Origin of the sequence: Planococcus shenhongbingii, assembly GCF_030413635.1 — a bacterium.
In the GTDB taxonomy this organism is placed as follows: Bacteria; Bacillota; Bacilli; order Bacillales_A; family Planococcaceae; genus Planococcus; species Planococcus shenhongbingii.
The window spans coordinates 173015-229879 of sequence record NZ_CP129235.1 but is presented as its reverse complement, the minus strand read 5'-3'; the positions used below and the strand labels follow the sequence as shown (position 1 = coordinate 229879).

Here is a 56865-nt window from a genome sequence, read left to right as displayed (position 1 = left end):
TGCTTTCTCTCCCTTCTATCAGCGGAATTGTTAAAACAATCCCTTCCCCTAGTATAGGTTTAGTATAGTGTACATTAAATCCAACAGACCTACTTAATTTCCATTTAATAAAAGTTCAAAAGTCGTATGTAACTTTTTTATGGAATAAAATTCTACTCTATTAGCAAAAAATATGAGAAAATATGCTTAGATCCTGCAAGGAAAAAGGGTTCAAGCCCCATTAAAGCGAATAAAATAACCATGACAATGTTTCGAGGGGGAAATAACTTTGTTCATCCAACAGCCTTTTGATGAATTTCTAGAAATCAAGTATGAACGGATAGCCGAAAATAGCGTTAAAGTGACCTTACCCATTAAGCCGTTATTCGTTAATAGTGTAGGGGTGATTCATGGCGGCATTATTTCCACATTGGCAGATATAGCACTTTGCAATACGGTAGCCCCTGATGAAAACGGCAAGCAAAAAGTGGTGACGGTCGAATTGAATGTCACTTTTTTAAAAGGAGCCAAATCTGAGTTTTTAACGGCCCGGGCTTTTGCCGTAAAAGAAGGGCGCAATCTGACGCATGCTGATTGCATTATTCACGACGATGAAGATCAAGTAATCGCTAAAGCAAGAGCCATTCTCTTCAGCCGCTAAGTAAAGCCAAAAGAAAAAGGACCTATTAATGGTCCCTCTCTTGTGGCTTCTTCTATCTTAATTGCAATTATTATTGTTTAATATGGGCATCCGGCGCTTTATCTGCAATAAGATTTAAAACAATGCCATGTTCCAGATAGGCCTTTAATCCGCATAACACAATCGTAAATCCTCCCATAGAGTCGATGGCTTGTCCAACTATATCATCTCCATCACCTTTAAAGCCCGAGTTCGTAATCTCTACGATAGTTTCCTGGGCTGTACGTGGAGTAAACGTCCAGTGCACAGTAGAATAGCCGTAAGGTTCTTCCCATTCTATCAGGATGCTTTTGTTTTCCTCTATTTGTTTCACATAGACATTGGCAGAAGCACCATACATCTCCCATTCCCATCTGATGTGCTTGCCGAACTCCAACTTCCCGCTGCTTTTAGTAAACCAGAATTTCGTCGTAATTTCAGGGTCGACAAATGCCGCAAATACTTCTTCAACAGGCCTTCTAATGTTCATTTCCGTCTTAACAACCGGTTCTTGGTTTAAGCTAACCATCTTCATTTCCCCTTTCACTTGCGGACTAAATGCATTTGCGTAAACTGTCCTGATTGCTGAGCGCTTTTTAATGTAAATTCTGTCTCAAAATCAAGTTCTTGAAAAAGCGGAATGCCTTGGCCGATCATTGTAGGAGCAATGGAAATCAGAAATTCATCAATCAGTTTTTCCTTCAAAAAACTATGGAGAAGATTTCCTCCTCCGACCACCCAGATATCTTTGCCTGGCAGGCTCTTTTCTCTTTCTACAAAGGTTCTGATATCTTCATTGGTAAAAATTACATGTCCTTCCTGGCCACTTTTCGAGTTTGAAAATACATAACATTTTTTATCTGGATATGGAACTTTTCCTTTTTCCATTTCCAATATCCAATCATATGTGCGGCGTCCCATGACAACCGTATCAATTGTCTCCATGAATTCCGCATAACCGGCATCTCCTTCCATTTCCACTTTGAAGAGCCAATCCAGCGAGTCATCTTTTGTAGCGATATATCCGTCTAAACTGATAGCTATATAACACGTGACTTTCCGTTCCTGAACCATTGTATCCCTCCTCTTTTTTGGCATCGAAAGCTTTTTCATTTATTTTTGCTTAAAGATCAGCGGGGTGGAAGAACCCCCACTGATTGCAGTTTCTCTTTATCCCGCTTTAACGGGCAGTAAGATCCCCGCTGATTGCAGTTTCTCTTTATTTTCCCCGCTTTTTCGCTCTGTTAATCATTTCGACAACCACTTACTTTTATCCAGAATGAGACGCGGTCAGAATTTTTTGTTAAAGTGAAGGAAAGTCGAAGAATGGGAGGCGTTTACATGCAAAAAATCGTTATTGTCTCTGATACCCATATCCCGGCCCGCGCCAAAAAGATTCCCCAGCGTTTGGCAGATGAATGCCAAACTGCAGATTTCATCATCCATGCTGGAGACTGGCAGACGTTGGATGTCTACCACGAATTGGCCGCTTACACGGAAACAGACGGAGTCACAGGCAATGTGGACCCATGGGAAATAGCAGACCGGTTTGGCAAAAGAAAAATTTTTACTTTCGGAGATGTGAAAGTCGGAGTCATCCATGGGGACGGTATTCAGAAAACGACCGAACAGCGCGCTTTTGAAGCTTTCTCAGACGAACAAGTTGATATCATCGTTTTTGGACATTCCCATATTCCGTTGATGCGTGAAGTAGATGGCATTACATTGTTTAATCCAGGTTCTCCCACTGACAAGCGTATGCAGCCGCAATACTCATTCGGCTTGCTCGAAATTGATGAGACCTGGGAGCTCAAACATGTCTTTTTTGATAAAGAAGAATAAAAAATGAGCCGGTTTTCTCATCGGCTCGTTTTTTTATCGCATTCTTTTATCAACACAAATCCAAGTTGCTTCAATGCCATTTCAAGATTTGCTTCAATCATAATACCTTTTAAAGCTGTGGCAAAATGCGGCACTTTTAAAGCCATGAAAGGTTGGATGCCGGTAACCACCGGTGTTACGCCAATAATTTTTAAAATATTGACCAGCTTCAGCAAATACTCTCCAACGACAGCGTTGATTTGGGAAACACCGGAAACATCAACGATTAAATAATCCAGTGCATTTTCCCCACATTTTTGTAAAACATGATCGATGATCGTTTGGGCACGCTCTGCTGTCACTTCTCCAATAACCGGCAAAATAGCGACTCCTTGAGTAACTGGAACCAATGGGGATGAAAGGGATTGAATTTGTTCGTTCGCTTTTGCAAGTTCCAAAACATATGTCAGCAAAGACGACATGGTGGCAAATGCTTGTTCATGCTCTTCCGTAAACTCAAAAGGCACTTGGTCAAGACCGCAAATGGTGCCGTAGACTTCGCCGCTTTCATACAAAATCGGTATGCCGATAAATGACCTACTTCCGAAACGGGATGCAATCTCTAATTTATTGGCACGTACGTTGCTGGAAATATCTTTGATAACCAAGGGCTCTTTTCCAAAACCAATGCTTAAATTGCAAAAAGTTTGTTCCAGAGGAGATAAGCTGCCTTGTACGACCAGTTCATCACCTGCATTCAAAGCCTTAATAATTTCATTGGTCTGTCCATCATTTTTCGCAATAAATAAGGTATTGATTTCTAGCTGTTGACTGAGCAATTTTAAAATTTGCTCCGCCGCATCATCAAAACTTTTAAAGCTGCCTGCTTTTTTAGTTTCCGCAAAAGCCATTCCCCAACCTCCCGTTGTCGTTTTTTCTCTTTAATCCGTTATCCATATTCTTTCTTTAACATACTATTTGTGATGCAGCTTTGCAAATCTATCAACAGCAAAAGCCGGCCCTCGATAAGGACCAGCATTCATTCAATTTAACGGGCGGGATGAGTCATAGAGAACGCCTCCTGCTTTCATTCTTTTCCTATATTATACATTTATTTTTTTAATCTATTGTTTTAATTATGTAACAAATATATCGTGAATCAGAAAGAAGGGTTCAGGAATTTTAAGAACCGGGTATAGCTTAACATACCCTTGTAAGGAGATGATTCAATGGCTGCGTTGGAGAAACGCCTGGAAATTGATTTGTTGCAGCAGACAGATACAATGATTTACTTTAAATGGTCCAGTACAGGAGATACTTGTGTAGTAAAAAGAGATGCAGATGCCATCTATACTGGCATAGAAAACAGCTTTAAAGATGAAAACCTGCAAAGTGGTGAGCTGTATACCTATACAGTCGAGCGCCTTGACGAAGAAGGAGAAGTAAAAGAACGGATCAAAATGCAAACCAGCACAGAAGACCATACGGAAGACAGCATCAATTATCTTCAGCAAATTGCCTTTACGACAATTGTTTCGGATTCAAAAATCATTTTGGCATGGGGAGCCATCGATGGTATTGATGAGTATGAAATTTACCGGGACGGCGAATTTTTGGACACGATCAAAAAAACGCAGTTTACTGATCGTGGTGTAGAAATGGACCGGGAATATTCATATTGGATTCGGGCAAAGCGTCCGCTGGAAAAGTCTGAAACGGGTTTCAGTGAAGAGAAGTCGGTAGCTGCCCATCTTTTTGGTTTTTTTAATATTAAGTCTTCGCAAGAAGCAGCTTCCATGGAAGAATTCTGGATCACTAAAAAGATTGCCCCTCTGGAGCGATTGCTAGCTGATTCTCCACAAGTTAACGTATCGGAGTTTAATAGAGTCTGGGATTTCCGCTATACCACTTTCCTGTCTGATAAATTTCTAGCCAACCCGAACCTGTTGTCGCTCAACCGCTATTTTGCTGGAGATAACCGAACGTTCACTCCTGATTCCTCTCATTACCGTACGCAAGTAAATTTTTCACTGCAACTCGGAAAAGAGGATTCTGCCTTAGAACTTCAAAAGGACGTGGGCATGAGCGTTGCCTACGATTGGCGGAAAAAATTCCGGAAAGCAGATGTGGCTTCTTCTGAAGGCATTCAGCTGGAAAAAGTGAAAGAAGACGAACGAAACGTTAAGGTTATCCTGAAACATAGTGTCGGCAATCCCTTAACAACTTCCCCCAATATTGACTATGATGTATCTGCAACATTTTATCGGGATGGCCACTACGATATCGTAGGGCTGCATGACCAAGCACCCAATCATGAAGTTTACTTGAAAAACGATAAAATGAATGAATGGCTTCAAATTCACGAAGCGGAAAGCAAAGGATTAGCGTGGATGTCCCGTTCGATTGCGAGCCAATACTGGCGGATTTCCAATTTTGAATAGGAAAAGCGAAAGCGGCCGTTTAGCTCCGACAAGCGCTGGAAGAATTTCCGACGAGGGGTGAGGCTCTGCAACTGGACAATGAACAGCGGAAGCAACACAACGCACAAAAAGCTCTGATACGCCTAGGCGCATCAGAGCTTTTACTGTTTATCAAGAAATCTTTTTCGGATATGCGGAGGCGGCAGCATACAGCTATTGAGTTTCCCGAATACCTTGTAGCGGTTTTTAGCGACCACATCATAAGCGCCATCGCGCAATGGACGAGGAAATGATTTTAGATAAAACGCCATTTTCCATAACCCGGTCAAGTGGCGGGAAATCATCAATGCCCCTTCGGATTTAACATAGGCTTTGCCGTCTTGTATCAATACCAGGCTGTCTACGTCCTCCGGCACTTGATGCTTTCGTCTAAGCTCCCGTCCAATATCGCTTTGCAGCGAAGCAAATTGATAATATCCTGCAGGATCATGGTTTATGATGAACTGGACACTGCTATCACAGAAATTACAATCGCCATCAAATAATACAACCGCATGTTCCATCTGAATCCTCCTTTACTTTAAAAAGTACTAGTTATTCCATATCCTCTTTTTCTTCAGCATAAACACTTTCATTCTGAAAGCGTTCCTTGATGAAAAAACAGCTTCCAGCCACTTCCCCGATTTTTCCAAATGGAACTGCGAAGAGATACTTTTCCGCTTGTGTGATTTTGGAGGCGGTACGTTGTTAGTACAGCTTCTGGTCCCAGAATATGCAAGGCAAATTCTGAAATCTCCATCCGGTCCGGGGTTAACGGATGATTTGTGTCATAATCCCTCCGCCTCCAGACTTTCCCTGAACTCCCAAACTCAAAAAATTCCTCATCGAGCACTTCTCCAAGTTTTTGTTTTGAAACCCGGACATCCGGTTGAAGGTGGCTGCATTCCAATTTAAAGATTTCCTTCTCTAATCCCTCCAATACCTTCGCTCCCTATCTGTCATTTCTTTTACTGCAGGCATCTGACAATCCAAGGTCAATCGTATTTTAGCCAAAGAAAACCCCATGCTTGGAAAAGCATAGGGTTGAGGATCAACCTTTTTCTTCGTAGAAATCTTCCATATCTTCATCTTTGCCAGGCTGGTCCTGTGGACTGTCCGAAGAACCAAAATCTTCGACTTCCTGAAATGAATCCGCATCATCCCGAAGCCTGCTGTCTTCTTTTTCCACTGGCTGGCTCGTGGATCCTCTTAACACATCTTCCTCGGGAGGACGTGACGTCATATCAGTATCTTGCTGAGCATGATCAACACAAGTTAAAGCAGTCGGCAATACTTCTAAACGCTCGTACGGGATTTCTTTGCCGCACACTGTGCATTTGCCGTAAGTCCCGTTCTCAATTGCCTCAAGAGCAGCATTTGTATCATCCAATTCGTTTTCTTTAAATTGGTTTAACGCGAGACCGCGTTCCTGATCAAATAAGTCCGTTGCATTATCGGCTGGGTGATTATCATAATTAGACAGTTCGGTTGTATCAAACTCTTCCGTATGCTCCATCCGTCCTTCAAGAGAATTCTTTTGTTTAATCAATTGGTCTTTCAATTGCTTCAATTGTTCCTCAGTCATCCGGGTTCCTCCTTAAAAACTTGCTTGTTCTGTATATTTCCTTTTTCAGAGAAATCAAACCTGATGAAATGCAGCGCCCTTGTATCGCATCAATAATCGTCAAAACGATCAAGCAAGTTGAGCAAATAATCCTCTAATCGATGCTTCATCAATTCGTCTGTTAAACCGGGCATCCCAAAAAGGGTGATATGTAAAAGACGTAAAGGTAAATAGCTGCAGCTGCCGAGGCGTCATAAGCGATATAAAAAGCTGCTTACCGTGCTTATGCCCTTCATCATCCATCGTCTGTTTGGCTTTTTCTCCAACCATGCAAATCGTTGTCTGGCCAAGCAATCGCGTTTGGAAAATGTCCGACTTCAGTTCTATCGCACGATTCCGGATGAATCGATAACTTTCCGTCATTAATGCTAATGTATTGTCCATACCTTTATCACGAGAAATTGATTTTTTCTTTCAGGAGTAACAATGCCTCCTTTGATTGCGGCACTTTTTTGGAAAAAGAAGAGAATTGACAGTGAACGGAAAGTCTTTTACTATAAGTGAGGTTAGTAAAAAATAAATAACCCGGTGACGGGAGAGGTTCATAGCATTATACCCTCTATAAAAAACTATGGATTGACGAAATTCAGCCGAATCCACATGCGATTTGGCTTTTTCTTTTCCTGTTTTTTATACGTCCTCTCTTAAGCCGTATACTTGAAGGAGGCCTTTACCTATGGCAGGAAGAAACGAAGACACATTAGACCATTTGTCGCTGCTCGGCAATCAAAATACGAAGTATAACTTTGAATATGACCCGGACATTTTAGAAGCAATCGATAATTTGCATACACGCGATTATTTTGTAAAATTCAATTGTCCGGAATTTACTTCACTTTGCCCACAGACCGGACAGCCTGATTTCGCGACGATTTATCTCAGCTTTATCCCGGACAAAAAATTGGTGGAAAGCAAATCTCTGAAATTGTATTTATTCAGTTTCCGCAACCACGGCGATTTCCATGAAGACGTCGTCAACATCATCATGAACGATTTAATCAAATTGCTTGAACCCCGTTATATCGAAGTATGGGGCAAATTCACACCGCGCGGCGGCTTGTCGATCGACCCTTACACAAACTATGGAAAACCCGGCACAAAATATGAAGAAATGGCTTCGTACCGCATGATGAACCATGACATGAATCCGGAAACCATTACCAACCGCTAATCGTAAAGCATACCCTTAGCAACATTTGTTGGAATAGAAATAAAAAACTGTAGATAAACTCATTTTACTGAGTCTATCTACAGTTTTTTGATGTGGAGAAAAATATTCTCCGTAAAAGTTCAATTGCTTAATAAAATTTCATTTAAACAACTTTAATTGTTCCGCTTGTGCTGATGATTTCATCGCATTGGCCGTTCTCGACAGAACCAGATCTGCTGCAATCGGCAAATGATCCGATACAGCGGTTTCAATTACGGTTGCCTTTGCAGGCTCCAGATTTTGATCCGTAAAAATATAATCAATCCGTGTCACCGGCTTTAACTTCACTCCATCTGCCTCATGTGTATAAGGAGCCGGGTACGTATAAGAGTTGTCTTTATCCATTTTCAAGAAAACATCATCGTAATGGTTTTCCAATCTTTTGATTTGCAGGTGATCCGGTGCCGCATTAAAATCTCCTGTAATGATTTTTGGAAAACGGCTTTTTTCTGTAATCTCCAAAATTTCATCAATGCTTACTTTGAGTTCTTCTTCTTTCAACGATAAATGTGTGTTAAAGAAGCTAAGATATGTCCCTTTTACTTCGAGAACAACTTCCAGCATTCCCCGCTGTTCACTGTTGGCAATCGGAGAGACCACTTTCGTCAGGAGGTGATTTTCAACATACTTGATCGGATGCTTGCTTAAAACCGCGTTGCCGTACTGGCGCCTGGGCCTTTCAGGTTCATTTGGCTCTAAATCTAAGTTGGCTCCGAAAGCGCCGTACATGCCAAGGCGGCTGCTGAGCCAGTCTACTTGATCGATAAATTCACTGCGTTCAGTAAAATGCCGATCGAGTTCCTGCAATCCGACAATTTCTGCTTCTGATTGCTCAATGACACTTGCTGTCTTTTCCAAATCGACGACATTATTCATACCTAATCCGTGGGCAATGTTGAACGACATCACTTTTATGGGCACGGTGGGGGGGAGTTTTTCTCTCTCCATAAAAAACATCTCCTTTTAAGATGAAACGAGTCCTTGGCAAGGGTTATTGGATGCATTGATTGTAGCAAAATAATACAAAAAATGCTGTTATTTATGTGCTCATTTCAAATAAAAATTTAAGCTATTCAAAAGCTGAAGATATCAGGTAACTTTTTTTAATAGAAAATCGGAAACGCACTTAAACTTTCTGAAGGACTGTTTGTGCTGCTTCTTGTGCATGAGTTTTTGCTGTAGAAACAATGAAGTCAGCAACAATTGGCAAATGGTCTGATGTATCGGTTTCCATTACTGCTACCTGCACCGGATCCAGTTCAGGGTCTGCAAAGACATAATCGATGCGTGTAACCGGTTTGAAGTTTTCACCTGTTTCCGCGTTTCGGTAAGGAGAAGGATACGTATAAGCGTCTCCTCTTTTCATTTTTAAAAAGGTGTCCGCAAAATGCCTATTCAGCCTTCTGATTTGCCCGTCATTAGGAGGAGCATTAAAGTCACCCATCACAATACGGGGAAAATGACGTTTTTCAGTGATGCCAATCAATTCGCCAATGCTGACTTTCAATTCTTCCTCTTTTAAAGAAAGATGCGTGTTGTAAACTGTGATTAAATTTCCTTTAACTTCTATCACTGCTTCCAAAACACCACGCTGTTCATTCTTTCCGAAATCTGTCAGCACTCGGGTCAATTGATGATTTTCCGCATACTTAATCGGGTATTTACTTAAAATCGCGTTGCCGTATTGGCGTCTCGGCTCACCCGCAGCAATCGGCTCAAAATCTAGATTTGCTCCAAATGCCACTTGCATCCCCAGCCGTTCACTTAACCACCGTGCCTGGTCAACAAAAGCACTGCGGGAAGAAAAATAGCAGTCGACTTCCTGCAATGCAATAATATTGGCGCAAGAGTCCTCAATAATACCAGCCGTTTTCTCCAAATCCACTATTCCATTCATTCCCAAACCATGAGCGATGTTAAATGACATGACTTTGACAGAAACAACTGGTTCTTTTCCTTTTTCAAGCATGCAACCCTCTCCTTTTTGAATGAAGCAATTTACCGTTCACTTATCTTTGTCACTTTGATTATAGCAAAGCAAACAGCAAAATTTTATTGTTAATATGTAAATTTCTGTTAAGTGTTTGTAAAGGGATTGAAATGCCGTTAATAAAATTTTTTACATTAAAAGGCGGGTTCAGCCAAATGGCTGGACCCGCCTATCATAGAACCGCTTATAAATTGGCTCCAGTATAAATTAAAATTGCATCCCGCAAGAATTCAGTGGCGTTCGGATGCACTTTGTTGTAATAAGCGGCAAAGCGCTCATCGTCTACGTACATTCTGGCAAGTCCCGCATGTGCTTCTTTGCTGTACGACGGCCATGTGAAGGTCAGCCACTGCTTGTGCAAGTCTGCTGTTTTTTGGGCAATTTCACTTGCTGGGTCTCCGGTTTTGCAAGCTTCGGCAAGTGCCTCCATCAGCTCTTTTTCCAAACGCATGAATTCTTCGTATTGTGATTCGCTCATATTCAGCATTTTGGAATTGGAACGGTCGACTACATCATCACCGTATTTCGCACGGACTTCTTCACCGTATTGCTTTTCATTGTCGTCAACTAATTTCTGCTTAAAACCTTGGAACTTTTCCTTGTCAGCCATGTGGCTCTTCCCTTCTGCTGCGGAAATGGTTTTTTCCACATTATTGATCAGGAGGTCCAGTTGTCGGCGTTTTTGCAGGAGCTGCTGCCAGTGTTTTCTCAAAGCCGCCGGTCCGTCAAATGCCGGGTCGTTGACAATTTTTTTGATGCTTTCCAAATCGAGTCCGAGTTCCCGGTAAAAGAGGATTTGCTGCAGCTTATCCACTTCGTTCCGGCCATAAATACGGTAACCTGCAGAATTTTTTCTCGCCGGCTTCAGTATTCCTATTTCATCGTAATATCGCAATGTTCTCGTACTGACTCCTGCTAAACTCCCCAGTTTTTGAACAGTGTATTCCATACGCCCACCTCCTGATACCTCCACTCTATACCTTGACGCAGCGTCAAGGTCAAGCTGAAAGTTCAAGTTAATTGCTGCTCCGCAAATTCGCTGTAAAGTTCGTGGGAATGGCTTAATTCAAGGTGTGTTCCTATACCGGTAACTTGGCCTTTTTCAATAAAGACAATTTTATCAGCATCGACAATCGTCGATAACCGATGCGCAATGACCAGCGTAGTGCGTCCCTCCATTAAGCGGCTTAAAGCCTGCTGGACAATTCCTTCTGACTGGCTGTCGAGGCTCGCTGTTGCTTCATCCATCATGAGAATTTTCGGATTGCGGAGAAACGCCCGGGCAATGGCAATACGCTGCCTTTGGCCACCGGATAATTTCACGCCGCGTTCCCCAACTTCTGTGTCTAGCCCTTCTGGAAAGCCCTGAATAAATTCTTCAGCATAAGCCATACGGGCGACATGCCACAATTCCTCATCCGAGATACGGTCTGCATCCGGCAAGCCGTAAGTTAAGTTCGCACGGATTGTACCACCCATCATGGCACTTTCCTGGGACACATAGCCGATTTGGTTTCGCCAGGAAGTCATTGACAACTCGTTGATTGGAATGCCGCCAATTGTAATGATTCCTGCAACCGGTTCATAAAATCGCTCAATCAAGCCAAACACGGTTGTTTTCCCACCACCGCTCGGCCCCGCAAAAGCAATCATTTCACCTGGCTGTGCTTCGAAAGAAATTCCACGAAGAACCGGATTTCCTTTTTCATAAGCAAAATCCACGCTTTCAACACGTAAAGGTTTATTGGCGATATCGATTTCCATACCTTCCTGGCCTTCTTCAAGCGGCAGCTCCAATATCTCGATGATTCGTTCGGTTGCACCTTTTGCTTTTTGGAGTTCAGTAAAAAACAACGCAAACGTAGTCATCGGCATGATGATTTGAAATAGGTATAAAAGGAATGCTACCAGAGAACCCGTCGACATTGTCCCTTCTGCTACACGAATGCCGCCGTATCCAATAATCATGACAATGACCGCCATTACGACTGTATACATTAATGGGGCAATCAATGCATAGATTTTCGCTTCCTTCAAACCGATTTTAAACAGCTTTTGAATACCGCCCAAGCCTCGGTCTTCTTCTATCGCTTCGGCGGTTGAAGACTTCATTAAGCGGATTTCGCTTAATGTTTGCTGGACATGCCCAGTAAACACTGCTGTCTCATCTTGTAAATTACGCGAAACCTTCGCCATTCGGCGCCCTAGCGGAATCATGATCGCAATAGTGACAGGCACAGATAAAAGCATGATCACTGTCATTTTCCAATCCATCACCAATAAGATAATGACAGCTCCGATAATGGAAATGATGCCGGTGATAAACTGTGGAAAATGATCTGTGATCAAGTTGCGGACAATTCCCGTGTCATTGACGACCCGGCTGACCGTTTCCCCACTCGTTTGCTGGTCGAAATATGGGACACGCAGGCGGATTAAATGAATCCACATCCGGTCCCTCAGCCCGGCTACTATTTTTTGCCCTACCATGCTCAGTAAGTAAATCGATACTCCATTGATAACCGCTTGTAAGATAAATGCAGCGGCTAGACCGCCGATGAGCCATGGACTGATCCAATCCACTGAAAAACCATCCACTAAATCCCTTGTTAAAAGCGGCACTGCCAACCCTACTAAAGTTGTAATAACGCTTGACGCTAAGCCGGTGACCAGCGCCCATTTTGGTATCTTCAACGACAGGATAAGTGAAACAAATGCTTTCAATCCCATTGTTGTTTGTTGTTTTTCCATAATTGAAAGCTCCATTCGAAAAAAATTAAATTCCCGCTTTCTTTAATGCTTAACTGAACTTCGCGTAAATGCATGTATCGGTCAGGTTTTTGCCATCTACTGATAACTCGTCGTTGTGGAGGACGCCTTCCAGCACAAACCCGAGATTTTCAGGAATTGTCCGGCTTTTGACATTTTCTGCGTCGCATCTGATTTCCAGGCGCTTGCAGCCAAAATCATCCAGCGCCAGTTCAGACAGAGCAGATACCGCTTCTGCCATGTAGCCAAAACCGCTCCATCTCGTCTCAATCCAGTAACCGATTTCCATTTTTGGAATGTCCCATTCAATCGCATGAAAACCAGTGGAACCGATAAATTCCCCGGTTTCTTTGTTAAAAATGATATAACGCAGGACTTCCCGTTTCAAGAAATTGATATGAGCTTCCAGCACATCGATTTCAGTCTCTTCTACAGAAGGCACTTGCTGTGCAAACGGCAGCCAGGGCTTCAATTCTTTGATCGAAGAACGGATAGCGGCATTCACTGCTTTGCCGTCCCCTGGTTTCGGCATGCGCAGCAGCAAGCGCTCTGTTTTAATTTCAGCAGGTATCTCCGGCACTGTATTGTTCATGTCCATCATCCTTTTCAGCAGATTAAGCAGCAGTTATTTTCCGGTCCTTTGGCAATCCTAAACCGACGAGTCCAATAATAGGAAAAAATGAGACCACAATCATGGTTTCGTAAACACCGATAGAATCCATTAAAATGCCGATCACCACACCGCCAATGGCTCCCATGCCAAATGCCAGCCCGACAGTCAGGCCGGACATCGTGCCGATTTTACTCGGCACCAGCTCCTGCGCATAGACCACAGTGACAGAAAAGCTCAGCATGATGAAAAATCCAATCAACACAAGCAGCACAATGACAGCAAACAAAGGTACATAAGGCAAAGCAATGGCCAGCGGAATCGGTACAAAGAGCGACAGGACAATGACATTTTTCCGTCCGACTTTATCCGCCATCGGCCCTCCAAAAAATGTTCCTGCCGCACCTACTGCTAAAAACAAGAAAATATAAAGCTGTCCCGTCTGGATGGTCAGTCCATATGACTCCATCAAATGGAAAATATAAAAACTCGTCATGTTAGTCACATAGAAAGACCGGGCAAAAATGATAATCATCAATAAAGCCAGCGCTATTCCTACTTGTTTTTTCGTCAATTCCGGCAGCGAAGATAAAATGGCTCTTTTGCCTTTTTGCAATTTCTCCTTGGCCAACTGGCTCTTATACCATGCTGAAATTTTCGAAAGGATGAATATGCCGATAGCCGCAACAAATAAAAAAAGTGCAGCGCCATGCTGCCCGAGCGGCACTAATATAAATGCACTGATCAACGGAGCCAGCGCTTGGCCAGAGTTCCCTCCCACCTGATAGATTGACTGCGACAACCCGCGTCTTGTTCCTGCAGCCATATAAGAAACGCGTGAGCCTTCCGGATGGAAAATGGCAGACCCAAGCCCAAGGAACATGACGGACACCAGAATCATCCAGTATTCAGGAGCAAATGCGAGCCCCGCGATTCCTACAAATGAGCTGGCCATGCCGAGCGGCAATGCAAAAGGCATCGGCTTGCGGTCACTGATAAACCCTACGACCGGCTGCAACACAGAAGCTACAATATTCAGCGCAAAAGCGATCAGTCCCAATTGGGTAAATGTTAGTCCAAGGTTGGTTTCAAGAATCGGGAACATTGCCGGTATGACCGCTTGCAAAGAATCATTCAACATGTGGCAAGCACCCATAGCAAACATTACTGGGTAAACTGGATTTCCAGCCAAGGGGGAACTTATTGCTTTCGTCATCAAACTGCCTCCAATGAAATAATATATTCAGATATTTCCATTATAGAGCAGTTTTCCATTATTCGATATTCATTAACGCTAAAAACACCTGCGGAATAAATTCCGCAGATGCCTCAGTGTTTTCTATTATAAAGGAAGATAGTTGCCTGCTGCTTAAACCAATTCCACAAATAGCACTTTTAAATAATCGCCTTCTTTAAACTCTTTTCGTACACGGAAATCGGAAGGAAGCGTGAATTCTTCCACGATGCGGTATTTCTTCCCTTCTTCTTGGAACGCCTTGTCGATAAATCCTTTAAATTTCTTCATGCCGAACGAAGCATTGTTTGTCGACGCCACAATAGTTCCTTGCTTCTCAGTGATGGCGATGGCTTCTTTCATCAAGCTTGTATAGTCTTTCGCTGTACTGAATGTGTATTTCTTGGAACGCGCAAAACTTGGCGGATCAAGAACTACTAAGTCGAACTTCAACTCTTTGCGTTTGGCGTACTTGAAATAATTGAAAACATCCATTACCAGAATGTCCTGATTCTCATAATCAATGCCGTTGACGCTGAATTGTTCAATGGTTTTTGCGGAGCTGCGTTTCGCTAAATCAACACTTGTAGTTTTTTCAGCTCCGCCTAAAGCTGCGGCAACCGAAAAAGCACCTGTATAAGAAAATGTATTCAACACCGTTTTTCCTTTGGCATACTTTTCTTTAATGGCATTCCGTACATCACGCTGATCCAGGAAGATTCCTGTCATCGCACCGTCATTCAAGTAAACAGCAAAGTTTACGTTGTTTTCTTTAACAATCAAAGGAAATTCGCCGCGTTCTCCTGCAACAAAATCATCTTCTTCGATATACTGGCCTTTCGTATCAAAGCGTTTTTTCTGGTAAATCCCTTTAAAATCTGCCACGTTCTGTAATGCTTCAACCACTTCATCTTTAAAGGTATAAACGCCTTCGCTGTACCAGCTCAGCAAATAATAGCCATCGTAATAATCGATTGCCAAACCGCCGAATCCATCGCCTTCTCCGTTGAATACCCGAAACGCGGTGGTGTTTGGATTGCGGAAAAAGTTTTGCCGTTCGGCAATAGCAGCTGTAAGTGTCCGCTCTATAAACCCTTGTCCAATTGCTTCATCTTTATTGCGCGTCAGCACCCAGCCGTAACCTTTGTTCTGTTTGCCGTAATAACCTTTCGCCAAAAACTTGCCTTGCTTATCAACCAAGCTCACAATAGCGCCTTCTGTAATCAGGCTATCTGCATTTTCAAGTGCCTCTTTCGAAATCAACGGCATTCCCCGTTGAAACTCCGCTTTGGCTTTGTCTGTTACTGTCAGTGAAATTTCTTGTCTCATTATTATTCATCCTATCTGCAATTGCCCGATTGTCTTGTTCTAAGTGTAATACAAAGACGTCTTCATTTATACCTGTGGCCATTGGAAAGTTTCAATGGCATAGAAAAGCGCTTCGCATCAATTTTCAGTTCTTCAAGCACTGCTTTAACTGTGCCGCCGTCCAAGTCGTGGACAATCATATATACATCAAAACTCCTTTTATCTCCAAACTTTCCTTCGACTTCTTGATCAAAGTTAACTAAATCTTCTTTGCCGCTTTCCGTCAAACTCTGAAAAAATGGTTTTTGCATCTTTACTTGGTACAAAAACCAACATCGTCTTGCCTCCTTCTTCTGAACTCTCTTTCCCTGTCATTCGCTTCCATAAGAAAATAAAACAAAGCACCGTGTTTGCGATATATTGTATTGAGAATATTTCATTTTTCCACAAAATGGTGTATAATTATGCTATCTTGGACACCATAGAAAGGGTGAATCTGCAATGCCGATTCCAGTAAACCATGCGAAACCGGTTCGTGTTACCGCCAAAGAAAGTGCCTATGAACAATTACAACAATGGATTATTGATGGTACGTTGCAGCCTGATGAAAAATTAGTCGACACCGAACTCGCCCAAGCCCTTAACCTCAGCAGAACCCCTGTCAGAGAAGCTTTGCAGCTTCTAGAAGTACAAGGCTTTGTGGAGATGTTTCCCGGTAAGGCAACACGTGTAACGAAAGTGGAAAAAGAAGATCTTAAAACCCTCTTGCCTCCGCTCGCTGCACTCCAAGCTTTAGCCGCTGAACTTGCGATTCCAAATTTAAAAGAAGAGACAATTGAATTGCTTGAAGATACAAATCGGCGGTTTGCCGAAGCTGTTGAAGCGAAAGATCATTATTCTTCTTTGAAAATTGATGAGGAATTCCATCGGCATATCGTAACAGCGGCTCAAAACCCTTATGTTTATACGCTTTTGGATCGCCTTCAAGCTCATGTAAGAAGACAATTTTTCCATAACTCGCTTATTCTGACTCGCCATTCGGTTGAAGAACATATTCATATTATTAATGCTCTTAAAGAAAAAGATAGTGAAAAAGTCTCAAAACTCATGAAATCCAATTGGATTCGGACTGTTGAAGAATTGTCCCTGTAGCAATGCCTTCACCTATAGCCAATTGAAAAAAGCTGTCTCAAAAGCAAATTTGCTTTTGAGACAGCTTTTTATAATAGAAGCCAGCCCAATTTTTTGGACCAACCAGTACTAATGTTTTCAGCCTTCGTTTTGAGCCGCTTGAACATTGACACCTTTTCTATTGCGGGCAATCAACCCTGTAACTGCAATTACAATCACTGCCGGCAACAACCAGCCAAGACCGTCTGCGTATAAAGGCAACGATGCGGCATAAAAGTCAACAATCGCCTGCAACCAGCTTGGATTTGCTACACCTAGTGAGCCAGTCAATGTTTTTAAGCCGTCGATAACAGCGATAAAGAACGTCACAGTGATAGCCGAAACATAAACAAGGCGATCATGTTTGAATAGTGGTGATGTGAAAGCTAATATGATCAAAACAATTGCAAGTGGGTATAGGAACATCAATACCGGAATTGAATAAGTAATGATATTTGCCAGCCCTGCATTTGCTACGACAAACGAGAATACTGAGAAAATAACGACATATGTTTTGTAGCTGATTTTAGGCGTCAGCTTATGGAAGAACTCCGCATTGGCTACAATCAACCCGATAGCAGTTGTTAAACATGCCAGCGTGATGATAACTGCCAGCAGCAATGTGCCGAACGTGCCGAAGTAATGAGAGGATGCTCCGCTAAGTACTGGACCACCTGTATCTAATAGGCCAAGCGTACTTGTGCTTGTCGCTCCCAAGTAAGCAATTCCCGTATAAACTACTGCCAATAATGCAGCTGCTACGATACCGCTTTTCAATGTAGCCGCTAAAATTCCTTTGGATGAAGTGACTCCAAGCTTACGGACTGTCGCAATGACAATGATTCCGAACACTAATGACGCCAAAGCATCCATGGTGTTGTAGCCTTCTGTGAAGCCTTTCAAAAAGGCATTTCCTGCATATGCTTCTTGTGGTGCTTCCGGTGAGCCCATCGGATTGAAAATAGCAACAATCAATAATGCCCCTAATGTCACTAAAATAGCTGGTGATAAAAATTTTCCGATGCTATCAACCATTTTTGACGGGTTCAAGGAAAGCCAAAGCGAAAGTCCGAAAAATACAGCTGAAAAAATAAGAAGACCGATTGTCATGTATTCTTGGCCAATGAAAGGTGCAATCCCGACTTCATAAGAAACTGCGCCAGTTCTTGGCAATGCGAAGAATGGCCCGATTGTCAAATACAGCAATGAAGTGAAAATCAATCCAAAAATCGGATGAACACGGCTGGAAAGATCTTGAAGGTCACTGCTTTTCGAATAGCCGATCGCTAAAATACCAAGCAGCGGCAAACCAACGCCAGTGGTTAAAAATCCTGCGACGGCGATCCATACTTCCGAACCGGCGTACTGGCCCAGCTGAGCTGGGAAAATCAGGTTTCCTGCTCCAAAAAATAATGCAAATAACATCATGCCAACTACGGCATATGCGCTGAACGACAATTTAGTGTCCATTTTGTTTTCCTCCTAGGTGTATGAAACTCTGGCAGTTGTATATCCTGTTTCATCAAAAATAATCTTGCTATAATACTTCGTGTCCCTAATTCAGGTATGCAATATATCGCTTAAGGTAATAATACAGGATTTAAACGAAAATGCAATAAATATTAAATATAATTTTCAAAAAATCTGTCTATTGTGTGAATTAAGGAAATATAAGTAATTTTTTCAGAATAACTTCTCCTAAAAAATGAGAGTGCATAAGGGTTTAAAAAGAAAATCACCTTAAAAAAAGGCGTAGCCAATTTGGCTACGCCTTTTTTTCATTTCAATTGCGAAGGGTATAAAGTCATACCGCCATCTACAAACAAAGTCGTGCCAGTCACATAATCTGCTTCCGAAGATACAATCCAGGCAGCCGCGGCTGCAATTTGTTCAGGCTGGCCTATCTTTTTCATCGGTATTTTTTCAAGCGTCTTTTGCTTTTCTTCCGGATCTGCATCTTCAGCCGGGTTAGCGGGCGTATTGATTGTGCCAGGAGCTATCGCATTGATGCGGATGCCTTGTTCCGCATATTCAAGTGCCAGCGTTTCCGTCAGCATCTTAAGGCCCGCTTTGGTCACGGCGTAATGCGCATTGTCCACTTTCGGAATAACCTGATGAACACTGGTGATGTTAAGGATGCAGCCGGGTCTGCCCTTAGCCAGCATTTGTTTGATCGCTTCACGGCTGGCAATAAACGCTCCGGTTAAATTAACGTCCAACACGCGCTGCCAGTTTTCCAAACTCAATTCTTCTGACGATTCGCTTTTACTGAACCCAGCATTATTCACTAATACATCAATCGAGCCGTATTGATCGAGTGCAGCATTAATTAGCTTCTGAACGCCTTCTTCATTCGCAACGTCGGCTTCTACGAATACAGCATTTCCGCCATTTGCTGTAATCGCCGCAACCGTCTCTTCAGCCCCTCTTTTATCTGTATGGTAATCCACCACGACGTTCATTTTCTCTTTCCCAAAACGTTCAGCGATTCCTTTGCCGATTCCTTTTGAAGCACCCGTAACAATGGCTGTTTTCCCTGTTAAATCCGGATACATCCAATCACTTCTCATCCTTTTGAATTAATATCTAAGGGCAGCGACCGATTTACTGATCGAGATTTCTTGCATATTATAACCTTTGCTGTTTAGATAATGCTCCATGCCTCTTTTGGCAATATCAATATTGTTCTTCGGTCCGATGGTGATATGGCTGATCGGCAGCCGTTCTTCAAAATCCACTGCAATATATGGAATAATTACTCCATTTTGCGCTCGAAACCGTGCTTCCGGCTGTGTTTCACCACTGGTATTCATATAGGCAATCCGATATTCCTCTTCGCTTTGAAAAGCAGGGTCTTTAAAAAAGATCGCACATGTGGCAATAACTGAAAAAAAATGAGCCGGCAACGCTTTTTTTACTTCTTCCACTTCGTATTGCGTAACCAGTTTGAAGGTTTCTATCAAGAAGTTCATAAGAACCAGCTCTTGTTCCTGGCGGTCATATACTACAAGGCCGTGGACGACGTTTGATTCATCGGGAAAGACGCTCGTTTTTTTCAAAAGATCTTCCACATAGAAGCCAAGATTATAGCCTTCCCCTTTTGCATAGTTATACCAAAGAGCAAGCGAATCTTGGGAATGTGACATTGAAAAGATGTAAACTTCAAAACCGCTTTCTTCAATTTTTTTCAAAAACCGGTTCATTGAAAGTTTCAATTCCCGGATGAATAGCCGCCACAGTTCTGTCTCGTTTTGGATTTTCATTTTGCTGATAACGCTTTTTAAGACATTCGAAAAGTAAACCAATTCACTGGAATCATTCAAGAAATTACCTTTGCTCATCCATAGATTATTCGTCTCGACCATCCCCATCAGACTCTGAAGACTGGTGTAATGATAGAGCGTCTGGCCGGATTCATGGGTTTTCCTGACTTGTTTATCGACTTCGTTCCGGAACTGCCATTCCAATGCTTCTGCCAACTTTATATGTTCTGCCATAACGGCAGCTCCTTTCTTTGAAATGATACAGTTGATTGGTCTCTTTATTCCCGATTGCCCGGCATTCAAACGACTTAAGACAAACCGTTTCCAGCTGTATATACTTCTTCAAAGGGCTGGACGATTACAAAGCCCTCTCCTTTAAATTCCATCTGGACTGATTCCCCGCTGCCCCGGCCAAGGAATGTTCTGATGCTGATATCTGTCCGGAATTCAGGTGTTAAATCGCCTGACCAGGCAACAGTTGCCCCTGGGTCTGTAATCACCGATTCACCCGGTTTCACAAGCAGCGTCAGTGGTTCATAATGGGAGGTGATGGCCACTCTCCCTTTTCCTTTCAAAGTAACGTTGAATAATCCGCCAGCCATCATCCCCGCTACTTTTCTCATCATTTTAATTTCCCATTGGATGCCTGGCTCAAAAGCGAGAAGATCATTGCCGTTAACTGTGATGGATTCGCCATTCAATTCGAAAATGGTGATTTTCTTGCCTTGGTCTGCCAAATACAAACGTCCTTGCCCCGTAGCTTTCATCAACGAAGTGCCTTCGCCAGTCAGTGCCTTCTTGAACATCACTCCGACGCCATGCTCAAGCATGCGTTCCCGCTCAAATTTAATCTGGCCCGTATACGAAATCATCGAGCCGACTTTTGCCCATACCATATCCGTTAAATTCACTTCCAGAATACGCGGTGTTTCCAACTCAAAATAATCATTCTCTCTCTCGTCCTGTTTGGTTTGGCGAATAAACTCTTCAATCGTGTAATTGCCCATTGTCCACTTCCCCTTTCTGTGTTGGTGTATTTACGTCATTGGCTGTCAAAAGTTTCAATTCATTAAAAGCATCAGGTTTTTCATAGCTTGCCAGCCAAATGATAAACCAAATCCAATTAAAGCCAATCCTGCTATAACCGAAAAACTTTTCATAAAACGGTGTCCTGTAAAACTTTTGCCGATATGCACAGAAATGGCAATCACCAAATCCCAAATTGCGATGCCAATAAAAATGGCGATGCTGTACAACAGTACTTCTCCACTGCTTGCATTCTGCAGTGTGCTGGTTAAAACCGAACCATAGATGCCGATCCAGAAAATGATATTCAACGGATTGGAAATCGCAATCACAAATCCCGACAGATAAGCTCCAGTCAGCGGTTCTGTTTTTACTGGGTTCATAACATCTATTCCGGTGATCCGAAATGCATCTTTAATGCTTTCGGTTCCTAAGTAAACCAGCACGACAAAGCCGAAGAGCCAAAGGACAGTTTGTGCAGCCATGCTGGTTAAAAAACCGGAAACCCCAAAGTAAATGAGCAGCATCAACACAACATCTGCAGACATGCCGCCAACGCCAACCATCCAGGCATGCATGAATCCCCCTTGAATCCCTCTTTTCACCATTTCGATTGTAATAGCTCCTACGGGAACAGATAGCGAAAAACCTAAGATGATAAAACCAAGTAAGCCACTGGCCATAACATCCTCCCTTCCTAGCGGTATTGATCGGATGTTCTCCCTTTACCCGCTTCTGTAAATTTAAAAAGAAGAATTTAATTTTTAACTGTTTGTCCCTCTATATGCGCGTTGCTCGCTTTTCAATAAAAATGCTGTAAAATAGCTTATTATGTCAAAGATTACCGTTTCACTTTTCTATTTGAAGAAAGGCGCGATTACATATGAAATTTCTGCTGGTTTTTGCTCAACTTGTTGTTTTGTATGGCTTTTATCTGTTCGGTGAATGGTTGCGCGAATTTTTCAACTTGCCGCTTCCCGGCAGCATCATTGGATTTTTACTGCTGTTTGCGGTCCTTTTGCTAAAAATTTTTCCGCTGAAATGGATTGATTCGGGTGCGCATTTCCTTTTAGCTTTCCTATCGCTCTACTTTATCCCGGCAACTGTCGGCGTCATCGATTATGCAGATGTTTTTACTGGAAAAGGCGTCTGGCTGATCGTCATTGCAGTGTTTAGCACGTTTCTGACTATGGCGGTTTCTTCTTTGTTGAGCCAGTGGTCCAGCCGTTTATCCGGCAAAAGAGAGGAGCATTAAATGTGGTAATCTTTCTTCTGTCTCTGCTGTTTGCAGGGCTTACAATTGTGGCCTATCTCTTTTTGAACAGCCAATATAATAAATACCGCTGGACGCTTTTAAATCCTGTGCTAACCACTACTGTCGTCTTGGTCATTATTTTACTGGTATTCGATGTTTCTTATGACAATTATATGCTCGGAGGAAAGTGGATCGGAGAGTTGCTCGGTCCTGCTGTAGTGGCTTTGGCTGTTCCCCTCTACAAGCAGCGTGATTTATTGCGGCAAAATCTATTGCCAATCACTATCGGCGTCTCTGCAGGAGCGATTGTCGGGTTAACCAGTGGCGCTTTGCTGACGAAGCTGTTCCAGTTTTCCAACGAAATGGTTCTGACGATGCTGCCGAAGTCGATTACGACGCCGGTCGCCATGCAAATGGCGGAAGCGCTCGGAGGCATCCCTTCATTAGCGGCGGTATATGTCATGACTGCAGGGTTTACCGGTATTATTGCGGGTCCTTGGCTATTGAAAATTTTGCGTGTCGATTCTTCCATCGGGGTCGGCATTGGCTTGGGATCTTCTGCCCACGGTCTTGGTACAGCGAAAGCTTTCGAATATGGTCCGGAAGAAGCTTCTATGAGTTCTGTCGCTATGACCTTAAGTGCTGTCGTCGGGTCATTCCTCGGTCCGGTTATTGTCTGGCTGTTCTTTTAACGAAGAACAGCCTTTTAGTCTGCCCAGAAGACGGGTCGCGTATGTTTATCACAGCCTAAAACAAAAACCTGCATGAAAATGAACAAAGCCATTTCCATACAGGTTTTATCAATTTCAGTAATTCAGTTGCCAGGATACGCCGAACCGGTCCACCAGCCAGCCGAACTTTTTGCTGAAAGGATATTCATCTAATGGCATCAAAACCCCTCCGCCTTCCGAAAGCTGGGCGAAAACACGGTCAATCTCTTCTGCGCTGTCGCACGTGACATACAAAGAAATCGCCGGTGTAAAAGTAAATTCGTGATTGACGGGGCTATCGATGCACATCAACATCTGACCATTCAACGTAAAAGCAGCCTGCATGACAGTACCATCTTCATTATGGACAATATTTTCGATACGCGAGTCTTCAAACAGCGATGTATAAAATTCCATCGCTTCTTCTGCCTGTCCTGAAAACATCAAAAATGTGGTGATTTTCGGGATTACTTTTTCCACTATACATACACTCCTTTTTCAATTGCTAATGTCCCTCCGGTTAAAGCCGATAAAGCCGGCAATCAACAAAAATACCGCTACGGCTGTCAAAAGTGCCAGTACCGCAAAATTCTGCTCTTCAACCGGAAGCTGCGGAATATGGCCAAATGGCGTTGCTTTTTCTACCCAATCCGGAAACTGAAACAAAGCCCCCAAATAAACAACGACAAATGAGAAAACCAAATAGAGCCACACCAGACTGGATAACTTTGGCATCCATCCGATAAACACAGCAGCCAAGCCTGCCATGATCCAGGCAGCCGGCAGATAAACTATTGCCGCTTCGTAGAACATCCTAAGCGGAAGCCCTTCCACCATCATCGCATTGCCCACTGAACCAAGCCCAAGTCCCGCAAGCGACAACATGATAAAACTGGTTATAAGAGAAATCAATACATAACTACCCATTAAATGGCTTCTGGAAACTGCACGGCTTAAGAAATGTTCTAATCGGCCATTCTTTTCCTCTCCTTTCAGCCTTAAAACAGCCAGTAATACCGGGATGGTGCCAATAATCGCCATAACCGACATCAACATCGGAATAAATTGTTCGGTCAATGAGCTCCCTGGAGTTGCTGCTAAAAATTCCTGCATGATTTCAACATCGGCAAAAAAGGACTCTAAATCGCCGAGCACTGAACCGTAGGAAGCACCTATCAAGAAAAGCCCAATAGTTCATGCAATAAGACCTGTGCGTTGTAGGCGAATGGCCAATCCCAAAGGACTCTGCAAAATCGGCGAGGCATGGGATTTGCCGGTTCTTGCTGGCAAAAACCCTGAACCCAAATCACGGATAGAATTCAAATAAAGTGCCAGAAGCGACAGCAAAAAAGCGGCAGCCACAGTAAGCCAAATCGGCCACCATATATTTTGGACATATACCTCAGACCGCAAAATCCAGCCGAGCGGAGAAGTCCAGGACAAGGCTTCATTCCCAATATCTCCAATGGCACGAACTGCATAAGCAAACAAGAGCACAGCGATAGACAAGCTGATTGTGCTTCTCGAATTTTGTGAAAGCTGGGCAAAAACGGCTGTGATAGCTGAAAAAATCAAACCGGTTGCTCCCAAGGCGGATCCGTAAAGTAAAGAACCTTCCAAATCCATGCTGGCAATCCCTAAAACATAAAGACCACTTCCTGTAGCCGCTGCGAGCAGCACATTGACTCCGAACATGACAAGCAGCACAGATTGGAGATTCGATAATCGCCCTACCGGCAGCGAACGGATCAACTCGAGCCGGCCGTCTTCCTCATCGCTGCGCGTATGGCGGGCCACTAGCAAAATACTCATCAGCCCGACCACCACAGCTGTCATCAAGAGCATCTGATGGGCCATCATGGCGCCGACAGTATAGTTGTCCAAACCATATCCAGGACCAACCATTGCAGTCATTGCCGGATTTTTCATTGTTTCGGCTATAGCCTGGCGTTCTGCTGCATTCTGATATAAATCCTTAAATGCAATGGCTGTCAACATCGTTGCTATAACAAAAGAAAGCAGCCAGACAGGAATGCGGATGCGGTCCCGGCGCCAGATAAAACGCATTAATGTGCCTGTTTCGTCAAACAAGCTTTTGTCCATGGTAGGCCGCCTCCTGTTTATCTGCTGAACTTCCTCCTTCATAATGGCGCATGAACAATTCTTCAAGAGTCGGCGGAGAACTTTCCAGCTTTACAACGCCGAATCCGCTGATATAGCGGATTACCTGATCCAGTTCTTCCGCATCCACTTGAAAAGACAGAGTCCCTTGTTTCTCCTGTATTCCCTGTATGCCTTTTAATTCGTGCAGCGAAGGCATCGGCCGTTTTGTCTCCACCGTTAAAACAGTTCCTGTCAGATGGCGCAATTCCTGCAAAGTGCCTGTTTCAATAATTTTCCCTTGGCGGATGATGGCGACTTTATCACAAAGCTTTTCAACTTCAGACAAGATATGGCTTGACAGCAAAATGCTTTTTCCTTGTGCTTTCGCTTCTCTCACCCATTCTTGAAAAACACGTTCCATCAATGGATCGAGCCCTGAAGTGGGTTCATCGAGAATATAAAGATCCGCATCTGTCGACAAGGCGGCAACCAATGCCACTTTCTGCCGGTTCCCTTTTGAATACGTCCGGCATTTTTTGGTCGGGTCCAAATCAAATTTCCGTATCAATTCTTCCCGCCGGGTTTTTCCATTGCTTCCGCGCAATTTTAAAAACAAATCAATGACTTCTCCCCCCGTTAAATTGGGCCATAAATTTACATCTCCTGGAACATAAGCCACGCGCTTATGAATATCCACTGCATCTTCCCAGACGTCTTGACCGAAAATTTCAGCTGTTCCCGAAGTCACTTTTAAGAGGCCCAAAAGTACACGGATGGTTGTCGACTTGCCTGCGCCGTTCGGTCCGATAAATCCGTATACTTCTCCTTTGGCGACTTCAATGTCCACACCGTCCAACGCTGTAAAATCTCCGAACTTTTTGGTCAAAGCTGTGGTTTTCAAAATGCTCATGCCAAATCCTCCTTTTCTATATAAAAGCTTTTCTTTAGAATCTCGAGGTAGCCATAGAACTCTTCCCAATACGGTTCAAAATCAATAGAAGCTATTTTTTGGCCTTCCAGCCGCTGCAATAATTCATTTTGATATCCTTCAATGGACCAGCGGATTAATTTGAATGCCTTGTCCGCATCTAAATCCTTTCTGATTAATGACTGATCGATGCCTTCATACATCAAAGCAGCACCTAAAGCGTGCAGCTCCGCGTATTTTTTCTGCAAACGCTCTGGCAGTTCCGCGTCTTTCGCAAGCACAAAAGTCCCTAAGAAATCAAAGACCTGCTTATTTTCCAACTGAGCTTTCATTTTGACTTGTGCTGCCTGTTTAAGGCGCTCAATCAAATCAGTTTCGCTTGTGTCCACCTGCATAAAATACTCATCCATAATGATATCCATGCTGTACTCAATCAAATATTCATACAGTTCCCGTTTGCTTTTAAAATAATAGAACAGCATCCCTTTGCCGATTCCCGCTTTTTTGACAATACGATTTGTGGAAGCTTGCTGATAGCCATTTTCCGCAAATTCCTGAAGCGCAGCATTTAATATTGTCAGCTTTTTCTTTTCTTCGAGATTTGTGAATTTTTCCATCTTCTCCAGCCTCTCCACTATTTTAGACCACATCGGTCGACTACAGAATACTCCCTTAGACCGTACTGGTCAATACAGTTTTCAAAATTATCTATTTTGAATTTTTCAGAATTAAACCTTTGCTCCGTGACTAGGATAATGCTATGTTCTTAGTGAAATACATTATGGGAGGAATAATAAGTGAGAAATTTATTCAGCAAAAAAAGCGGCTCTTTGTTCGCTGGAATATTGGCATTGACCTTACTTGCTGGCTGTGGAAACAGTGTTGAAAACGCAGCTGAAGAAGAGCCGTCGGAATGGGATAGAATCCAGGAAGAAGGTGTCTTGACCGTCGCCACTTCCGGTACGCTGTTCCCGACTTCGTACCGCGCGGAAGGCACCGACGAATTGACTGGCTTCGAAGTTGAAGTCGTACGTGAACTTGCTGAGCGCCTGGAGCTTGAAGTTGAATTTAAAGAGCTGGGCTTTGATGAGATGCTGACGTCCGTCCAAACAGGTCAAGTGGATTTGGCAGCAAACGATATCGAAGTAACGGAAGATCGGAAAGATAAATTCACATTTTCTACACCGTTCAAGTATTCCTACGGCACAGCCATTGTCCGGAAAGACGATTTATCCGGAATCGAGACATTAGAAGACTTGAAAGGCAAAAAAGCAGCAGGTGCTTCCACTTCTGTTTACATGGAAACTGCGCGTGAATACGGAGCGGAAGAAGTGGTTTATGACAATGCCACAAATGAAGTCTACCTGCGTGACGTGTCCATTGGGCGCACAGATGTTATCCTAAATGATTATTACCTGCAAACACTGGCTCTTGAAGCTTTCCCTGAACTGAACATTACAATCCACCCGAATTTGAAGTACAGCCCTTCTGAAGTAGGGGTTGTGATGAACAAAGACAATACCGAACTTGCTGAAAACGTGAACCGGGTGATTGGAGAAATGCTGGAAGACGGCACCATTGCCGAAATTTCCGGTGAATTCTTTGCTGGCGCCGATGTAACCCAGAAAGTTGATATTGAAGAATAAGAAAAAGAAGCTGTCCGCGTGTGCGGGCAGCTTCTTTTTATGTCTTTAATGAGGATCTGCATTTAAAATGATTTATTTGCGCTTAGCCCACTTGATCGGCTTTCCGTCGATTTTGCATGATTAAATAAAAACCAGTAAAGAAAACGAAAAATGAGTGGCCAGCTTTTAAGCCGCCCTCCATAAAACACTCTCCGTCATCGCTAATTCGCTTTCATCGCATACAAAAGTTCCCCATCTGAATTCTTTGAAATAAACTCTGCATCATAAATAGTGTCATCAGTGGCTTCCAGAATACCGAACCCTTTTGCAGGGCCAGACTCTGCAACGGATATTTCAATGGTTGTCGTTTGGCCGTCTGCTGTTTGAATGTCCACACTTTTTATCTCTTCATCAAACGTCCGGATGATTAAAATCACCGGATCCTCTTCACTGTAAGTCGAACTGGAAAACGTCAGATGAATCGGCTTTCCCGATTCTATGGCTTCGTGAGTGAATGCTTTCTTGACATTCCACTCAAACCAGTTTTTCTCAAGAAACACCTCTTGTTCAGTTCCTTCGTTCGTGCTGACAAAAGCTACAGCTTTTTGCCGGTCGTCAAAAATTTCAATGTATTCCCATTGAGCGACATGCAACTGGCTTCCTACAGCCGCTTCCACTTTTTCTGAATCATTCCCAGATAACAAACTGATGATTCCTGCACTCAGTAAAAACAATGATATCAGCAAAACTAACTTGGTTTTCATTTTGCTTCATCCCCTTTTGCGTTCCTATATTTTACTAAGTATTCGTCCTATCCCTTTAAAATTCCTTTTCTTGTCTAAATTCCTTTCATTAGAAAAGATTGAGGCAGATTGCTTTTATTATTAATTGCCAGATGTTTGCAAGGAAAACTTTCACCTTTTGAACTAAAGCCTTATACTTAATTTAGTAGTCAGAATAATCAGAAGAAGAGGTGCCGCCATGAACTTTTCTTTTTCACCGCTTGGCGACCAAGCGATTGTTATTGAAGTCGGGCAGGAAATCAATGAAAAAGTACAGGAGCGTGTACGTGCCATTGCAGCGCTGCTGGAAGCCGATCCGCTTCCTTGGATGGTAGAAATCATACCGGCTTTTACCACTGTCACGGTTTTTTATCATCCACTGGCCACCCTATATGAAACGGTGCAGCAGGAACTCGAAGAACGTGTCCAGCATATATCCGAAGCTGTCGCTGGCGAGTTTCGTACCGTGGAGATTCCAGTTTGTTACGGAGGCGATTTCGGACCGGACCTGGACTTTGTGGCACAGCATAATGGGCTGAGTCCTGAAGAAGTAATTGAAATCCATACCAGCGGAACTTATACGGTCTACATGATCGGCTTTGCTCCAGGATTCCCATTCATCGGCGGAATGTCTGAAAAAATTGCAGCTCCCCGCCGTGATTCACCGCGGCTACGAATTCCTGAGCGTACAGTAGGCATTGCCGGCATGCAGACAGGCGTTTACCCAATCGAAACTCCAGGCGGCTGGCAGCTGATTGGCCGCACGCCTATTCGGCTGTTTCGCCCTGAGCAGGAAATTCCGAGCTTGCTGCGGGCTGGAGACAAAATTATCTTCAGACAAATATCAGAGAGTGAATATCATTCACTGAAGGAGGAGCAGCATGCTGAAGATCATTAAAAGCGGACTTCAAACGACCGTGCAGGATCTCGGCCGCTTCGGTTTCCAGAAATACGGCGTCATCGTCAGCGGCGCTATGGACCCTTTCGCACACCGGACAGCCAATTTGCTGGTGGGCAACGAAGAAAACGCTGCAACATTAGAAATTGCGATGGTGGGCCCTGCCATCCAATTTGAGGAAGATACGTTCATCGCACTTTGTGGAGGAGACTTGTCACCGGAAATCGATGGCACCGCCATTAAAATGTGGCGTACGGTCGCCGTCAAAGAAGGAAGTGTCTTGAAGTTCGGAGCTCCCCGCACCGGATGCCGGGTCTATTTGGCGGCAGCAGGCGGCATTGACGTTCCAGACGTTATGAACAGCAAATCCACTTACCTGCGAGCTGGAATAGGCGGCTTCCATGGACGGGCATTAAAAGCAGGCGACCTTATCCCGACGCACCCTGTTTCACCAGGTCATGCTGCTTCCTTGCTCCATGCCACTGACAATGAACTGGAATGGAAGATTGCCGCTCCTCGTTATTTTAACGAGCCGATCGTCCGAATGATGAAGGGCCGCCAGTATGAGCTGTTTAACAATGACAGTAAAGAGAAAATTTTCAGCGAAGCTTTTTCAATTTCTTCCCATTCTGACCGAATGGGCTATCGCTTAGAAGGAATTAAGTTGTCATTGGAAGAACCGAAAGAATTGATTTCAGAGGCGGTATCGTTCGGTTCGATTCAAGTGCCGGCGGATGGCAATCCGATTGTTCTTTTGGCAGACCGCCAGACTACCGGCGGTTATCCGAAAATTGGGCAAGTGGCTTCCGTCGATTTGCCGCTCATCAGCCAGCTGAAGCCCGGGGACCGGATTCGCTTCAAGGAAATTTCTGTTGAAGAAGCACAAAAGCGTTATATCGAACAAGAATATCAAATCCGCCAATTAAAAATTGGCATTTATTTAAAAAGGGAGGAATGGAAATGACGTTTAAAGTGGACTTGAATTGTGATATGGGCGAAAGTTTCGGGGCTTATAAGCTTGGAAATGACGCAGAGATTTTGAATTTTGTGACGTCTGCCAATATCGCCTGCGGCTTTCACGCCGGAGACCCGGCAACAATGCGAAAAACGGTAGCAATGGCGCTTGAGAGAAACGTCGGGATCGGCGCCCATCCGGGACTCCAGGATCTGGTCGGTTTCGGCCGCCGGAATATCGCCATTTCTCCCCAGGAAGCTTATGACCTGACGGTGTATCAAATCGGAGCCCTGTCCGGCTTTGTGCAGGCGGAAGGCGGACGATTGCAGCATGTGAAAGCGCATGGCGCCTTATACAATATGGCCGCTAAAGACGCTGCCTTATCAGAAGCGATTGCCGAAGCGGTCTATAAAATAAATCCCGAGCTGATTTTATTTGGCTTGTCCGGCAGTGAATTGATGAAAGCAGGCGAAAAAATTGGCCTGCGCACCGCTAACGAAGTGTTTTCTGACCGCACATACCAGCAAGACGGCACCTTGACGCCGCGCACTCAGCCAAACGCTCTCATTACTGACCCAGATACCGCAATCAGCCAAGTTATCCGGATGGTCCAGGAAAATAAGGTCCATACCGTACAAAACCAGGACATCGGCATTAAAGCAGAGACCATCTGCATACACGGTGACGGAGTTACGGCGCTGGAATTTGCAGCAGCCATCTCTAAATCATTAAAGGAGGCGAGGATTAATGTCGCAAAAGTAGAGGAGTTTATGTAAGCCATGAATTCAAAGGGAGGGAGAATCATGAAGAATACGAACCGCAGTATTTTGCTTGGCGCTGCTTTCCTGATGGCGACTTCCGCTATCGGGCCGGGTTTCCTGACACAGACCACCGTTTTTACAGAACAATTATTGGCTTCATTCGGTTTTGTTATCCTTATTTCCATCATTATTGATATCGGAGCCCAAACGAATATCTGGCGCATCATTGCCGTATCTGGAAAACGGGCCCAGGACATTGCCAACGATGTCCTTCCCGGCCTCGGTTATTTTTTAGCCCTTCTCGTGGTCATGGGCGGCCTTGCTTTCAATATCGGAAATATTGCCGGAGCAGGTCTTGGGATCAATGTATTGTTCGGCTTTGATCCTAAGGTAGGTGCCTTGATCAGCGGACTGATAGCAGTCGGCATCTTCGTCGTTAAAGAAGCGGGACGGGCGATGGACCGCTTTGCACAAATCCTTGGTTTCGTTATGATCGGTTTAACCCTGTACGTTATGATCACCGCCCAACCGCCTATTGGAGAGGCCGTAGTTAAAACATTCGTTCCCGATACGGTCAGCATTTTCGCTATTGTGACGCTGGTCGGCGGTACCGTTGGCGGATACATTACATTTGCCGGCGGGCACCGTCTCATTGACGCAGGGCTTACCGGCAGAGCTGCAGTTCCGGAAGTTACCCGCAGTTCAATCTATGCCATCGGGATTGCTTCCCTCATGCGCATCATTCTTTTCTTGGCTGTTCTTGGAGTCGTTTCACAGGGACTTTCGCTGGATCCCGCCAATCCACCGGCCTCTGTATTCCAATTGGCTGCCGGCAATATCGGTTATAAAATATTCGGTGTTGTCTTGTGGGCCGCAGCCATCACTTCAGTGGTGGGGGCAGCCTATACATCCGTATCCTTTATCCGGACATTCAGCCCGGTTCTCGACAAATACAACCGCTGGCTGGTCATCACTTTTATCGTCATTTCCACTACGGTCTTTGTCATTATCGGCCAGCCGGTACTGATTCTCATTCTTGTCGGTTCATTAAATGGATTGATTTTGCCGATTGCCCTTGGTATTATGCTGATTGCTGCACATAAAGCAAAGATTGTCGGCGACTACAAACATCCGCTGTGGATGACGATTTTCGGTATCGTCATTGTCGTCACAATGGCTTGGATGGGCATTTACACATTATTCAATGGCATTCCTCAGTTATTCGAATAATAGCAAAAGGCGCTTGGATAAAAGTTGACCCAGGCGCCTTTTCCTTATTTTATGGATTTTCATTGCCATGCTTGAAATGTCCTGTCGCCTTCGCTAAACCAGCTGGACGCTTTATTGGTTTCCACTTGCTGAATCCGTCCAATCAGCCTATCCGCATTTTTTCCTTTAACGCTTTTGATTTCCTTGCCTTTATACGAGACAAAAAATGTTTGGCTCTTGCTGACTTTATATGTGTAGGGCTCTTCATCCAAACGGCTTCGTTTATCAATGTTGCCTATTTTGAAACTCCTTGATCCAACTTATTTCAAGAACCCATCTTTCTCCAGCACCTGCTGGATTCGAATAGCTACTTGTTCCAAATAACTCGAACTATGCGGCACTAAGTCGTTTTTGCTGATCGTCTTAGTTAATCTTTCTACTGTACCATCACCTTCTATCTCAAATCCTTCAACAGCAATTCGCTCTCTCTTGCCCTTGCATAAATCCGAGAAGGCTTGAAATTCTGCCGACACCATGCCGGTTACTTCTTCTATCTGCAACTCAAACCTTAAGTCAGAGTTTTCGTTTACGCGGTATAAAAAATTATGGCAATGTTCGTTGTCGATAAAACCTGCCTGGTGAATCTGGTCTTTGATGATGCCAAGCGGCACAAGGTCTTCAAATTCCACCGCAATCCCGAGCTCTTCTTTCACTTCTCTTACTCCATCTGCGACTGTTTCCGTCGATAAAATATGCCCTGCGGCCGTGATATCGAACAGGTATGGGAAATCCTTTTTGGCCCCGCTCCGCAATTGAAGATGAATCCAGGTTTTCCCGTCCCTTCGGCTGATGAACCAGCAATGGAAGGTCTGGTGCCAATGCCCTTGTCTGTGTATATCTTCGCGCGCGGCTATTCCAAGATACCGGCTGTCCTCGGTGTAAATCTTAATCTTTTCAGATTCCATCCAATCCCGCCTTTTTTCTGTCCTTGTTTTATTATACCCAAAAAGAAACCGGCCAATGAACATTGGCCGGTTTCTTCAGGCTGTCGAGAAACTCTCGGCAGCCTTTTCCATTTCGCTCTAGGACGGACGCTTTTCGCGGGGGGCGGCCTGAGCCTCCTCGCTCGCCGGCGCTCCCTGCGGGGTCTCAGGACTCGCCCTATTCCCGCAGAAAAGGCATCAGCCAACCATAGTTGGGTGGTGCCTTTGCGACGAAGCGCCTGGCGCTGCAGGAGCACATCTTTGCCCTTCGCCGCCTTCCGCTGCATTCAGCTTCCTTTTGCTACTTCTAGAGATTCTCTAAAATTGTGATTGTTTTGGAAAGCTTTCTAATGTTTGTGCTTGCTCTCTAGATATGGAGCCAACCAGCGGAGGAAAATATACTGCTCCTGCGCAAGCTCGTCGCAAAGACTTAGCCTCGCATGCGTCGGCTAATGTCTTGCCTGCGGGGCAGCGCAGCGACGAGACAGCCGAGACCCTGCAACGCCCTTTCATGTTTCGAAGCTAGCGCAGCGATGCAGAAACAGGAGCGTAAGCGACGAAGCGGCTTGGCGCTCGCCCGCGGCTAAAACATATGCTCCTGCAGCGCTGCGCGCTTCGTCGCAAAGACATGGCCTCACAATCCTCGGCCAATGTCTTCGCAGCTGGTTAGCGAAATAACGGTTAAGGGATGATCGCTAATACAAATTTCAACTTTCTTAAAAACACGGTACATTTCTTTTATTCCGTAACCGCTGCTTCGACTTTATAAAGGAATTGTTTTGTTCTTTCTTCTTTCGGATTTTGGAAAATTTCTTTCGACGTCCCTTGCTCTACGATGACTCCTTCATCCATAAAAACGACACGGTCAGCCACTTCTTTTGCAAAGTTCATTTCATGTGTAACGATGACCATCGTCATGCCCTCTTCTGCCAGGCTTTTAATGACGAGCAGCACTTCCCGAACAAGTTCCGGATCCAGTGCTGAAGTGGGTTCATCAAAAAGCATGACGAGCGGATTTAAGGCAAGCGATCTGGCAATCGCTACGCGCTGTTGCTGGCCGCCTGATAATTGGGCAGGAAAATGGCCGCCGCGGTCGCCTAATCCAACTTTGGCTAGCAAAGCTTCAGCAATCACCTTCGCTTCTTCCGGCTTTGCACCGTGAATCGTAATGGGCCCTTCCATAACGTTCTCCATGGCGGTCTTATGAGGAAACAGATTGAACGACTGAAACACAAAACCGGTTTTTTTCCTTAATTCCCGAATCACTTTTTTACGGTGCCGATCAATTTTTCCGCCTGCATGCACTTGGTATTCGCCAATATGAATAATGCCATCGGTCGGTTCTTCCAGGAAATTCAAACAGCGCAGCAAAGTGGATTTTCCGGAACCGCTCGGCCCCATAATGACCACCACTTCACTTTTTTCAATTGTCAGATCGATGCCTTTTAGCACTTCATTGGCGCCAAAAGCCTTTTTTAAATGTTCGATTTGGATCATTGTCATAACCCTCTCCTAACTCGTCAGCGGACTAGGTATTTGGAGCTCTGCACTTCCAGCTTGTCCAGCAGCTTGGTGAAAAATGAAATCAAGATCCAATAAATTGCAGCGGCGACTAAATAAATAGTCAACGGTTCAAAGGTTTTTGCAATGATCAAACTCGACATCTGCAATAATTCTGTGACGGTGATCACTGAAACGAGCGATGTGTCTTTGATTAGCACAATAAAGGAATTGGACAATGTCGGAATGGCTATCCGCATACTCTGCGGCAAAATAATCCGCTTCAGCGCCTGGGGATAGGTCATGCCCATCGACATCGATGCTTCCATCTGCCCATTATCCACTGCCAAGATGGAGGCACGGAAAGATTCTGAAAGGTAGGCCCCTGCATTTAAACTCAAGGCCACTACTCCCGAAGATATCGGGTCCAGGGAAATTCCGATTTGCGGCAATCCATAATAAATGACGAAGATTTGGACTAAAAGCGGCGTTCCCCGCATAAGGGAAACATACGTATTCGCCACTTCATTTAATACTTTTACTTTTAGTATGCGAATGATTGCTGTGAAAAATCCGATTACCAGCGCAATCAGGATGGAAATCGCCGCTAAGAAAATCGTCATAAGCGTCGCTTTTAGCAAGGACGGCAATGAATCAATAATAATGGTAACGTCCATATGTCCTCCATTCAGACAAGTGCTATGCTGTTATTCCACTTAAGCGAAAGTTTCTTCCTTATAACCAATATCGATTCCCAAACTTTTCAGCTCTGCTAGAAACGGCTGGAACCGATCCCGGATAATTAGACTTTCGATTGGAATAACTCCTGTCTCAGTTATTTGTCTTGTAGCGATCAGTTTCGCAATAAGCAGCGCTGGAAGAGCCGTTGTTTTAGCCATCGATGTAATGTTTCGTTCATGGTCATATAAATCAACCATTTCCCATTGATGCTTTTTGCGTTTCCCGTCTTTTATACCCGTCACTTCGACTCTCAGAACGGTAATGTCCTTGTGCGAGTCTCCTTTCATTTTCGCTGCCAGTATCTTCTCGGCAAAAGCACGCGGGGTAGTGGTAATTCCATCGATTGCGACCGGTGTATCGTCTAAAAAGCCAAGTTCGCCGACCACTTGCATTTTTTCCCAATGTCCGGGATAGCGCACTGTTTTTTCATACAGATTCTTTACTTTTCCTTTTAAGATGAAAGCAGTGCTATGGGCATCCGTGATGACAGTTTCGCATAGTCCGACCGGCTCTGGAAAAGTGATTTCCTGCAAATTCGACAGCGGGGCCAATTCGACAATTTCTCCATCTTGAATGGCAACGGCCGGTTTTGTATAGAGCCTCAATAGGCTTTCAAGCCGGTAGACCACTTGATACCAGAGAGGCGGAATCGGATGCATGGGGATTCCGCCGCACATCATAATTGCTTCGTCCGCTTCATCGAGGAGCTCGATGCCCTGCGCAGCTAAAAAATTGGTTATTCCTGGAGCCACTCCGCACCCTGGTACAATGATGACGCCTGCATTTTTTGCTTGCTCATCTAAATCCATTTTCTCCATAAACTGTGAACCGACGAGGTCCACTAAATGGCAATGAGAGGAAATAGCTGCTTTAACGGCCGATAGGCTAAGAGAATGAGGAAGACAAGCTACAGCTACGTCAGCGTCCTTCAATACGCGCGCGATGTCTTCTTCCGTTTGGAGAGCAGCCACTTTGCCCATCACTTTCGGATTATCAGCAATGGCCAAGCATCTATCAATGCTCACTTGGTTAACATCCACAGCGGTAATGCTGTCGACTTCCGGAAATTTCACCATTTCCGTAACAACTGTTGTGCCGATCATGCCTGTGCCTAAAACGAAGATATGCAAGCTTCTTCTCTCCCTTCTCCACGCTCCTGTCCATAAAATTGAAGAATAAAGTGATCAAAGACGTTCCTTTGACCACTTTATCCGCCATTAATTTGCTAATGGCTCTGTCCCAAACCATTTTTTATAGATTTCATCATAAGTTCCGTCTTCTTTCATTTCGCCCAATGCCACGTTCACCTTTTCGATGAAGTCTTCATTGCCTTTATTGACCGCCATGCCGATTTCATCTTTATTTAAAATATCGCTGGCTATTTTGATTGGGAGGCCTTGTTCCTTGATATTGTAGCTGATGAGCAATTGATCATTGATAATCACATCCAAGCGTTTATTTGTCAGGTCCTGGATGTAATCTCCGACAGCTTTATATAACTTCACTTCAGCCCCGTCGACACTGTTTGCCACTTCTTCAAACGTCGTGCCGCCGCCGACGCCGACTTTTTTGCCTTTGATATCTTCAAGTTTTGTAATATCATTCGTATCTTCACGAGTCACGAGCACTGAACCGGTGATGACGTATGGATCTGTAAAATCGACACTTTTCTTCCGTTCTTCTGTTACCGTCATCTGACCAATGATGATATCAAATTTATCGGCCTTCAATCCGCCAATCAATCCATCCCATTTAGTTGCAATAAAATTTGCTTTAACGCCAAGGCGCTCCGCGATTTCATTTGAAATGTCTACATCAAATCCTTGGTATTTATCATTGTCGTCAATGAAGTTAAAAGGCGGATAAGTGCCCTCAAAAGCCACATTCAATTCCTTTGATTCTTCAATCCGGCTAAGAACGCTGTCTTTATTGCTTTCTTTTTCCCCTTGCGCTGTTTCCTTGGCATCTCCTGAACCACAAGCTGCCAGCATACTGATAACCAGTAAAATGACGAACACCCATACAGCATTTCTCTTCATTCTATTTTCCCCCTTCTTTTGTAGAACTGCTTTTTTCTTTTGACGCGGAAAAATAACGTTCAGCCGATTGCATATAAAAAGTCAATCAACGATCGATCGGAGAACATAGACGAGTGGAATTTTCTAAACGGGGAATACCAGTGAATAAGTATGGCAGAGACTACTTCAGCGTCTCATTTCACTTTCCTTTTTCTAGAAGGTATTCCATTCATTATTCCTTACTGAGAGTGCAAAGTCAATTTAATTTACAGACTTTTCTAAAAACTGAAAGCGAATTCTTTTTTTGTGAATTGAACTAAAACTCCTTTTTACACACTGCTTAGACCGTTTCTCATGGTTGAATACTTTAAGGATTTATGGCCGCAAAAAAAACTGCTGGCCCCTCATCTTTCGAGGTTGCCTGCAGTCTTTTTCATGCAGCCGAATGATTTCTACAGTGATCCATCCATTCGTTTTTTAGTGCTATTTACGTCAGTTAATAACTAGCATTTCCTCCGGTTCCGCTTTTGAAGTCCGCGGGTCCTGCAGCCAGCAAGCCGCCGTATGGTGGTCATTTCCTACGACCGTTTCAGGCGGAGTAAATGTATGGCAGACTTTCATTGTATGCGGACAGCGGGCTGCAAACGCACAGCCTTCCCCGAGCGTCGCCAGGTTTGGCGGTGACCCTGCAATCGGCAATAGCGGCTGAGAGCGGTCTTCGTTCATTTTCGGCATTGATTGCAGCAAGCCTAACGTATAGGGATGCTTCGGATTATAGAAGATTTCATCCAATGTGCCTTGTTCAACGATTTTCCCTCCGTACATTACTGCTACCCGGTCCGCCATATTCGCTACTACACCTAAATCATGGGTGATTAAAATAATCGCGGTATCAGTTTTCTTTTGCAGATCTTTCATTAAATCCAAAATCTGTGCTTGAATCGTTACGTCAAGAGCTGTCGTCGGTTCATCCGCAATCAGCACTTTCGGATTGCAGGCAAGTGCCAAAGCAATAACAACACGCTGCCGCATTCCGCCAGAAAATTGATGCGGATAATTATCCAGCCGCATTTCAGCTTTTGGGATGCCGACGAGTTTCAGCATTTCCAGCGCCCGTTCCCTTGCTTGGGATTTCGACATATTTTCATGGCGCAGCAGACCTTCCATAATCTGTTTGCCGACTTTCATCGTCGGATTCAATGAAGTCATCGGATCTTGGAACACCATTGAAATCTCTGAACCGCGGATGTTGGTGATTTCTTTATTGGAAAGCTTCAACAGGCTTTTATCGCCATACAAAATGTCGCCTTTTGTGATTTCCGTCGTACTTTTTGGCAATAGGCGCATGATCGATTTGGCCGTCACGGATTTCCCGGAACCGGATTCGCCTACAATCGCCAAGGTCTCGCCTTTTTTCAATTCAAAATTAACGCCCCGCACCGCCGTGATTTTGCCGGTTTGGGTCTTAAATGAAACATGCAGGTCTTTAACTTTCAGGACAGTATTTTTCATAACGGACCCTCCCCTATTTTTTCATTTTTGGATCTAGCGCATCCCGCAGGCCATCAGCGAGCAAATTGAAGCAGATCATGATTGCACTGATGACCAATGCAGGATAAATCAGCTTATACGGAAAATAACGCATGGATTTATAGCCATCTTCAATCAGCACACCAAGGGACGCGAGCGGCGCTTGCAGTCCAAGCCCGATAAAGCTTAAGAAAGCTTCAAAGAAAATCGCTGTAGGTATCGTGAACATAACTGTAACAATAACCGGACCCATTACGTTCGGCATCAGATGTTTCCAAATCAGCCGGCTATTTGAAGCTCCAAGCGTACGGGAAGCCAAGACAAACTCCTGCCCTTTCAGTTGAAGGATCTGTCCACGGACAACCCTCGCCATTCCTACCCAGCCTGTAATGATCATAGCCAGGATAATCGAACGGATGCCTGGTTCAAGCACCAGGATAAAGAGGATAATAACAATCAAGTTCGGTATCCCCATCAAAACCTCAATAATCCGCTGCATCACATTGTCGACTCTTCCCCCGTAAAACGAAGAAATCCCGCCATAAATGACACCGATGATCAAATCGAGTAATGCGGCCACTAAAGCGATAAACAAGGAAATCTGCGTTCCTTTCCAAACCCGCGTCCATAAGTCCCGGCCGAACTCGTCTGTGCCAAACCAATAATTGGTCGCAACATCACGTTCGGCATACTGGTTCACACCGTTGGCATCCACGCCGTCAAAGCCCATCCACTCCAAGCCTGCCACTTTAGGCGGCATATTGGAATGGGCCAAATTTTGTTCTCTATACGTAAATTCGTTCATGCTCGGTCCGATAAGCGCCACCACAATTAATAAAATTAACAGCACCAAAGAGATCATGGCCCCTTTGTTCTTCGCTAGCCGCTGAAAAGCTTCTTGCCAGAAAGAAACAGAAGGTGTTGAAATTTCTTCGCTCTTTTTTTGGTCGAGCGGAGCTTTTACAAACAAGTCGGATGGAATATCGTCCGGAATGTAATTGTTTTGCGTATGGATATCCTGCTGCATGGGCAGTTTCGCGTCGAATTCTTTCATGTTGCTTCCCCCCTATAGTTGATGCGGGGATCCAAGAAGCCATAAATGATATCAACAACGAAAACTACGAATATGAATAATGCGCTGTAAAAAATCGTAATCCCCATGATGACGCTATAATCCAAAACCAGAATGGATAATGTAAACTGCTCTCCAAGCCCCGGAACAGAGAATATTTTTTCAATAACCAAAGTTCCGGTCATGATTGAAACCGCAAGTGGCCCGAGCATCGTAACTACTGGAATCAGGGCATTGCGGATGACGTGCTTGACGATAACCTGATTTTCCTTCATCCCTTTAGCCCGCGCGGTTATGACATAGTCCTGGCCAAGCACTTCGAGCATTTCACTGCGGATAAAGCGGGCAACGGTCGCAGTGACCGTAACCGATAACGCAATGGACGGCAGCAAGGTACTGGAATACCCTTCCCATAACGCAACAGGCAGCCACTCTAATTTAACGCCGATATAATATTGAAGCAATGCCGCAAAAACGAACGAAGGAATCGACATACCAAGGACCGCTAATGTCACTGACCCGTAATCAAATATTGAATTATGTTTTAACGCCGAAACGATGCCAAGCACTAAGCCGAGGATAGCCCCAATGATCAAAGCCTGCAGGCCGATAAAAGCGGATGGTCCAATGCGGGTGCTGATCATACTGGAAACGGTTCTTCCTTCATGCTGGAAAGAATAACCTAAATCGCCTTGCACTAAATTCCCCAGGTAGCGTATGTATTGCATAGCTACCGGTTGGTCCAATCCATACTTCGCATTCAATACGGTCAGCTGCTGTGCCGTCAATTTTTCAGGGTTTGTGAAAGGCGTACCCGGCAAAAACTGCATCAGAAAGAATGTTGCAGTGACGATGATAAAAAGAGTGATTAGCATATATCCAATTCGCTGCACTAAATACCGCTTCATGGAAACACCTCAATTCTGTAAGTTGAGTATCCTTCTGGATGAAAAATACGAGGGGGCCAAAATTCCGGCTACACCCTCGTATCTATAGCTGTATAACCTTTTGATTATTCCTGGATAGAGGCCCATTTATAAGAATGGGAAGCACCAGTCGGGTGGACAATTAGATCTTTAATTTTTTCTCTCATCAAGATTGACGTTCCGTCTTGGTAAAGAGGCACAATCGCAGCATCTTCTTCCAAAAGAATCTTCTCAATGTTCAAAAGCATTTCAAAACGTTTTGAAAGGTCTGTCTCAGTTCTTGCTTGATTAACCAATTCATCCAGTTTCGGGTTGTGGTACTCCATCCGGTTGGCAGAACCGCCTTTTACCCACATATCCAAGTAAGTCATCGGGTCGCTGTAGTCAGGTCCCCATGAAGACAATGACAAATCGTATTCAATGGCTTTTTCGATTTCCAGGCGCTGGGCGAAAGGAACCGCTTTGATTTCCAGTTTAAATCCTGGAAGGTTATCTTCCAATTGAGCTTGAAGGTATTCTGCTACTTTCTTGTGGTCTTCAGAATCGGAAATGTTGATGGAAACCGTTACATCAGATGCACCTGTCTCTTTCAATCCCGCTTCCCAAAGTTTTTGAGCTTCCTCTACTGTTCCCGTGTTGAAATCCCCGTTCAAATCACGGTAGTCTTTGCCTTCCGGCGACTGGTAGAATCCTTTAGGAACCACTCCGTTCAAAGCAGTCGAGCCATCTTTCAAGATAACATCTGTCAAACTTTTCTTATCGACGGCCATATTGATTGCCTGGCGGATATTTTTGTTTCCAAGTACAGGGTGGGTATGGTTAAAGCGAAGGAAAATCATGCTTGGCTCCAAAATGGTGTCAAAGTTTGCATCACTCTTGTACTGGTCAACCGACTCTGAACTCAAGTCAATGCGATCCACTTTATTTGTTTCATATAAGTTAACGCCGGTAGTTGGATCTTTTACAACAAAAGCGTTGATCGTATCCAACTTAACTGCTTTTGCATCCCAGTAATCTGCGTTCTTTTCATATTTCCAGCCTTGATCATGTGTCCATTCAACCAGTTTAAATGGTCCGTTGAATAAAATATTCTCCGCTTCCAGAGCGTATTGATCCCCTTTTTCTTCAACAAATTTCTGGTTTTGCGGCAAGAATGTTGGGAACGTCAACAATGACTGCAGCAATGGGTTGGCGCTTTCCAATGTTACTTCCAATGTTTTCTCGTCTACAGCTTTTACCCCAAGTTCAGCTGCATCTTTTTCCCCGTTCATAATCGCTTCAGCATTTTTGATGCTTGCCGTTACGAACATGAAATTATATGGGCTTGCATCTTTCATGACGCGCTTCCAAGCATATTCGAAATCCTGGGCAGTCACAGGGTCTCCGTTGCTCCATGTAGATTCACGCAATTTAAACGTATGAACTGTTTGATCTTCGTTCTCTGTATGTTCTGTTACTAATGCTTCAATTGGCTGATGCTTTTCATCTTGGCGATACAACCCTTCATTTACGTTATTCAATACTGTAAATGCAACGCCATCATGCGCTTTTGTAGAATCCAATGTAGGAATATCTGCTGTTGCAGAAATATTCAATACTTGGCCTGCTGCCCCTTCTTTTTCGTCTGCAGTTTTGCCTTCTTCTTTTGAACCCTCAGAAGAGTTAAAATTACATCCGGATAATATTAAAACGAACGCCATAAGAATCATTAATGCTTGAGCTTTTAATTTTCTCTCCATTTCCCTACCCCCTATTTTTTCTAATAATTCCTTTTAATCATAATAGTAATTTAATTAATAGGCAACAAGATATTTTAATTTTCAAAAACTATGAAGAAGTGGTAATCTTTTAATAATAAAAGAAAGGACTTCCATCTATGACTTTCAAACTCCTCTTGATTTTTCTATCGCTGTTAAGTTCACTTTTAATATCGTTCCTGTTTGACTCCAGCTGGAATTTCTTAAAATGGCTTGATGCCGCTTTCCTTGTCGGCCTTCTTCTTTTAATGATCAGCTCTGCGATGATTTTAATCGAAGGCAGGTTTTTTGTGGCCTTTATCCAAAGCACCAAAAACTTTTTTGCAAAAATTAATAAACAAGAACAACTGATCAGGGAAAGTGAAAAACGGTCGGCGCAACCAGTTATATACGTAAAACGATTTCCTTCTCGAAAAGCTTTTTTCCAAGTCGGGATGCTGTTTTCTATAGCAAGCCTGCTCGTTTCATCAGCCATTTATTTCTTTTAACAGTTAAAAACCTTCAGCTCATAAAAGCTGAAGGTTTTTTTAAGATGCCTCGTATATGGTTACTTGGTTTTTTCCGCGACGTTTGGATAGATAAAGGGCCTGATCGGCTTCTTCGATCATTTGCTCCAGCGTTCTGTTTTCGGATGAAAAACTCAACCCCATCGAAACTGTCAACTTTCCTCCCGGCTGCAATTCTTCTCCTTCAAATTTATGTTCCTCCACTTTTTTGCGGAACCGTTCAGCCAGAAAAATTACTTCTTCCGGTTTTGAAACATTCGTATAGCAAATGATGAACTCTTCTCCACCGTACCGCGCTACAATATCTTCTTCTCTTGCACTTTCCATTAACAACTGTCCGAGAGTACGAAGAACCGAATCGCCTTTTTGATGTCCATGCGTATCGTTGTAAACTTTAAAATAATCAACGTCAATCATGGAAACCAGCATCGGCGTGTTTTTAGAAAGAAGATCTCCAACTTTATTTTTGAAAAAGCGGATATTCGGCAGACGGGTTAGCGAGTCTTGATTTGAATACATCTCCAGCTCTTTCCGCAAAAGAAGGGTTCGATTTTCTTCATTCAATATCATGGCCATGGCCAACACTGCAATCAAGGCAAAAAAGAAAATCGGCACGATAATTGCCAAATTTACCGGTGTATAAAAAAACATCCAAATAGACTTTAAAACTTCAAATACCACAAATCCGGTTATCATCCGCTTCAAATCAATAAGAGGGAAAAATTTGTCGACTGGCCGTTTGTCATGAAAAAGAGCTCCTATTAGAACTGGAAACAAAATCGATTGTAGAATGCCAATCTCTGCAGTTGGCCCTCCCATTGATGCCCGGAAACCAGCTGGAATAATCGCTGACAGAACTCCGAATTTCCAGCCGCCCACGTACGTGATAAAGAATAGTGGAACTTCTCTCAGGTCCAAGCGCATCCCTTCGAAGATGTATGGATTATACATAACAGAAAAAGTTAAAAAACTGATAAAAAGTGAAGACAGCAGCAGCAAATGAGAGTGTTTGCTCATTTCCAGTAAAAATAATTCCTTCATTTTCAAAGCTAAATACATCAAGGCGATAATCAATGCCATATTCTCCACAAAGAAATAAAGCAGCAGATCCATTATTTTTTACAACTCCTAAGTATTGCGTCACTTCACATTCTAGCAATTAAAGTAAATAAATTACAGGCATATTTTCTAATTCTGAACACTATGTTCTTTACTGCCTCTTCTCCCATTAAGAAAAGCTAATTGGTTCATGGTATCTGCTTATTTACCAGGTTCATGATCATAGAAGCAGCTTACGAAGTTTTAGCTTTGCAAGGGGATTGGTTTACAGAAACTACTGCCAGAATACCTATCTATTAAAACGATTAAAGATTATAATGGCGCTAAGCAGGAGGTGTGAAAATGGATATTAAAGAAAAACTCTCGCATTGGCAAAAAGAAGGCTTAATCGATGAGACTACCGCTGAGAAAATCCTGGCTTATGAACATCGGCAGCCTATACCCACGAAAATACCGCTGTTGCTGATCATCGGTCTTATTTTCTTTTCACTCGCCGTCTTCAGCTTTATCGCCGCCAATTGGCAGGCAATCCCGGCCGCCTTGAAAATCGGTTTGATGCTGTTGTTAATGTGGTTATTTTATGGCCTTGGACACCTGGCACAGCGGAAAAACTTCGGCTGGCCGCACATTTTCCGGCTGATTGGACTCGCCATGTTCGGAGCGGCAATCATTGTGGCTGTTCAATCGTTCCATTTGCCGTTGTCAGGCTCTCTAATTGGATGGGCCCTTTTCCTGGCAGCGATTGGCCATTATTTTTATTGGCGTCATGTTGCGTATGCAGTGGTGGCATTTGTTTTTGGAATTCAAGTCTTGATGTCTTCTGTTGTTACGATGGGGTGGCTCGAATGGATTGTTTTTGCCGCTGTAGCTCTCGCTTGGCTATACTTCAGCAAAGACCGGCTGCCTGCAATTTTCAGCTGGCTCCTGCTTTTCGGTACAGGACTGATGCTATGGGCAGTGGCCGATTATGACAGCCGGTTATGGCCGATTTGGACTTTATTCGTTTTAGTGGCTCTCTTATTCCTGGTTTCTCCAGAAAAAAAGAAGACATTGCAGCCGCTTTATTTACTGGCGGGCGGAGCGCTGTCACTTATTTATTTGTCAGTCCGCGGTTCTTCTTTAGTTGTCTTTGATGAACTGAATATGATTGAGTCTGTTATGCTGTTATTCGCCGGACTAGCGGTTCTTGCGCTTTGCTATTTCCGTGTGCGTCCAGTCAGTTGGGTCTCAGCTTTAGGGACAGTCGGGTTGTTGCTGTATGACAGTTCGGCAATCGGGCTTGCCATTTTAACCGAAGCCGTAGCACTAAGCTACCTGGCTTTTAATCACCGCCAAAATCAGCCGCTTGGGCTCGGTTTTGTTTATTTTATCCTGGTGCAGGTCGTGCTTTATTTTATCTACGCTTGGGATCGGCTCGATATGTCGCTGTTCTTCTTGATCGGCGCACTTCTTCTATTTGCCTTGTCGGGAATTGCCTGGTGGTTTAACCGCAAGAAAGCGAGGGTTGCGTCATGAAAAATTACCTATTTCCTTTACTGCAAACAATTCTGGTAGGGTTGGTTGTCTTGAGCTTTTACGCAGCGTCATGGTTTGGAGACCAATTCGTGCTGCGGGCTGAACCGTACGACCCGTTTGATCCGTTTTACGGTGAATATGTCCTGCTTCAATATCCCGATTTAAAACCGGCTGAGCCCGTGCAAAACGGCGATGTTTACTTTACATTAAAAGAAAGTGCGGACGGTTATGCTATGCTGGAACAAGTGTCGAATAAACCTTTTTTCGGAGCCATTCACGGCTCCTATTACGGGGACACTCTAACAGCCCCTCAGTTGGAGCAATATTATGTAGAACAAGGAACCGGTCCGGGGCTTGAAAAAGCACAAAAACTGGCGGTTACGGTAGATGTCGCGCCGTGGGGCACTATCCGGCCGGTATTTTTGGAAGCCAGGCAGCAATAGGGAAAAACTATAATCAGTAGAAGATTTTCCTCCCTCTTGAACTTAAAGACAATATAAAAAACTTTCTTCCGCTAATGGGAAGAAAGTTTTTTCAACATTTTATAATTCGGCATGGCAATTCCTTTTCGCTCCACGGACTGTTTTTTAATAACCTGGTACCCCCGCTCTTCAAAAAACGGCTTGGCTGTGAGGCTCGCTTCCGTACTGATTGCCTGAAGCTCCCGTTTCCCAGCCTCTTGTTCAAGCAAATCAGCGAGTTTCGAAGCAACGCCTTGCCGCTGATAATTTTTATGGACATACAGGCGGTTCAAGTAGCCGGTTGTTGCCATATCGCAGAAACCGGCAATCGTACCGTCGATGTCAGCCACATAAGTTATATTCCGCCTCAGAGATTCTCCCCATACCGCTTCTTTTTCCATTCGTTCTCCAATTGGTGCCCAAGCTGCCAATTGTTCCTCAGAATAATCCGCCGCATTGACTTCATGAACCGTTTCATAGAACAACGAAACAATCTCTTTCACATCCGCATCCCGGAACTTTCTAATGACGATATTCTGTTTATTGACTATGCCCATTATTTCATTTAACTCTTCAATGATGTAATCCGCTGCTGCGCCGCTCCACTGCGGATCTTTTTTCCAGATTGTTTTCATGCCCACGCTTTTCGCAGCTAACACATCATTGTCCGGATGGTCTCCTACATAAAGAGTCTCTTCCGGTTTTGTGCCAAGCTCCGCTAATGCTTTCATGAATAGCCGGGGATCTGGTTTTTTCATGCCTTGCCATTCGGAAATCAATATAACGTCAAAATAATGTTCAATCCCTAATGCCTGTATCGCATCCAGTTGGAATTGGCCCCGGCCGTTTGAAATGATGCCCATGTGCATCGGCTTATCCTTTAATTCTTCCAGCATGGACTTTAAATGTGGAAAAGGCACACAATGCTGTTTAAAGACATTCAAGTAATCAGCCAGCAGCTCTTCCCAGGTGATGCCCTGAAGCTGGAATTCCTTCACCAGCTGCTGGTAAACCCGGTCTTTCCAGACCATTCCCCGGGTGTCCAGTTCGATAAAGCGCTCCATATACTGATGTTTCGGAATAAAATCCAATTGCGGCTTTAATCGTTCATACTGTGAGTTAATAAAAAGCTTTAAAGAAGCATCCCGATTTAACAAGGTGCCGTCCAAATCAAAAACCACCGCTTTAATCATATAGCCTTCACATCCAGTGCAATCTGCCGCACTTCACTTAACTTCATGTCTTCAAAAGCCAGGCAGTAAACAGCCGGCATCCCAAGCTGCTGCCAGAATTGAAAACCATAGCGGCTGTCAAAATAACTCATGATCAGCACCATGATATTGCCATGCGTTCCAATGGCAATGCGTTCTCCTTCATAATGCCGAAGGATCTCCAGTACTTCTTTTACGCCGCGCGCTCTTGCCGTTTGATTTGATTCGCCGCCTTCAAAGGCGAACTGTTCGTCTTCCCATGCCTTTAAAATAGCGCTCTGGAAATCAGCAGCCGGTTCACTGCTAAGTAAACGTTCACGAAAGCCATCCAGCAGTTCAATTTCTACGTTTATTTCCCGGGAAATACCTTCCACAGTCTGTATCGCTCGCTTGTAGGGACTTGAGATGACCCTGCTGATCTTTTCTCCTTTCAGCGCCTCTGCCACTTTCTTAGCATCTTCTGCGCCTTTTTCCGACAAAGGCCGCCCCAATTCATCCGGCGTATAATCGGAATGGGCATGCCTGACAAAATACAAATGAGTCTGCAATTTCATCTCCTGCTTCCATTGTTCAGCTGTTTGTAAAAATTCAATGACTCTATCAAGAACTGCCGATCAAAACCGGTTTTTTGTCCGATTCTGTCCACCCATTCTTCTATTGTGGCAACGGGTTTATCCGGAAAAAGACCTTCCGTTGTACTTAGAAAACTTTTCCAGTTGTCGAATTCCCAGTGTGCCGTTTCATTTTTATAAGAAAGCCGCACTTCTACAAGTGGCTTTGGATAGACATGATTTTGTGAAAACTCACCCGCTTGCCAAAAATCCGTTTCCATTACTGGTTGGGTGTCATACGTTTGACGCGACTGTTTTCCGTTTGGACGATGATAGATGATTTCCACTTCGTTTTGCCGCGCCAGAATCTGTACATCAGCAGCAGGGTAAAAACCGCTTAGTTTATCTCCCATATACGCATCGTCTCTGCCTTCAATCAGCACCGGTTGCAGCCATTGATCACCGAGGTCGCATAAATAGCGGTTGCCTTTTCTATCAAGCGCGATGAGTGCCGCATGCGCTTCTTCCGTTCCCAATTCATTGCCTATGGGATAAGCCTTAATCCCGGCTTTTTTAAATTCATCCAATAGCCAAAGGGCCAAATCAAAACAATTGCCGGTTATCCCGTACTGCGCTTTATGTTCTTTCATCAACTCTACGCTGCGCTGCTTTTTGTCTTGCGATCGTGAATAATACCAGGCTTTCGTCAATGTCTCCATCGGAAAATCATGAAATTTGCTCCATACAGCTAAAATTTCTTCAGGGGCTTTCATCTATTACTCACCTTCTTTTTCAGCTTGCTATTCTAATTCGATTTTTATTTAGCCGATTCCTTCACTATTTCAGGAAAAATAAAACCCAGCAGTTGGCTAAGCAACTGCTGGGTTTCTCTGTTTTTAATTATTCGTTTTTCAATCCGTATGAGTAGAACTGGTTTCGACCAGCTGTTTTAATCCTTCAAACATTTGGCCCCATCCTTCTTCGGATTGGGTACTGTATTCGGCTTTTGCTCGTTCAATATCTTCTTCTGTCCATACTTCTTCATGCAGAACAACGATTTCCTGAGAAAAAGTCATTTCGCACATTTCCTGAACTGGAGAGATGAAAACTCTGATGACATCTTCCGTATCACTGAATTGGGGCATTTTGAAGGTGAACACCAGCTTATTCGGCTTTATGATGTCTACGTATTCTCCGATTGCCCGGTAATCGACGCCGTCCCGGTGATCGACAATCTCCCAAGTGCCGCCAAGGCGTAGATCGCTCTTAGCAACTTTGTTGGTCGATTCCTGTGTAAACAACCATTTTTTCATCATTTCCGGGTTGGTCCATGCTTCAAATACCGTTTCTGATTTTGCATTGAAACGACGGGCCATATTCAAAGTTACAGTTGAAGTGATTGCCATTTTGCTCATCCTCTCCAAATCAAGTAATGTACAAATAGTTGAAGCACTTCTTGCTCTTTACTGCCACTTTACCCCAAAAGTTTTTTTCAGGCAATATAATCTTCTTTTGGAATATCGTTAACTTCTCTTTTTGTATAATAGCGGCCTTTAGTCAAAACAGCCAGAACGACTGTCAAAATGGCAGCTAAGATAGCTGCAAAAAACGCTGCTGTACTTTGCAGGAATAAGCCGAAATATCCGAGTGCTGCAATGGTCCCCAAAGCAGTTGGCACCAAGAGCGATACCACGCCGACAGGATTCCATTTATATAAATTCCTCTGCCTAGACTCATAATAGCCAGGCCCGATTTTCAGCATTTTCTTTACAACAAGCGCATCGGTCACCAATATGGATGCCCAAGTCATAAGCGCTACGCCTTGGAAAGTCATGGCTACACCTAAATGATCTACAATGCCGCCAAGCATCAGCATGATGGCAACAATGCCTGAAACCACTACCCAGAAGCGTCGGCCCGGTGAAAAGTTGAACATATTTTCAAAGAAACTCGACAATGACAACGAACTGCTATAGATATTCGTGATGTTAATGCGCACTTGAGTCAGCATCGTAAACAGCACACCGCCAAGACCTAATAAGACAACGATATAAACACCGGGATTGGATTCACCCAAAGTAACGCCAAACCAGATGCCAAGGCCACCCATTACCCCGAAACAGAAAATCTGTGGAATAAATCCGATGGCGATTGAACCGATTTTTATATCTTTTGGTTTTAAGAAACGTGCGTAATCAGAGGCGATCAAAGCAGTCAGCCCCATGATGCCGTGTTGCATACCTATGCACAACAGCAGCGCCGTTCCGCCTATTTGAACCCCTTCAGGCATGTAGGTCCAGAAACTTCCTTCATACAGAGAAGGGCGATTAAACGCTACCACAATAGCAGCGATTAAAAACAAACCAAAAATGGGCAAAGACCATTTTTGCAACTTATCCAATTGCTTGATGCCAAACCAGTTTAACGGAATGACGATTGATCCAAAGATGACGATCAGGGCCCACACGGGGATTGCGGGGAAAAATGCATGGACAGCTGCCACAAGTATCATGCCTTCAAACGCACAGTACATGATAAAGTTGGAAGCGTAAATTAACGAGGTTAATGAGGCGCCGATATAACCGAATCCTCCGCGGGATAATAAGTTGACGTTCATGCCGGATTTAGCCGACAGGTACACAATAATCGTTCCAAGTATTCCTGCTACGATAATCGCGTAGATAGCTGAGATAATGGCATTGGCCGCTCCGAATTGCAAAGCCATGACACTTCCCATCTGAAAATAAAAAATAGCGGTAGCAATCCCGAATGTAATATTGGTGATGCTTAACCAGCCCATTTTCCTTTCCTCTCTTGGCACACGGTCAAATGTGTAATCTGCAGTTTTTTCTGGTTTGTGTTTGTTTACAAATTCTTTTTCTTTCAATCTTTGATCTGCAGTAATGTCAGATCTCATAAAATCATCTTCCTTTCTTTCACAAATATTTGGTTTTTCATCTCGAACAACATGTTTTAAGCAAAATAAATCATACTGCTTTATCCTAATTGACAAGCAAAGACTGTTTAGTAAGTATGCGGTTGATGAAGGAAAGTTTTTGTTATTTCCTTGCGGGGCGAGCGGGAGTTTTAGGGAGGATAAAGCAGGCTTAAAACCAGCATTCAAAATAAAAAAAAAGATGAATTCCGCCCATCAGCAACAGTTGCTGAAACGGGTGAATCACTTCCTTTTATATTTTAACATAATTTTTGTTTTCTTGTAGTTTTTATAGGCAAACTCATTCAAAGGGTCTATTCAATATCCATTAATTTGATTTTTTCTAAGAATAGAAAAATGAAGGATTTATTATTATTTTCATATAATTATTTCCAGCTTTCACTTAAACAAAAATATAAAAAATGCCACTTACGGCATAATGTCGTAAGTGGCGTTTAAAGAACTTATTTTATTCAACCGTAACCGATTTCGCCAAGTTACGTGGCTTGTCTACGTCACAGTCGCGGTGAAGCGCTGCGTAATAGCTGATCAACTGCATCGGAATAACCGATACAAGCGGGGACAGCAATTCATGGACTTTCGGAAGAACTAAGCTATCGCCTTCTTCTTGCAAGCCTTCCATAGAAATGATGCAAGGATTTGCACCGCGAGCCGCCACTTCTTTAACGTTTCCGCGAATGCTGAGGTTAACCTTTTCTTGCGTTGCAAGCGCAATAACCGGAGTGCCTTCTTCGATTAACGCAATCGTACCGTGTTTCAGTTCGCCTCCAGCAAAGCCTTCCGCTTGGATATACGAAATCTCTTTCAATTTCAATGCGCCTTCAAGGCCTACAAAGTAATCCATGACGCGGCCGATAAAGAAGCAATTGCGTGTAGTTGAAAGGAAATCGCGGGCAATTTGCTCCATTTCTTCTTTCATGTCCACTTGTGCTTGGATTGCATTCGCTACAATTCCCAGTTCCTGCACCAAGTCAAAGCCGATGTCGATGCCTTTGGACTCTGCAGTTACCGCAGCCAGAATTGAAAGAACAGCAATTTGTGCTGTATATGCTTTTGTAGAAGCGACTGCGATTTCTGGTCCTGCATACAATAACAATGTGTAATCTGCTTCACGTGAAAGTGTAGAACCGGCTACGTTGGTGATAGTCAACGACGGATGCCCCAATTTCTTGATCTTCACCAATACCTGGCGGCTGTCAGCAGTTTCTCCTGATTGGGAAATAAAAATAAACAATGGTTTTTCTGAAAGAAGCGGCATGTTGTAGCCAAATTCGCTTGATACATGCACTTCTACTGGAATTCCTGCCATTTTCTCCAAGTATTCCTTGCCGATCAATCCAGCATGATAGCTTGTTCCTGCAGCGATGATATGGATACGATCCGCATCTTTCAATGCTTGGATGATTTCAGGCTGGATCGTTAATTTATCATCTGCGCCTTGGTAAGCTTGAATGATTTTGCGCATCACTGCCGGCTGCTCATCAATTTCTTTCAGCATATAATGAGGGTAGGTGCCTTTTTCAATATCGCTCATGTCGATTTCAGCTTTGAACGGCTGGCGGCTAACTTTTTCGCCGTCCAATGTCAAAATATCCACGCTGTCTTTGCGCACGATGACGATTTCTTTGTCCATCAATTCCACGAATTGATCTGTGATTTGAAGCATAGCCATGGCATCACTTGCAACGACGTTAAAGCCATCTCCAAGTCCCACTAGCAACGGGCTTTTGTTTTTCGCGACGAAAATTGTATGCTCTTCTTCAGCATCCAATAAAGCGATAGCGTATGAACCCTTTAGCAAAGTCAATGTTTTGCTGAATGCTTCCCGAGTTGTCATGCCTTCTGCTACAAATTTGCCAATCAATTGTACAATGACTTCTGTATCTGTGTCTGATTCCATTTGCACTCCAGCCAAGTAATCGCGCTGAATGTGATGATAGTTTTCGATCACTCCGTTATGCACCAATGTAAAACGGTCGTTTTCATTTTGATGAGGGTGAGCGTTTACGCGATTCGGTTTTCCGTGAGTGGCCCAGCGTGTATGGCCGATTCCGCTTGTTCCAACCACTTCATCTTCCACTACTGCGCGCAAATCAGCAATGCGCCCTTTTTCTTTGAATACCGTAATGCCTTTGCCGTTGCGTACAGCAATCCCTGCTGAATCGTAACCTCGGTACTCCAATCTTTCCAAACCTTTTAAAAGAATTTCTTTTGAATCATTTTCTCCAATATACCCGACAATTCCACACATAATCTAATTCCTCCATTTTCCTATAAGTCAAAATGAGCGTTTGCCCATTTTGGCAAACACTTGTCATGAGCCCATCCGCATCGTTGTACAACTGATCACTCAACTGCTTTAAATGCTGGATATTACGACCGGGCTTCGCGGCCGGGAGGTATCCGCCGAAATCTCGATACTCCTCCTCCTCGTCTACTCGGAATTGATTTGTCCATCCGATTTCCCCAGTACTGGCGCTTTAACTGTTTTCCTTGTACGCATTACTATCCCCCTTTTTTAGCGGCCTAAACCTAGGCAAGTTTATCATACCTTTTCGTTTAACGCACGTCAATAAAATCTTATTAAAATTACTCCTTATAATACCAAAAAACCGGTTCAAAAGCCGTCTAGCTTTTGAACCGGTTTCTTATACTAGTTTAAGCCCATTTCGGCTCTTACTACTTCAGCAATTTGCTCAACATATCTCTCGCAGTCTTCTCCAGAAGCTGCTTCCACCATGACCCGGACAAGCGGCTCTGTGCCAGAAGGACGCACTAAGACACGGCCATTTCCATTCATGTCGCTTTCCACTTCAGTGATGACAGCAGCCACTTTTGAATTCTCTGTAACAGCATGTTTATCCGTTACACGGATATTGACAAGCTTTTGAGGAAAAATTGTCATTTCTGCTGCTAAATCGGATAATTTTTTGCCCGTAACTTTCAGGATATTCACCAGTTGAAGACCGGTCAACAAGCCATCGCCTGTTGTATTGTAGTCTAAGAAGATGATGTGGCCGGACTGCTCGCCGCCAAGGTTGTATTCGTTTTTCTTCATTTCTTCTACGACATAGCGGTCACCAACAGCTGTCTGCTTGCTTTCCATGCCGTGCTCTTCCAATGCTTTATAAAAGCCCATATTGCTCATCACAGTCGACACAACTGTATTTTTCTTTAGCCGGCCTTCTGAATGCAAATGTTTCGCGATTATGTACATAATCTGATCGCCATCAACGATTTGGCCTTTTTCATCCACCGCAATCAAGCGGTCGCCGTCGCCGTCAAATGCCAAGCCGATATCCGCTTTTTTAGCGATAACCAGTTCAGCCAATTTTTCAGGGTGGGTTGATCCTACTTTATCGTTAATATTCAAGCCATTCGGAGAAGCGCCCATTGATGAAATGTCCGCATCCAAATCAGCGAATACATGCGTTGCAAGAGAAGATGTTGCTCCATGTGCGCAATCAAGTGCCACATGGATGCCCGTGAACTCTTCATCCACAGTCTGTTTCAAATACTGGATGTACTTTTGGCCGCCTTCAAAATAATCGGTGATGCTGCCTAAGTCTCCTCCAGTAGGGCGCGGGAGTGTATCTTCTTCGCCATCAAGCAATGCTTCAATTTCCAGCTCCTGCTCATCGGATAATTTAAATCCATCCGAACCAAAAAATTTAATGCCATTGTCTTCTACCGGATTGTGTGAAGCTGAAATCATGACGCCTGCTTCTGCACTCATCACACGCGTCAAGTATGCTACTCCAGGAGTGCTGATAACGCCAAGGCGCATTACTTCTGCTCCAACAGACAGGAGTCCTGCCGCAAGTGCCCCTTCAAGCATTTCTCCTGAAATCCGGGTATCCCGGCCAATTAATACTTTAGGCTTTTCTTTCGAGCTTTTCGTTAAAATATATCCGCCAAAACGTCCTAATTTAAATGCCAGTTCAGGTGTCAATTCACTGTTCGCGACGCCCCGCACCCCATCAGTTCCAAAATATTTTCCCATTCTTTTCTCTCCTTCAATCTATAGCATTATCTCGCTCCATTATACATGTTCCATCCCAAATTCATATCCTCGCCTTAGCATTACGAAGAAGAATTCTCTGATACTTCTGGTTTTTCCACTCCGTCAGGCGCTTCAACTGTCTCATCCACTGTAATTTCAGCTTCCACTGTCATATCAGCCGGAGTGACGGATGTAGTCCCTTTCGGTGCTTTCAACTCCGTTTCTATCGTTGTATCTGTCGGAGTAATGACGCCGGTATTTACTTCCACCACGTACTCATTCAATGGATCAACTGCATTCTTCGGACCGTATACCCGAACAGTTTTGCTGGATGGAATAAGCTCGTCAATCCTTATTCCGGTTGGCGGTGTTCCATTCTCTTTGATAACAACTGGCACTTCTTTGCTGTATTCCTGTATTTCAACCGAAACCTTTACCACTTCAGGTTCAATCTCTACATTTTCAAGCTTTGTCAAATCGTTTGCGAGTACCCGGACCCGGGCTTCTGTTGTAAACGATTCATTAACTCCCTGCTCACCTGTAACAGTGGCTTTTACAAAACTGATAGCATCAATCACGCTTTTCGGCCCTGTGACAGTGACGCTATTTGGATCCGCTGTAATTTCCTCCAACACAAACCCTTCTCGCAATAAGCGTTCATTCATTTCAGGGTCAATGCGGAACTCCTGTGTGACCCGCTCTTCAATCGTAATGTCCACAAACGCCGGATTAATTTGAACCCGCAGCTGTTCCGAAAAATTTTCAGTCTGGATTGGCACGCGGTGTTCACCAATCGTCATATTGCGCAAATCCACAAACAATGTAAAATCCTTCAGTTGCCGTGCAGTTTGTACAGTACTTGTAGGACCTGAAATTGTTAAATCCACTGTCTCAGGCAACCCACTGACCATCAAGTTGGTGTCCCCATAAAAAACCTCAAGCTCTACGTCTTCAATTTCTTCGGTTATCGTGCCATTATTCGCTGAATTTACAGCGTCTTCATCTGCTTTAACCGAAAAGAACAAAAGAAATGCCAGCAGGAGGGCCATAATCCGCAAAAACCAAGGGCTGTCCATCAATTTATCCATTTTTTTTCCCCCTCCAGTTCCATCGGGAAGAATCAGCTGGCTGCTGGACGGCTCCAAACCAGATTCGGCGCAATTTCACTTCAAAATCTTCGAGTGACAAATTGCGATGCAAATCTCCGTTTGCCGTAAGGCTGATTGCACCCGTTTCTTCTGACACAATAATCGTAATAGCATCAGTCACTTCACTGATTCCGAGTGCTGCACGGTGGCGGGTTCCAAGTTCTTTTGAGATAAAAGGACTTTCTGACAACGGTAAATAGCAGGCAGCAGCGGCAATTCGGTTTTTCTGCACAATGACAGCACCGTCATGCAATGGGGTATTTGGAATAAATAAATTGATCAACAACTCTGATGTAATGTCTGAGTTCATCGGGATACCGGTCTCTATATATTCACTCAAGCCCGTTTCCCGTTCAATAGAAATAAGCGCACCAATCCGGCGTTTCGCCATATAACTTACGGATTTTGACATCGCCTCAATCAACCGGTTGCGTTCAGATTCCTCATTCAGCTGGCTGCTTGAAAACAGTTTGCCACGGCCAAGCTGTTCAAGCGCCCGCCTCATTTCTGGCTGAAAAATAATAATAATTGCCAGGAAGCCCCAATTCAACACTTGTTGC

General features: G+C 44.0%; 61 protein-coding genes and 1 riboswitch (2 of these 62 only partly in view). Of the genes, 15 read left to right on the top strand and 46 right to left on the bottom strand.

Annotated elements, in window-relative coordinates; all coding sequences use genetic code 11:
• A protein-coding gene (locus QWY16_RS01240; protein WP_300991043.1) for a cell wall hydrolase crosses the window boundary here: on the bottom strand, position 1 shows a 1-nt sliver of it. Its footprint begins 623 nt before the window's first position; just 1 of its 624 coding nucleotides falls inside the window; only part of the start codon is in view: it crosses the left edge, with 1 base visible at position 1; its stop codon lies beyond the left edge, outside the window.
• Positions 2-268: 267 nt separating this feature from the next.
• Between QWY16_RS01240 and QWY16_RS01235 the strand changes: the two genes are divergently transcribed.
• The gene (locus QWY16_RS01235; RefSeq protein ID WP_300991042.1) at positions 269-640 is read left to right on the top strand and encodes a PaaI family thioesterase; all 372 of its coding nucleotides are present in this window, start codon (positions 269-271) and stop codon (positions 638-640) included.
• Positions 641-710: 70 nt separating this feature from the next.
• Here the strand turns inward: QWY16_RS01235 and QWY16_RS01230 are convergent, their stop codons facing one another.
• Together QWY16_RS01230 and QWY16_RS01225 are read right to left on the bottom strand one after the other, a co-directional pair.
• On the bottom strand, positions 711-1187 hold the full coding sequence (locus tag QWY16_RS01230) for an SRPBCC family protein (RefSeq protein WP_300991041.1): 477 nt from the start codon (positions 1185-1187) through the stop codon (positions 711-713).
• Between the two features lie 14 nt (positions 1188-1201).
• Positions 1202-1732: a dihydrofolate reductase family protein gene (locus QWY16_RS01225; RefSeq protein WP_300991040.1), complete on the bottom strand. Its 531-nt coding sequence runs from the start codon at positions 1730-1732 to the stop codon at positions 1202-1204.
• 267 nt (positions 1733-1999) lie between these two features.
• On the opposite strand from QWY16_RS01225, the gene QWY16_RS01220 reads away from it, so the two are divergent.
• Positions 2000-2500 (top strand): metallophosphoesterase family protein, encoded by a 501-nt coding sequence (locus QWY16_RS01220; protein WP_300991038.1) that lies wholly within the window; start codon positions 2000-2002, stop codon positions 2498-2500.
• Between the two features lie 17 nt (positions 2501-2517).
• Here the strand turns inward: QWY16_RS01220 and QWY16_RS01215 are convergent, their stop codons facing one another.
• Complete coding sequence (locus tag QWY16_RS01215) at positions 2518-3390, bottom strand: GAF domain-containing protein (RefSeq protein ID WP_300991037.1); 873 nt, start codon at positions 3388-3390, stop codon at positions 2518-2520.
• A gap of 318 nt (positions 3391-3708) precedes the next feature.
• Here QWY16_RS01215 and QWY16_RS01210 point away from each other — a divergent pair, with 318 nt between their 5' ends.
• The gene (locus QWY16_RS01210) at positions 3709-4920 is read left to right on the top strand and encodes a DUF3238 domain-containing protein (protein ID WP_300991036.1); all 1212 of its coding nucleotides are present in this window, start codon (positions 3709-3711) and stop codon (positions 4918-4920) included.
• A gap of 140 nt (positions 4921-5060) precedes the next feature.
• Here QWY16_RS01210 and QWY16_RS01205 read toward each other — a convergent pair whose 3' ends face one another.
• The 4 genes from QWY16_RS01205 to QWY16_RS19350 all read right to left on the bottom strand — a co-directional run bounded on the left by QWY16_RS01205 (position 5061) and on the right by QWY16_RS19350 (position 6946).
• Positions 5061-5462: a thiol-disulfide oxidoreductase DCC family protein gene (locus tag QWY16_RS01205; protein WP_300991035.1), complete on the bottom strand. Its 402-nt coding sequence runs from the start codon at positions 5460-5462 to the stop codon at positions 5061-5063.
• A gap of 68 nt (positions 5463-5530) precedes the next feature.
• On the bottom strand, positions 5531-5878 hold the full coding sequence (locus QWY16_RS01200; RefSeq protein WP_300991034.1) for a nuclear transport factor 2 family protein: 348 nt from the start codon (positions 5876-5878) through the stop codon (positions 5531-5533).
• A gap of 111 nt (positions 5879-5989) precedes the next feature.
• Positions 5990-6523 carry a TraR/DksA C4-type zinc finger protein gene (locus QWY16_RS01195; RefSeq protein WP_300991033.1) on the bottom strand — a complete coding sequence of 178 codons (534 nt, stop codon included), beginning with the start codon at positions 6521-6523 and terminating at the stop codon, positions 5990-5992.
• Between the two features lie 108 nt (positions 6524-6631).
• Positions 6632-6946 carry a cytochrome P450 family protein gene (locus QWY16_RS19350; RefSeq protein ID WP_367281331.1) on the bottom strand — a complete coding sequence of 105 codons (315 nt, stop codon included), beginning with the start codon at positions 6944-6946 and terminating at the stop codon, positions 6632-6634.
• A gap of 147 nt (positions 6947-7093) precedes the next feature.
• A riboswitch (PreQ1 riboswitch) is annotated at positions 7094-7141 on the top strand.
• 97 nt (positions 7142-7238) lie between these two features.
• On the opposite strand from QWY16_RS19350, the gene queF reads away from it, so the two are divergent.
• Positions 7239-7733 (top strand): preQ(1) synthase, encoded by a 495-nt coding sequence (queF, locus tag QWY16_RS01185; RefSeq protein ID WP_300991032.1) that lies wholly within the window; start codon positions 7239-7241, stop codon positions 7731-7733.
• A 138-nt stretch (positions 7734-7871) separates the two neighbouring features.
• On the opposite strand, the gene QWY16_RS01180 is transcribed toward queF, so the two are convergent.
• The 8 genes from QWY16_RS01180 to QWY16_RS01145 all read right to left on the bottom strand — a co-directional run bounded on the left by QWY16_RS01180 (position 7872) and on the right by QWY16_RS01145 (position 16009).
• Positions 7872-8720 carry an endonuclease/exonuclease/phosphatase family protein gene (locus tag QWY16_RS01180; protein ID WP_300991031.1) on the bottom strand — a complete coding sequence of 283 codons (849 nt, stop codon included), beginning with the start codon at positions 8718-8720 and terminating at the stop codon, positions 7872-7874.
• 178 nt (positions 8721-8898) lie between these two features.
• Positions 8899-9741, bottom strand: coding sequence for an endonuclease/exonuclease/phosphatase family protein (locus QWY16_RS01175; protein WP_300991030.1), 843 nt, complete (start codon positions 9739-9741; stop codon positions 8899-8901).
• Between the two features lie 205 nt (positions 9742-9946).
• On the bottom strand, positions 9947-10711 hold the full coding sequence (locus QWY16_RS01170) for a MerR family transcriptional regulator (protein WP_300991029.1): 765 nt from the start codon (positions 10709-10711) through the stop codon (positions 9947-9949).
• Positions 10712-10773: 62 nt separating this feature from the next.
• Complete coding sequence (locus tag QWY16_RS01165) at positions 10774-12513, bottom strand: ABC transporter ATP-binding protein (RefSeq protein ID WP_300991028.1); 1740 nt, start codon at positions 12511-12513, stop codon at positions 10774-10776.
• 49 nt (positions 12514-12562) lie between these two features.
• The gene (locus QWY16_RS01160; protein WP_300991027.1) at positions 12563-13123 is read right to left on the bottom strand and encodes a GNAT family N-acetyltransferase; all 561 of its coding nucleotides are present in this window, start codon (positions 13121-13123) and stop codon (positions 12563-12565) included.
• A gap of 22 nt (positions 13124-13145) precedes the next feature.
• Positions 13146-14357, bottom strand: coding sequence for an MFS transporter (locus tag QWY16_RS01155; RefSeq protein ID WP_300991026.1), 1212 nt, complete (start codon positions 14355-14357; stop codon positions 13146-13148).
• A 153-nt stretch (positions 14358-14510) separates the two neighbouring features.
• Positions 14511-15704, bottom strand: a complete 1194-nt coding sequence (locus QWY16_RS01150) for a class I SAM-dependent rRNA methyltransferase (RefSeq protein ID WP_300991025.1) — start codon at positions 15702-15704, stop codon at positions 14511-14513.
• A 62-nt stretch (positions 15705-15766) separates the two neighbouring features.
• Positions 15767-16009 carry a hypothetical protein gene (locus tag QWY16_RS01145; RefSeq protein WP_300991024.1) on the bottom strand — a complete coding sequence of 81 codons (243 nt, stop codon included), beginning with the start codon at positions 16007-16009 and terminating at the stop codon, positions 15767-15769.
• A gap of 175 nt (positions 16010-16184) precedes the next feature.
• Between QWY16_RS01145 and QWY16_RS01140 the strand changes: the two genes are divergently transcribed.
• Positions 16185-16835: a GntR family transcriptional regulator gene (locus QWY16_RS01140; RefSeq protein WP_300991023.1), complete on the top strand. Its 651-nt coding sequence runs from the start codon at positions 16185-16187 to the stop codon at positions 16833-16835.
• Between the two features lie 117 nt (positions 16836-16952).
• On the opposite strand, the gene brnQ is transcribed toward QWY16_RS01140, so the two are convergent.
• From brnQ to QWY16_RS01115, 5 genes are all read right to left on the bottom strand, one after another.
• Positions 16953-18323, bottom strand: coding sequence for a branched-chain amino acid transport system II carrier protein (gene brnQ, locus QWY16_RS01135; protein ID WP_300991022.1), 1371 nt, complete (start codon positions 18321-18323; stop codon positions 16953-16955).
• A 308-nt stretch (positions 18324-18631) separates the two neighbouring features.
• Positions 18632-19408, bottom strand: a complete 777-nt coding sequence (locus QWY16_RS01130; protein ID WP_300991021.1) for a glucose 1-dehydrogenase — start codon at positions 19406-19408, stop codon at positions 18632-18634.
• Between the two features lie 24 nt (positions 19409-19432).
• Entirely contained in the window at positions 19433-20350 is a 918-nt protein-coding gene (locus QWY16_RS01125; RefSeq protein WP_300991020.1) for a DUF2971 domain-containing protein, read from the bottom strand.
• A 74-nt stretch (positions 20351-20424) separates the two neighbouring features.
• Positions 20425-21123 (bottom strand): AIM24 family protein, encoded by a 699-nt coding sequence (locus QWY16_RS01120; RefSeq protein ID WP_300991019.1) that lies wholly within the window; start codon positions 21121-21123, stop codon positions 20425-20427.
• 54 nt (positions 21124-21177) lie between these two features.
• Positions 21178-21825, bottom strand: coding sequence for a LysE family translocator (locus QWY16_RS01115; protein WP_300991018.1), 648 nt, complete (start codon positions 21823-21825; stop codon positions 21178-21180).
• Between the two features lie 200 nt (positions 21826-22025).
• Here QWY16_RS01115 and QWY16_RS01110 point away from each other — a divergent pair, with 200 nt between their 5' ends.
• Positions 22026-22397, top strand: a complete 372-nt coding sequence (locus QWY16_RS01110; RefSeq protein ID WP_300991017.1) for a CidA/LrgA family protein — start codon at positions 22026-22028, stop codon at positions 22395-22397.
• A gap of 2 nt (positions 22398-22399) precedes the next feature.
• Positions 22400-23089 (top strand): LrgB family protein, encoded by a 690-nt coding sequence (locus QWY16_RS01105; RefSeq protein WP_300991016.1) that lies wholly within the window; start codon positions 22400-22402, stop codon positions 23087-23089.
• A gap of 114 nt (positions 23090-23203) precedes the next feature.
• Here the strand turns inward: QWY16_RS01105 and QWY16_RS01100 are convergent, their stop codons facing one another.
• Genes QWY16_RS01100 through QWY16_RS01085 form a run of 5 tightly spaced genes read right to left on the bottom strand, consistent with a single transcriptional unit; the run spans position 23204 to position 26755 of the window.
• Positions 23204-23587, bottom strand: coding sequence for a VOC family protein (locus QWY16_RS01100; RefSeq protein WP_300991015.1), 384 nt, complete (start codon positions 23585-23587; stop codon positions 23204-23206).
• An 18-nt stretch (positions 23588-23605) separates the two neighbouring features.
• Positions 23606-24298 carry an efflux permease Rv1217c-related protein gene (locus QWY16_RS19345; protein ID WP_495885103.1) on the bottom strand — a complete coding sequence of 231 codons (693 nt, stop codon included), beginning with the start codon at positions 24296-24298 and terminating at the stop codon, positions 23606-23608.
• A 3-nt stretch (positions 24299-24301) separates the two neighbouring features.
• Positions 24302-25210, bottom strand: coding sequence for an ABC transporter permease (locus QWY16_RS19340; RefSeq protein ID WP_367281329.1), 909 nt, complete (start codon positions 25208-25210; stop codon positions 24302-24304).
• Positions 25191-26120 (bottom strand): ABC transporter ATP-binding protein, encoded by a 930-nt coding sequence (locus QWY16_RS01090; RefSeq protein ID WP_300991014.1) that lies wholly within the window; start codon positions 26118-26120, stop codon positions 25191-25193. The genes QWY16_RS19340 and QWY16_RS01090 overlap by 20 nt, the downstream gene beginning before the upstream one ends.
• Positions 26117-26755, bottom strand: a complete 639-nt coding sequence (locus QWY16_RS01085) for a TetR/AcrR family transcriptional regulator (RefSeq protein ID WP_300991013.1) — start codon at positions 26753-26755, stop codon at positions 26117-26119. Before QWY16_RS01085 ends, QWY16_RS01090 begins: the two co-directional genes overlap by 4 nt.
• 180 nt (positions 26756-26935) lie before the next feature.
• On the opposite strand from QWY16_RS01085, the gene QWY16_RS01080 reads away from it, so the two are divergent.
• Entirely contained in the window at positions 26936-27784 is an 849-nt protein-coding gene (locus QWY16_RS01080; protein WP_300991012.1) for a transporter substrate-binding domain-containing protein, read from the top strand.
• A gap of 200 nt (positions 27785-27984) precedes the next feature.
• On the opposite strand, the gene QWY16_RS01075 is transcribed toward QWY16_RS01080, so the two are convergent.
• Positions 27985-28527, bottom strand: coding sequence for a hypothetical protein (locus tag QWY16_RS01075; protein WP_300991011.1), 543 nt, complete (start codon positions 28525-28527; stop codon positions 27985-27987).
• A 217-nt stretch (positions 28528-28744) separates the two neighbouring features.
• On the opposite strand from QWY16_RS01075, the gene pxpB reads away from it, so the two are divergent.
• From pxpB to QWY16_RS01055, 4 genes are read left to right on the top strand one after another with little or no spacing between them, the layout of a single operon-like run.
• Positions 28745-29443 carry a 5-oxoprolinase subunit PxpB gene (gene pxpB, locus QWY16_RS01070; RefSeq protein WP_300991010.1) on the top strand — a complete coding sequence of 233 codons (699 nt, stop codon included), beginning with the start codon at positions 28745-28747 and terminating at the stop codon, positions 29441-29443.
• Positions 29427-30407, top strand: coding sequence for a 5-oxoprolinase subunit C family protein (locus QWY16_RS01065; RefSeq protein WP_300991009.1), 981 nt, complete (start codon positions 29427-29429; stop codon positions 30405-30407). The genes pxpB and QWY16_RS01065 overlap by 17 nt, the downstream gene beginning before the upstream one ends.
• The gene (locus QWY16_RS01060; protein WP_300991008.1) at positions 30404-31174 is read left to right on the top strand and encodes a LamB/YcsF family protein; all 771 of its coding nucleotides are present in this window, start codon (positions 30404-30406) and stop codon (positions 31172-31174) included. Before QWY16_RS01065 ends, QWY16_RS01060 begins: the two co-directional genes overlap by 4 nt.
• Before the next feature lie 27 nt (positions 31175-31201).
• Positions 31202-32389, top strand: a complete 1188-nt coding sequence (locus QWY16_RS01055) for an NRAMP family divalent metal transporter (protein ID WP_300991007.1) — start codon at positions 31202-31204, stop codon at positions 32387-32389.
• Between the two features lie 299 nt (positions 32390-32688).
• Here the strand turns inward: QWY16_RS01055 and QWY16_RS01050 are convergent, their stop codons facing one another.
• The 9 genes from QWY16_RS01050 to QWY16_RS01010 form a co-directional block, all read right to left on the bottom strand.
• The gene (locus QWY16_RS01050; RefSeq protein WP_300991006.1) at positions 32689-33333 is read right to left on the bottom strand and encodes an NUDIX hydrolase; all 645 of its coding nucleotides are present in this window, start codon (positions 33331-33333) and stop codon (positions 32689-32691) included.
• A 756-nt stretch (positions 33334-34089) separates the two neighbouring features.
• Entirely contained in the window at positions 34090-34848 is a 759-nt protein-coding gene (locus QWY16_RS01045) for an amino acid ABC transporter ATP-binding protein (protein WP_300993219.1), read from the bottom strand.
• A 23-nt stretch (positions 34849-34871) separates the two neighbouring features.
• On the bottom strand, positions 34872-35528 hold the full coding sequence (locus QWY16_RS01040; protein WP_300991005.1) for an amino acid ABC transporter permease: 657 nt from the start codon (positions 35526-35528) through the stop codon (positions 34872-34874).
• A gap of 39 nt (positions 35529-35567) precedes the next feature.
• Entirely contained in the window at positions 35568-36722 is a 1155-nt protein-coding gene (locus QWY16_RS01035; protein WP_300991004.1) for a saccharopine dehydrogenase family protein, read from the bottom strand.
• 87 nt (positions 36723-36809) lie between these two features.
• Positions 36810-37631 carry a transporter substrate-binding domain-containing protein gene (locus tag QWY16_RS01030; protein ID WP_300991003.1) on the bottom strand — a complete coding sequence of 274 codons (822 nt, stop codon included), beginning with the start codon at positions 37629-37631 and terminating at the stop codon, positions 36810-36812.
• Between the two features lie 471 nt (positions 37632-38102).
• Entirely contained in the window at positions 38103-39122 is a 1020-nt protein-coding gene (locus QWY16_RS01025; RefSeq protein ID WP_300991002.1) for an ABC transporter ATP-binding protein, read from the bottom strand.
• Positions 39123-39135: 13 nt separating this feature from the next.
• Positions 39136-40167: an oligopeptide ABC transporter permease gene (gene opp3C, locus QWY16_RS01020; RefSeq protein WP_300993218.1), complete on the bottom strand. Its 1032-nt coding sequence runs from the start codon at positions 40165-40167 to the stop codon at positions 39136-39138.
• Between the two features lie 23 nt (positions 40168-40190).
• Positions 40191-41120: an ABC transporter permease gene (locus QWY16_RS01015; RefSeq protein ID WP_300991001.1), complete on the bottom strand. Its 930-nt coding sequence runs from the start codon at positions 41118-41120 to the stop codon at positions 40191-40193.
• Positions 41121-41224: 104 nt separating this feature from the next.
• On the bottom strand, positions 41225-42877 hold the full coding sequence (locus QWY16_RS01010; protein ID WP_300991000.1) for a peptide ABC transporter substrate-binding protein: 1653 nt from the start codon (positions 42875-42877) through the stop codon (positions 41225-41227).
• 137 nt (positions 42878-43014) lie between these two features.
• Between QWY16_RS01010 and QWY16_RS19335 the strand changes: the two genes are divergently transcribed.
• Positions 43015-43383: a DUF3899 domain-containing protein gene (locus tag QWY16_RS19335; RefSeq protein ID WP_367281328.1), complete on the top strand. Its 369-nt coding sequence runs from the start codon at positions 43015-43017 to the stop codon at positions 43381-43383.
• A 39-nt stretch (positions 43384-43422) separates the two neighbouring features.
• Here the strand turns inward: QWY16_RS19335 and QWY16_RS01000 are convergent, their stop codons facing one another.
• Positions 43423-44514, bottom strand: a complete 1092-nt coding sequence (locus tag QWY16_RS01000) for a GGDEF domain-containing protein (RefSeq protein WP_300990999.1) — start codon at positions 44512-44514, stop codon at positions 43423-43425.
• Positions 44515-44802: 288 nt separating this feature from the next.
• Between QWY16_RS01000 and QWY16_RS00995 the strand changes: the two genes are divergently transcribed.
• Positions 44803-45975: a DUF2157 domain-containing protein gene (locus QWY16_RS00995; protein ID WP_300990998.1), complete on the top strand. Its 1173-nt coding sequence runs from the start codon at positions 44803-44805 to the stop codon at positions 45973-45975.
• The gene (locus tag QWY16_RS00990) at positions 45972-46418 is read left to right on the top strand and encodes a GDYXXLXY domain-containing protein (protein ID WP_300990997.1); all 447 of its coding nucleotides are present in this window, start codon (positions 45972-45974) and stop codon (positions 46416-46418) included. Before QWY16_RS00995 ends, QWY16_RS00990 begins: the two co-directional genes overlap by 4 nt.
• 71 nt (positions 46419-46489) lie before the next feature.
• Here the strand turns inward: QWY16_RS00990 and QWY16_RS19330 are convergent, their stop codons facing one another.
• The 9 genes from QWY16_RS19330 to cdaA all read right to left on the bottom strand — a co-directional run.
• Positions 46490-47629 carry a GNAT family N-acetyltransferase gene (locus QWY16_RS19330; protein WP_367281327.1) on the bottom strand — a complete coding sequence of 380 codons (1140 nt, stop codon included), beginning with the start codon at positions 47627-47629 and terminating at the stop codon, positions 46490-46492.
• Positions 47626-48201 carry a histidine phosphatase family protein gene (locus tag QWY16_RS00975; protein WP_300990996.1) on the bottom strand — a complete coding sequence of 192 codons (576 nt, stop codon included), beginning with the start codon at positions 48199-48201 and terminating at the stop codon, positions 47626-47628. Before QWY16_RS00975 ends, QWY16_RS19330 begins: the two co-directional genes overlap by 4 nt.
• A complete protein-coding gene (locus QWY16_RS00970) occupies positions 48198-48971 on the bottom strand; it encodes a hypothetical protein (protein ID WP_300990995.1) in 774 nt (257 codons plus the stop codon). Before QWY16_RS00970 ends, QWY16_RS00975 begins: the two co-directional genes overlap by 4 nt.
• Positions 48972-49109: 138 nt before the next feature.
• Positions 49110-49604, bottom strand: a complete 495-nt coding sequence (locus QWY16_RS00965; RefSeq protein ID WP_300990994.1) for an SRPBCC family protein — start codon at positions 49602-49604, stop codon at positions 49110-49112.
• An 86-nt stretch (positions 49605-49690) separates the two neighbouring features.
• The gene (locus tag QWY16_RS00960; RefSeq protein ID WP_300990993.1) at positions 49691-51115 is read right to left on the bottom strand and encodes a purine-cytosine permease family protein; all 1425 of its coding nucleotides are present in this window, start codon (positions 51113-51115) and stop codon (positions 49691-49693) included.
• Between the two features lie 487 nt (positions 51116-51602).
• Positions 51603-53405, bottom strand: a complete 1803-nt coding sequence (gene glmS, locus QWY16_RS00955; protein WP_300990992.1) for a glutamine--fructose-6-phosphate transaminase (isomerizing) — start codon at positions 53403-53405, stop codon at positions 51603-51605.
• A gap of 402 nt (positions 53406-53807) precedes the next feature.
• Positions 53808-55157 (bottom strand): phosphoglucosamine mutase, encoded by a 1350-nt coding sequence (glmM, locus tag QWY16_RS00950; RefSeq protein ID WP_300990991.1) that lies wholly within the window; start codon positions 55155-55157, stop codon positions 53808-53810.
• 80 nt (positions 55158-55237) lie between these two features.
• Entirely contained in the window at positions 55238-56245 is a 1008-nt protein-coding gene (locus QWY16_RS00945) for a CdaR family protein (RefSeq protein ID WP_300990990.1), read from the bottom strand.
• Positions 56238-56865, bottom strand: the 3' portion of a protein-coding gene (cdaA, locus tag QWY16_RS00940; protein ID WP_300990989.1) for a diadenylate cyclase CdaA. 209 nt of this gene lie beyond the right edge of the window; only the last 628 of its 837 coding nucleotides appear in the window; the start codon falls outside the window, past its right edge; it ends in the stop codon at positions 56238-56240. Before cdaA ends, QWY16_RS00945 begins: the two co-directional genes overlap by 8 nt.

Bases quoted from the DNA above. Each gene is read 5' to 3' on its own strand.
- QWY16_RS01160 (WP_300991027.1), bottom strand. From the start codon at position 13,123: ATGAACAATACAGTGCCGGAGATACCTGCTGAAATTAAAACAGAGCGC.
- brnQ (WP_300991022.1), bottom strand. From the start codon at position 18,323: ATGGACACTAAATTGTCGTTCAGCGCATATGCCGTAGTTGGCATGATG.
- QWY16_RS00975 (WP_300990996.1), bottom strand. From the start codon at position 48,201: ATGAAATTGCAGACTCATTTGTATTTTGTCAGGCATGCCCATTCCGAT.
- QWY16_RS19350 (WP_367281331.1), bottom strand. From the start codon at position 6,946: ATGGACAATACATTAGCATTAATGACGGAAAGTTATCGATTCATCCGG.
- QWY16_RS00970 (WP_300990995.1), bottom strand. From the start codon at position 48,971: ATGAAAGCCCCTGAAGAAATTTTAGCTGTATGGAGCAAATTTCATGAT.
- QWY16_RS01065 (WP_300991009.1), top strand. From the start codon at position 29,427: ATGCTGAAGATCATTAAAAGCGGACTTCAAACGACCGTGCAGGATCTC.
- QWY16_RS00995 (WP_300990998.1), top strand. From the start codon at position 44,803: ATGGATATTAAAGAAAAACTCTCGCATTGGCAAAAAGAAGGCTTAATC.
- QWY16_RS01175 (WP_300991030.1), bottom strand. From the start codon at position 9,741: ATGCTTGAAAAAGGAAAAGAACCAGTTGTTTCTGTCAAAGTCATGTCA.
- QWY16_RS01025 (WP_300991002.1), bottom strand. From the start codon at position 39,122: ATGAAAAATACTGTCCTGAAAGTTAAAGACCTGCATGTTTCATTTAAG.
- QWY16_RS01090 (WP_300991014.1), bottom strand. From the start codon at position 26,120: ATGAGCATTTTGAAAACCACAGCTTTGACCAAAAAGTTCGGAGATTTT.
- QWY16_RS01085 (WP_300991013.1), bottom strand. From the start codon at position 26,755: ATGGAAAAATTCACAAATCTCGAAGAAAAGAAAAAGCTGACAATATTA.
- QWY16_RS01110 (WP_300991017.1), top strand. From the start codon at position 22,026: ATGAAATTTCTGCTGGTTTTTGCTCAACTTGTTGTTTTGTATGGCTTT.
- QWY16_RS19335 (WP_367281328.1), top strand. From the start codon at position 43,015: ATGACTTTCAAACTCCTCTTGATTTTTCTATCGCTGTTAAGTTCACTT.
- QWY16_RS00945 (WP_300990990.1), bottom strand. From the start codon at position 56,245: ATGGATAAATTGATGGACAGCCCTTGGTTTTTGCGGATTATGGCCCTC.
- QWY16_RS00965 (WP_300990994.1), bottom strand. From the start codon at position 49,604: ATGGCAATCACTTCAACTGTAACTTTGAATATGGCCCGTCGTTTCAAT.
- QWY16_RS01225 (WP_300991040.1), bottom strand. From the start codon at position 1,732: ATGGTTCAGGAACGGAAAGTCACGTGTTATATAGCTATCAGTTTAGAC.
- QWY16_RS00960 (WP_300990993.1), bottom strand. From the start codon at position 51,115: ATGAGATCTGACATTACTGCAGATCAAAGATTGAAAGAAAAAGAATTT.
- QWY16_RS01030 (WP_300991003.1), bottom strand. From the start codon at position 37,631: ATGAAGAGAAATGCTGTATGGGTGTTCGTCATTTTACTGGTTATCAGT.
- QWY16_RS01015 (WP_300991001.1), bottom strand. From the start codon at position 41,120: ATGAAGCGGTATTTAGTGCAGCGAATTGGATATATGCTAATCACTCTT.
- QWY16_RS01215 (WP_300991037.1), bottom strand. From the start codon at position 3,390: ATGGCTTTTGCGGAAACTAAAAAAGCAGGCAGCTTTAAAAGTTTTGAT.
- glmS (WP_300990992.1), bottom strand. From the start codon at position 53,405: ATGTGTGGAATTGTCGGGTATATTGGAGAAAATGATTCAAAAGAAATT.
- QWY16_RS01195 (WP_300991033.1), bottom strand. From the start codon at position 6,523: ATGACTGAGGAACAATTGAAGCAATTGAAAGACCAATTGATTAAACAA.
- QWY16_RS01000 (WP_300990999.1), bottom strand. From the start codon at position 44,514: ATGGATCTGCTGCTTTATTTCTTTGTGGAGAATATGGCATTGATTATC.
- QWY16_RS01120 (WP_300991019.1), bottom strand. From the start codon at position 21,123: ATGGGCAATTACACGATTGAAGAGTTTATTCGCCAAACCAAACAGGAC.
- QWY16_RS01140 (WP_300991023.1), top strand. From the start codon at position 16,185: ATGCCGATTCCAGTAAACCATGCGAAACCGGTTCGTGTTACCGCCAAA.
- QWY16_RS01045 (WP_300993219.1), bottom strand. From the start codon at position 34,848: ATGATCCAAATCGAACATTTAAAAAAGGCTTTTGGCGCCAATGAAGTG.
- QWY16_RS01205 (WP_300991035.1), bottom strand. From the start codon at position 5,462: ATGGAACATGCGGTTGTATTATTTGATGGCGATTGTAATTTCTGTGAT.
- QWY16_RS00990 (WP_300990997.1), top strand. From the start codon at position 45,972: ATGAAAAATTACCTATTTCCTTTACTGCAAACAATTCTGGTAGGGTTG.
- QWY16_RS01165 (WP_300991028.1), bottom strand. From the start codon at position 12,513: ATGGAAAAACAACAAACAACAATGGGATTGAAAGCATTTGTTTCACTT.
- QWY16_RS19340 (WP_367281329.1), bottom strand. From the start codon at position 25,210: ATGGACAAAAGCTTGTTTGACGAAACAGGCACATTAATGCGTTTTATC.
- QWY16_RS01125 (WP_300991020.1), bottom strand. From the start codon at position 20,350: ATGGCAGAACATATAAAGTTGGCAGAAGCATTGGAATGGCAGTTCCGG.
- QWY16_RS01050 (WP_300991006.1), bottom strand. From the start codon at position 33,333: ATGGAATCTGAAAAGATTAAGATTTACACCGAGGACAGCCGGTATCTT.
- QWY16_RS01155 (WP_300991026.1), bottom strand. From the start codon at position 14,357: ATGACGAAAGCAATAAGTTCCCCCTTGGCTGGAAATCCAGTTTACCCA.
- QWY16_RS01220 (WP_300991038.1), top strand. From the start codon at position 2,000: ATGCAAAAAATCGTTATTGTCTCTGATACCCATATCCCGGCCCGCGCC.
- glmM (WP_300990991.1), bottom strand. From the start codon at position 55,157: ATGGGAAAATATTTTGGAACTGATGGGGTGCGGGGCGTCGCGAACAGT.
- QWY16_RS01130 (WP_300991021.1), bottom strand. From the start codon at position 19,408: ATGTATCCGGATTTAACAGGGAAAACAGCCATTGTTACGGGTGCTTCA.
- opp3C (WP_300993218.1), bottom strand. From the start codon at position 40,167: ATGCAGCAGGATATCCATACGCAAAACAATTACATTCCGGACGATATT.
- QWY16_RS01010 (WP_300991000.1), bottom strand. From the start codon at position 42,877: ATGGAGAGAAAATTAAAAGCTCAAGCATTAATGATTCTTATGGCGTTC.
- QWY16_RS01075 (WP_300991011.1), bottom strand. From the start codon at position 28,527: ATGAAAACCAAGTTAGTTTTGCTGATATCATTGTTTTTACTGAGTGCA.
- QWY16_RS01115 (WP_300991018.1), bottom strand. From the start codon at position 21,825: ATGGCCAGTGGCTTACTTGGTTTTATCATCTTAGGTTTTTCGCTATCT.
- queF (WP_300991032.1), top strand. From the start codon at position 7,239: ATGGCAGGAAGAAACGAAGACACATTAGACCATTTGTCGCTGCTCGGC.
- QWY16_RS01230 (WP_300991041.1), bottom strand. From the start codon at position 1,187: ATGGTTAGCTTAAACCAAGAACCGGTTGTTAAGACGGAAATGAACATT.
- QWY16_RS01060 (WP_300991008.1), top strand. From the start codon at position 30,404: ATGACGTTTAAAGTGGACTTGAATTGTGATATGGGCGAAAGTTTCGGG.
- QWY16_RS01170 (WP_300991029.1), bottom strand. From the start codon at position 10,711: ATGGAATACACTGTTCAAAAACTGGGGAGTTTAGCAGGAGTCAGTACG.
- QWY16_RS19330 (WP_367281327.1), bottom strand. From the start codon at position 47,629: ATGATTAAAGCGGTGGTTTTTGATTTGGACGGCACCTTGTTAAATCGG.
- QWY16_RS01150 (WP_300991025.1), bottom strand. From the start codon at position 15,704: ATGAGACAAGAAATTTCACTGACAGTAACAGACAAAGCCAAAGCGGAG.
- QWY16_RS01210 (WP_300991036.1), top strand. From the start codon at position 3,709: ATGGCTGCGTTGGAGAAACGCCTGGAAATTGATTTGTTGCAGCAGACA.
- QWY16_RS01040 (WP_300991005.1), bottom strand. From the start codon at position 35,528: ATGGACGTTACCATTATTATTGATTCATTGCCGTCCTTGCTAAAAGCG.
- pxpB (WP_300991010.1), top strand. From the start codon at position 28,745: ATGAACTTTTCTTTTTCACCGCTTGGCGACCAAGCGATTGTTATTGAA.
- QWY16_RS01180 (WP_300991031.1), bottom strand. From the start codon at position 8,720: ATGGAGAGAGAAAAACTCCCCCCCACCGTGCCCATAAAAGTGATGTCG.
- QWY16_RS01055 (WP_300991007.1), top strand. From the start codon at position 31,202: ATGAAGAATACGAACCGCAGTATTTTGCTTGGCGCTGCTTTCCTGATG.